This is a genomic window from Caulobacter sp. CCUG 60055, assembly GCF_022750545.1.
In the GTDB taxonomy this organism is placed as follows: Bacteria; Pseudomonadota; Alphaproteobacteria; order Caulobacterales; family Caulobacteraceae; genus PUIC01.
Genome location: NZ_PUIC01000003.1, coordinates 386,085 through 439,045, shown reverse-complemented (window position 1 = coordinate 439,045; position 52,961 = coordinate 386,085). Strand labels below are relative to the sequence as shown.

Here is a 52,961-nt window from a genome sequence, read left to right as displayed (position 1 = left end):
CTGAGCATGGCGAAGGACGGGTCGAGCGAGCCGTCGGCGTAGTTCAGGAACGGCAGGTAGATCATCCCCCGGCCGCCGCGTTCGAGCATGTGGTCGAGGGCGACGACCTCGGGCGCCAGGCCCCGGGCCGCCGCCAGGGCCGCCACGGTGAGGTCGGGCGTCGGCTCGTAGTCGGGCTGCTCGCCCATCAGGTACATCTCGCCCCAGGCGTTGAGCATGGCTCCGGCCAGCGGCGTTCCGGGCTCCGCCGTCTCGCCCAGCAGCCGGGCGCGGACGGCCGGGTCGCCCAGGCGGGCCGCCTTTTCGGCCAGGGACAGGCCCGCCATGTCGCGATAGGTCGGCCGGCCGCTGAACGGGTTGAGGGTCAGCTCCAGCCCGAACAGCACGCCGACGGCGCGGCCGCAGACCTGGGCCTTGATCGGCAGGCCGTCGGCGACGGCGGCCTCGACCCCGGCCAGCAGCGTCTTCCAGCCGTCGGGCGCGCGGCCGCTCTGGGCCAGGGTGAAGGACAGCGGCCGGCCCGAGGCCTCGACGATCCGCCGCAGCATGGCGAACTCGGCGACCGGGTCGGCGAAGTCGGACACCGCCTGCAGCACGCCGCGCCCCGCCGCCTTCAGGCCCAGGGCGACGCCGGTCAGCTCGTCCTCGCCGGCGGTCAGGGTCGGGGTCGGCCGGCCGTCGCTGGCGCGGTGGTTGAGCGTGCGCGAGGTCGAAAAGCCCAGGGCCCCGGCCTCGACCGCCCCGCGGGCGATTGCGGCCATGGCCGCGATGTCGGCTTCGGTCGCCGGCTCCCGGTCGACGCCGCGCTCGCCCATGACGAACACCCGCAGGGCCGCGTGCGGCAGCTGGGTCCCGATGTCGACGTCGAAGGCCCGCGCCTCCAGGGCGCCCAGATAGTCGGGAAAGCTCTCCCACCCCCAGGGCAGGCCCTCGGTCAGCACCGGGAAGGGGATGTCCTCGACCCCCTCCATCAGCCGCACCAGCCGGTCGCGGTCCTTGGGCGCGCAGGGGGCGAAGCCGACCCCGCAATTGCCGGTGACCACGGTGGTGACGCCATGCCAGGACGAAGGCTGCATGCGCGCGTCCCAGGTCGCCTGGCCGTCATAGTGGGTGTGGATGTCGACGAAACCCGGCGTGACGACCAGGCCGCGGGCGTCGATCTCCTCGACGCCGAAGCCGGCGATCCGGCCCACGGCGGCGATGCGCCCGTTCCGGACGGCGACGTCGGCCTCCCGCGCCGGGCCGCCGCTTCCGTCCACCAGCAGGCCGCCCCGGATCACCAGATCATAGGCCCGTTCCACCGGCCGCCTCCCGTCTATCTTATCGTTGATAATCAGCGTGCGCCCGCCGCCCGAAAACGGTCAAGCCCTTTACGTTCGCGGCAACTGGCGCGGTGGAGAAGTCTGGCTTAGGGTGCCGGTCCAATTTCAAACTACCGTTTGAGGAAACAACGCCTATGCGTGAAGCGGTCATCGTCTCCTACGCTCGGACGGGCCTGGCCAAGTCCGGCCGCGGCGGGTTCAACAACACCCACGGGGCGGCCATGGCCGGCCACGCCATCCAGCACGCCGTCGCCCGCGCCAAGATCGACGCGGCCGAGGTCGAGGACGTGGTGCTGGGCTGCGGCGGCCCCGAAGGCGCCACCGGCCACAACGTCGCCCGCAACGCCGCCATCTGGGCCGGCCTGCCGATCACCACCGCCGGGACCACCATCAACCGCTTCTGCTCGTCGGGCCTGCAGGCCATCGCCTCGGCCTCGCACTACGTGAAGAACGAAGGCGCGGCCGTCGCCGTCGGCGGCGGGGTCGAGTCGATCTCGCTGGTGCAGATGGGCGGCCACATGAACACCTTCCGCTTCACCGAAGAGAAGCTGATGAAGATCCGGCCGGACCTGTGGATGCCGATGATCGACACCGCCGACATCGTCGCCGAGCGCTATGGCGTCAGCCGCGAATACCAGGACGAATACGCCCTGCGCAGCCAGCAGCGCATCGCCGCCGCCCAGGCCGCCGGCCTGTTCAAGGACGAGATCGTCCCGATGCAGACCCAGATGAAGAAGGTCGACAAGGCGACCGGCCAGGAATCGATCGTCGACTACGTGGTCGACCGCGACGAGTGCAACCGCCCCGACACCACCCTGGAAGGCCTGGCCGGCCTGCAGCCGGTCAAGGGCCCGGGCAAGTTCGTCACCGCCGGCAACGCCTCGCAGCTGTCGGACGGCGCCGCCGCCGTGGTGGTGATGGAAGGCAAGGAGGCCGAGAAGCGCGGCCTCGAGCCGCTGGGCGTGTTCAAGGGCTTCGCCGTCGCCGGCTGCGCCCCCGACGAGATGGGCATCGGCCCGGTGTTCGCCGTGCCGCGCCTGCTCGAGCGTCATGGCCTCAAGGTCGAGGACATCGACCTTTGGGAGTTGAACGAGGCCTTCGCCTCGCAATGCCTCTACAGCCGCGACCGCCTGGGCATCGACCCGGAGAAGTTCAACGTCAACGGCGGCTCGATCGCCATCGGCCACCCCTACGGCATGACCGGCGCCCGCTGCACGGGCCACGTGCTGCTGGAAGGCAAGCGCCGCAAGGCCAAGCATGTGGTGGTGACCATGTGCATCGGCGGCGGCATGGGCGCGGCGGGCCTGTTCGAGGTCCTCTGAGCCAAATCCTGAGGACCGGCCGCCCGACGGCCGGTTGGCTTAACGACGCCGCCCGGTCCGCCGGGCGGCGTTTTTGTTTCGGTGGTGCTCAACCCTAGCGGCGTTAGGGTTCTACCGGGCAAGGTTAACCGACCGAGAGGAGACGATCGACCTGTGAAGAACTGATCCCCATCAGGTCGGCGATCTCTTCGGTTGTTATGTCCGGTCGTTCTCTTCGCAAATCCTGCGCCGTCCAGACTAAAGACAGTGACAGGGGATCGGTAAACCTAAAGGGCTTGCTCAGCGCCTGACCGACCTTCAGCACGCGCTCGTACGTGATGAAGTCCGAGGGCCAGCTGCATTCAGCTACTATTTTGTCGGCCGTCGACTGTTGCAACCGTCTGAAGAAATAATCGTCGAAAATGCGCTCTTCTTGGGCGACCACCCAGTTCTGCCCGCAGGTCGCGCACCTAAAAAGGTGGAGCCACCATTGCGGGGGGCCGTGATCGCAGACCCTTTCGAGGGTCGCGAAGACTCTGTCGTCAAGCCCGTCGAATCCCATCGGCACCACCGCCAAATCCGGCAACGTGACACATTCACATTTCAGCGAGGGGCGAAGAGCCATCGCGAGCTTCTCGCGGATGACGAACAGTTCACTCTGGTTGCGATAGTCGAACGATATGAGCTCGATGTAGAGTTCCTCTCCCAAATCTTCCTCTAGGTCCTCCTGAGCGTAGAGCCACGCTTCGAAGTCGTCTGAGAACATGTCCTGACGGGCGAAGCGCCAGAGGGTGGCTACGGCTGTACGGCTCATAACAAGCCGATATCACGAATGGGTTGCAGAGATCAGCCATGGGCTGAACAGCGCGCCAATCCGCGTTCGCGTCATTGAAACACACCAAACTGCAACTACATCAGTAGCGGTTGATGGATCTTCGACAATGGCTACGAGATTTCTTATCGGACTGGCGCTGGCGATCGGCCTGCTGGCCGGCGCGCTGGCGCCCGCGCCGCACCTGATCAAGCGCTCCACCTTGATGGACCTGGGCGAGGTCGCTCAGGCCGGCTCGAACACCTGACCTGGCGACGCCGTCACGGGCGGGCGCCTCGTGCGGCTTCGTTCGTCATGGCGGAGGCGTGGGTGGCGCAGCCCGACAGCGTGCGGCCTTCCAGGGTAAGCTCGGCCTTGAACGGATAGCGACGGTCGGACATGCCGTCCGAGCAGTCCGCCAAGCGAAGGGTCAGCGTCGCCGCAGGCTTGTCCAATGTCCACACCGCGCCGCCGTCCTTCAGCGCCGCACCGCCATTGGGCAGGTCGAGGTCGGGCTTGCCCGGCCGGCTGAGCGTCAGGCCGCCGGCCCGCACCTTCACCGCCCAGAACGGTTCGGCCCCCAGGGCGTTGAGATCCCCCGAGAAATCCGCCGCCGTCGGGACGCTGTTTCCGGCCTTGGGCGCGGGCGCGTCGGCCGGCGGGGTCAGCGGCCCTTCCTGGGAATCGGCGGGCCGGCGCCCGCAGCCGGCCAGCACGGCGCCGGCGAGGACCAGGACGACGAGGGCGGCGGCGGGACGCATGCGGGGCTCCGTTACGGCGAAGGCTGCAAGTCTAGCCGCCGCCCGCGCCCGCCTCGACGAAAAAGACGCCCCGCCGCTCTACCGCCCGAGGCGCTTGAGGACGTCGTCGCGATAGGTGCGGCTGGTCACCACCTCGGCGCCGCTCTCCAGGAGCAGCCGCCAGGAGCCGTCCGACAGCGGCCGGGCCTCGCGGACGCGGGCGAGATTGACCAGGGCCGAGCGGTGGACGCGGGCGAAGCGGCGCGGGTCGAGCTCCGCCTCCAGTCCCTGCAAGGTGGCGCGCAGCAAGCCCTCGCGCCCGTCCCAGCGCGCCACGACATAGTTGCCGGCGGCCTCGAAAGCCTCCACCGCCGCGACCTCGACCGGGACGCGGCGCGCGCCGGCCGTCACCATCAGACGCTCGGGCTGGCGCTCCGGCCCGGGCGAGGCCTGGGCGGTCCGCGCCTCGGCCAAGGCCGTCTCCAGGAGGGCGTTGCGGGCCCGCGCCTCGGCCGCCCGGCGATGGTGGACGGCGGCGAGGCCCACGGCCAGGATCGCGGTGTAGAGCAGGGCGCACACCGGCATGCGGGCGAGTATTCGGCCGGCGAGGTCGCCGCCGCCGGCGAAGGCCCGGTCGATCAGGCTGGCGACCACCGCCTCGGCCGGCATGACGACGAGGCCCGCCGCCAACGCCGCCGCCACGCCCCGCGCGCCGGCCCCGAACCGGCGCAGCGCCAGCCAGACGATCCCCGCCGCCGGCAGCCAGGCGGCGTAGATGGCCCCCTGCCAGAGCAGCGAGGCCGCGACGTCGACGGGCGCGCCGCGGCCGGCCGCCGACCGCCGGGCGAACCAGGCGGCGCACAGGGTGGTCGCCAGCCAGCTGTAGCCGGTGAACGCCCACACCCAGGCGGCCGTGGGCGCGGTCTTCAGTACGCCCTTCAGGCCGGCGACGAGGCCCGGCGACGGGCGGCCAGCATCGCCACCCAGATCACGGCCATCGGTTGGATCAACAGGGTCGGCCAGAGCTGGCTCCATGGGGTCGGCAGGACGGTGAGGAAATTGCCGGAGAAGGCGCTGACCACCGCGCCATAGGCGCTCAGCATCTTCACAAGATGCTCGTAGGTCCAGAGGTCCGGCGAGAACGGCCAGGCGGCCGGCCGCCAGAACCGCCAGAGATCCCAACCGCCATAGAGGAACGCGGCGTAGACCAGGGCGATGGTCGTCGCCCTCGGGCCGGCGGCGCGGCCGGTCAGCAGCAGGACCAGCACCCAGGCGCCGACCCCGACGACGGCCAGGGCGGCGGCCCAGTCGATCGCGGCCGCCCGCTGGCGCGGATCGAGGTCCGGCCGCTTGCGCCGCAGGACCCGCACGCCCGAGAACAGCGTGATCGTCGCCGTCGCCGACAGGGCGGCGAAATAGGCGTTGAAACGCAGCGCCGTCATCAGCCAGGCGGCGACCAGCAGCGCCCCCGTCAGCCCGACGAACAGGCGGCCGGCCAGCCGGTGCGGGCGCGAGCCCTTGCGCGTCAGGATCGGCGCGAGCCCGACGGCGACCGCCAGCAGGCCGCAGCCGATGTGCGACATCAGTATGGGATGGAAGAGCGCGGTCATGGCGGCGAGCCTCGCCGCATCGGCGACCGCCGCGCCAGCGGATTGGGTCCGGCGGCGGCGGGCTGGGACCAGGCGCGGCCCCTGGTCGGCGCCGACGCCGTTCGCCCCTCCCCGCTCGGGCGCGAAACGCTCTAGAATCCCGCGCCAAGATGAGTCGCCAGCCGCCCTTCGCCTTCTATGAGTTCTTCGCCGGCGGCGGCATGGCCCGCGCCGGGCTGGGAGCGGACTGGGCCTGCGCGTTCGCCAACGACTTCGACGCCGCCAAGGCGGCCGCCTATCGCCAGAACTGGGGCGGCGACGATCTGGCGGTCGGCGACGTCGGCGCATTGACCGCCGCCGACCTGCCCGGCCGGGCGGACCTGGCCTGGGCCTCCAGCCCCTGCCAGGACTTCAGCCTGGCCGGCGGCCGCGCCGGCCTGGGCGGCGGCAAGTCCTCGGCGTTCTGGGGATTCTGGCGGCTGATGGAGGCGCTGGACGGCCAGGGCCGCGCGCCGCACCTGATCGTCATCGAGAACGTCGTCGGCCTGCTCACCTCGCACGGCGGCGCCGATTTCACCGCCCTGGTCGCCGCCCTGGCCGGGCGGGGCTATCGGGTCGGGGCGCTGGAGATCGACGCCGCCGCCTTCCTGCCGCAGTCGCGGCCGCGGGTGTTCGTCGTCGCCGCGTTGGGCGCGCCGGCGGCGGACCGGGTCGGGGTCTCGCCGTTCCACACCCGCGCCGTGCGCGAGGCGTTCGAGCGGCTGCCCGCCGCCCTGAAGGCCGGCTGGGTCTGGTGGCGCACCGGGACCCCTGCCCGCCCCAACCGCGACCTGGCCGCCGTGCTCGACGACGACGCCGCGGCCGACTGGCATTCCCCGGACCAGACCGAACGGCTGCTGTCGCTGATGAACGAGGCGCACCGGGGCAAGCTGGCCGCCGCCGCCGCGCGCGGCGAACGCGTCGCCGGCGCCCTCTTCCGCCGCACCCGGGGCGGCGTTCAGCGGGCGGAGGTTCGTTTCGACGGCCTGGCCGGCTGCCTGCGCACGCCGCGCGGCGGCTCCTCGCGCCAGACCGTGGTGGTGGTCGAGGGCGACCGGGTGCGCACCCGCCTGCTCAGCGGCCGCGAGGGCGCGCGCATGATGGGCCTGCCGGAGACCTACCGCCTGCCGGCGCGGACGACGGCGGCGCTGCAACTGGTCGGCGACGGCGTCGCCGTTCCCGCCGTCCGCTTCCTGGCCGAACAGGTGCTGGAGCCGCTGCTGCGCGACGCCGTCCCGGCGGCGGCGGCCGAATAGCGCCAATCCCTAGCTTGCGGGCAGACAAAGCCCCGCCGCCTCGCCTAGACTGGGGGCCGAAGGGTCCTCGCTGAAGAGAAGCATCATGGCCGACGCCAAATCCGCAGCCAACTACGACGCCGCCCGCTACCAGCGCCAAGGCCGCGGCAAGATCTTCGATTCGGTGCTCGACCTGATCGGCGACACGCCGCTGGTGCGCCTGCCGCGCCTGTCGGCCGAGCTGAAGCCCAAGGGCGAGGTGGTCGCCAAGCTCGAATTCTTCAACCCGCTGTCCAGCGTCAAGGACCGCATCGGCGTGGCGATGATCGAGGCGCTGGAGGCCAAGGGCCTGCTCACGGAAGGCGCGACCATCGTCGAGCCGACCAGCGGCAACACCGGCATCGCCCTGGCCTTCGTCGCCGCCGCCAAGGGCTACAAGCTGATCCTGGTCATGCCCGAGAGCATGTCGATCGAGCGCCGCAAGATGCTGGTGCTGCTGGGCGCGACGCTGGAGCTGACCCCGGCCGAGAAGGGCATGCGCGGCGCCGTCGCCCGCGCCCAGGAGCTGCTGGAGGAGATTCCCGGCTCGGTGATGCCCCAGCAGTTCGAGAACGGCGCCAACCCGCTGATCCACCGCGTCTCCACCGCCGAGGAGATCTGGAACGACACCGAGGGCCGCGTCGACGCCGTGGTCTCGGGCGTCGGCACCGGCGGCACCATCACCGGCGTCGGCCAGGTGCTGAAGGCGCGCAAGCCGTCGGTGCAGATGGTCGCCGTCGAGCCGACGGACTCGGCCGTGCTGTCCGGCGGCGCGCCCGGCCCGCACAAGATTCAGGGCATCGGCGCCGGCTTCGTGCCGGCCATCCTCGACCGCGGCGTCATTGACGAGGTGATCCAGGTCAGCAACGACGACAGCTTCGCCATGGCCCGCAAGGCGGCCCGCATCGAGGGGCTGCCTGTCGGCATCTCGTCCGGCGCGGCCCTGACCGCCGCCTTCGAGCTGGCCGGGCGCGACTCCTACGCCGGCAAGCTGGTGGTGGCGGTGATCCCCAGCTTCGCCGAACGCTACCTGTCGACGGCGCTGTTCGAAGGGCTCTGAGGTCCGGCCGGCGTGAGCGACGTCTTCACGCCGGAAAAGCGTTCGGCGGTGATGCGCCGGGTCAAGGGACGCGACACCTCGCCCGAGCTGGTGGTGCGGCGGGCCCTGTGGCGGCTCGGCGCGCGCTTTCGCCTGCACCGGCGCGACCTGCCCGGATCGCCGGACGTGGTGTTGCCGGGGCGGCGGCTGGCCATCTTCGTGCACGGCTGTTTCTGGCATGGCCACGATTGCCCGCGCGGCGCCCGTGTCCCTAAGGCCAATCAGGACTACTGGCTGGCCAAGATCGGCCGCAACCGCGCCCGCGACGCGGCGGCCCTGGCCGCCCTGGGCGAGGCCGGCTGGCGGGCGGCGGTGCTGTGGGAATGCGAACTGAAGGACGCCGCGGCGCTGGAGACGCGCCTGCGCGCCCTGCTGGCCCCGCCCCCCTGAGGATCAGGCGGCCGCGGCGCCCTGGCCGTCGGCCGCCGCCGGCGCCAGCACCGCCTCCATGACGGCGTAGAGCTGCTGGGCGTCGATCGGCTTGACCACATGGCCGTTCATGCCGGCCGCCAGGCAATCGCCGAGTTCCCGTTCGGCCGCCGAGGCGGTGACCGCGACCACCGGAACGGACTGGTTCAGGCCGCCCCGCGCGCGCAGCCGCCGCGTGGCCTCGCGTCCGTCCAGGCCGGGCATGTTGAGGTCCATCAGCACCAGATCGAACGGTTGGCCGGCCAGCGCCTCCAGGGCGTCGGCCCCAGTCTCGGCCTCGACCAGCTCGGCCTCCAGCGGCGACAGGATCAGGCCGAGGGCCCGGCGGTTGATGGCGTGGTCGTCGACGACGAGGATGCGCAGCCGGGCCCGGGCGGGCGGCGGCGCGGCGGCAGGCTCCGCCTCGGCCTCGACCGCCGGGGCGGCGGCCGGCCGCAGCGGCAGCGACAGCAGGAAGCTGGCCCCAGAGCCCGGCGTGCTGGAGGCGACCAGATCGCCGCCCATCAGCCGGGCGAGCTGGCGGCTGATGGCCAGACCCAGGCCGGTGCCGCCGTGGGTGCGGGCGATGCTGGCGTCGCTCTGGTCGAACGGCGTGAACAGCCGCGCCATCTGGTCGTCGTCGAGGCCCGGGCCGGTGTCGCGCACCTGGCAGCGGACCTGCCCGTCCTGGGTCGACAGGGTCAGGGTGACCGAACCGGTCTCGGTGAACTTGATGGCGTTGGAGAACAGGTTGTTAAGGATCTGGCGCAGCCGGGTCGGGTCGCCCTCGACCCAGCGCGGCAGGCGGGCCGCGCCCTCCAGCCGCAGCTTGAGGCCTTTCTTGCCGGCCTCGACCGACCAGAATCGCACCGCCTGGCAGACCAGGGCGCGCTGGTCGTAGGCGATGGCCTCGGCCGTCATGCGGCCGGCCTCGAGCTTGGCCAGGTCCAGCAGGTCGTCGAGCAGGGTGCGCATCATCGCGCCTGCTTCGAGGATCAGGGCGGCGTTGGCGCGGCCCTGCGGGTCGGCCGCCTCGCGCTCCAGGGCGGCGGCGCCGGCCAGCATGGCGGTGATCGGCGTGCGCAGCTCGTGGCTGACCATGGCCACGAAGGCCGACTTGGCGGCGGTGGCGGCCTCGGCCTGGGCGGCGGCGGCCTGCTCCTTCTGCAGGGCCCGCGCCGACATCCGCCAGGTGAAGTAGCAGTTGAACACCAGGCCGGCCGCCACCACCAGGGCCAGGGGGCGCAGGGTGTTCGGCAGGCCGGGGTCGGCGAAGATCACCAGCAGCGAGCAAGCCGAATAGGGCGTGGTCGAGACCAGGAAAGCCAGGCGCGAGCCGCCGCTGATGACGATGAGGTTCAGCCCGGCCCCGGCCAGAAGATAGACGGCGATGGCCGGGCCGTAGCGGCTGTCGGCCATCCACAGCGGCAGGGCGACCGCCGCGCCGATGGTGGCCTGGATGAAGAGGATGTAGCAGATGGCCGCCATCCGCCAGCGGGCCGGCGCCCGCCACTTGGCCAGGCCGCTCGGGCGGAACAGCACGCCCTCAGCGCTCTGGGCCAGGGCGTAGACCGCCGCCCAGCCCCAGATCCAGGCGCTGTCGAGCAGCAGCGAGATGACCAGAGAGCCGAAGGCCGTGGTGACCAGACGGATCGGCAGGTGCTTGCGGCGCGCTTCTACGGCGCCGAGCAGTTCGCGATACCGATCGTCAAAGGTGGATTTCATCGCCGGGCCTAGGTCTTCGCCACCGTGCCTTGCTCCGAAAGCCCCTAAGATGACGTGAAAGCGTACGCGATTTCGCGCAGGACAAGAAAAAAGGGCCCGGTGCGCGAACACCGGGCCCCGATGGTTGCAGGCTGCGGGCGGGCCCTAGGCCGCCTTGGCCTTGGCGGCGAAGCGGCCGTAGAAGCTTTCGCCCTTGGCGGCCATGTCGCGCAGGATCTGCGGCGGGCTGAAGCGGGCGCCGTACTTCTGGGCCAGCTGGTCGCAGGTCTCGACGAACCGGGCCGCGCCGACGCCGTCGATCAGGCTGATCGGGCCGCCGGTCCAGGGCGCGAAGCCCCAGCCCAGGATGGCGCCGACATCGGCCTCGCGCGGGTCGGTGACCACGTTCTCCTCGAAACAGCGCGCCGCCTCGACCGCCTGGCGATAGAGCAGGCGGGTGCGGATCTCCTCGATCAGCGCCTGGTCGGCGTCGGCGGTCTTGACCGGGACCAGCTCCGACAGGCCCGGCCACAGGCGCTTGGCGCCCCCGTCGGTCGGGTAGTCGTAGAAGCCCTTGCCGTTCTTGCGGCCCAGGCGGCCGAGCTCGACGACCATCTTCTCGACCACCGGCGAGAACGGCCGCTCCTCGTACTTGTCGCCGAGGTCCTTCTTGGTCTGCTCGGTGATCTTGTAGGAGAGGTCGAGAGCGACGTCGTCGTTCATCTCCAGCGGCCCGCGGGGCATGCCGGTGGCGCGGCCGACATTGTCGATGATGGCGGGGGCGATGCCCTCGGCCAGCATCTCCAGGCCTTCCTGAACGAAGGTGCCGAAGCAGCGGCTGGTGTAGAAGCCGCGGCTGTCGTTGACCACGATCGGCGTCTTCTTGATCTTCAGGACGTAGTCGATCGACTTGGCCAGGGTCTCGGGGCTGGTCTCCTTGCCGAGAATGATCTCGACCAGGCCCATCTTGTCCACTGGCGAGAAGAAGTGGATGCCGATGAAGTTGGCCGGGCGGACGCTGGCCTTGGCCAGGCCGGTGATCGGCAGGGTCGAGGTGTTGGAGCCGAACACGGCGGTCTCGGCCAGCTGCGCCTCGGCCTTCTTGGTCACTTCGGCCTTGATGTCGCGGTTCTCGAACACCGCCTCGATCACCAGGTCCGAACCCTTGACCTGGTCATAGTCCGCAGTCGGATGGATCAGGGCCAGGATGGCGGCGCCCTTTTCGGCGGTCATCTTGCCGCGCTTGACGGCCTTGTCGACCAACCCTTGAGCGTAGCCCTTGCCCTTGTCGGCGGCTTCCTGGGTGGTGTCGATCAGGATGGTCTCGACCCCGGCCATGGCCTGAACATAGGCGATGCCCGCGCCCATCATGCCGGCGCCGATGACGGCGACCTTCTTGACGTCGTAATGCGGCACGCCGGCCGGGCGGCCCGAGCCCTTGCCCAGTTCCTGCATCGACAGGAACAGGGTGCGGATCATGCCCTTGGCCTGGGGCGAGGACATGGTCTTGACGAAGTAGCGGCTCTCGATGCGCAGGGCGGCGTCGATCGGCACCTGCAGGCCCTCGTAGACGGCCTTGAGGATGTTCATCTGGGCCGGATAGTTGCCATAGGTCTGCTTGCGCAGCATGGCGTTGCCCATGATGAACACCTGGGCGCCGCCCGGGGTGTAGGGACCGCCGCCGGGGATCTTGAAGTCCTTCTTGTCCCAGGGCGCGACCGGGTCGCCCTTGGTCTTGACCCAGGTCTTGGCGGCCTCGACCACCTGATCGGGGGCGACGACCTCGTGCACGACCTTGGCGGCCAGGGCCTCGGCCGGCTTCATCGACTTGCCTTCCAGCAGGTACGGCGCGGCGGCCATCACCCCCATCAGGCGCGGCAGGCGCTGGGTGCCGCCGGCGCCCGGCAGCAGGCCGACCTTGGCTTCGGGCAGGCCGAGCTGGACCTTGGGCGCGTCGGCGACGACGCGGTAGTGGCAGGCCAGGGTGATCTCCAGGCCGCCGCCGAGGGCGAGGCCGTTGATCGCCGCGGCGACCGGCTTGCCGCAGGTCTCCAGGGCGCGGAACGCCTTGTTGAGGGCGAAGGCCGCGTCGAAGGTGGCGCGCAGGGCGTCTTCCTTGGAACCGCCCGCCCCGCCGGGAGCCTGGGCGCCCAGCTCGCCGAGGTCGGCGCCGGCGCAGAAGCCGGTGGTCTTGCCCGAGGTGATCACCGCGCCCTTGATGGCGGCGTCGGTCTTGATGCGCTCGACCACCTCGCCGACCTCGCGGATCACCGAGGCGGTCAGGGTGTTCATCGTCCGGCCCGGCACGTCGAAGGTGACGAGGGCGACGCCGTCGGCGTCGACGTCGATCTTGAAGTTTTCCATGGTTCAGTTCCTCAAGTTTTGGCGGCCGTAATCCCTCACCCTCCCGTCCCCGCGGGCCGGGCACCGCCCTCTCCCGGCGGGAGAGGGGATGGAGCCGGCCTTCTCCCTCGAGGGAGAAGAAAGGGCCCGCGCCGCGTCGGCGGCGTGGAAGGATGAGGGGTTACGCCATCGGTCTCAGACGCGTTCGATGATCGTCGCCGTGCCCATGCCGGCGCCGACGCACAGGTTGATCAGGGCGGTCTGCTTGTCGGAGCGCTCCAGCTCGTCGACCATGGTGCCCAGGATCATCGCCCCGGTGGCGCCCAGGGGGTGGCCCATGGCGATGGCCCCGCCGTTGACGTTGACCTTGGCGTGGTCGAGGTCCAGCGCCTGCATGTAGCGCAGCACCACCGCGGCGAAGGCCTCGTTCAGCTCGTAGAGGTCGATGTCGCCGACCGACATGCCGGCCCGCTGCAGCGCCTTGCGGCTGACGAATTCCGGACCGGTCAGCATGATCGACGGCTCCGAGCCGATCGAGGCCATGGCCTTGATCCGCGCCCGGGCCTTGAGGCCGAGGGCCTCGCCCATCGCCTTGGTGCCGATCAGCACGCCGGCGGCGCCGTCGACGATGCCCGAGGAGTTGCCGGCGTGGTGGACGTGGTTGACCTTCTCCACCTGCGGATAGCGCTGGGTGACGACGGCGTCGAAGGCCATCTCGCCCGGCATGGTGAACGACGGCGACAGCGAGGCCAGGGTCTGCATGGTGGTCTGGGCGCGCACGGTCTCGTCATGGTCCAGCAGGGTCAGGCCCAGCTGGTCCTTGACCGGCACCACCGACTTCTTGAAGCGGCCCTCGGCCCAGGAGCGGGCGGCGCGGGTCTGGCTCTCCACCGCATAGGCGTCGACGTCGTCGCGGCTGAAGCCGTAGAGGGTGGCGATCAGGTCGGCGCTGACGCCCTGGGGCGCGAAATAGGTCTTGAAGGCGCTGGTGGGGTCGGTCGGCCAGGCGCCGCCGTCCGAGCCCATCGGCACGCGGCTCATGCTCTCGACGCCGCCGCCGATGGCCAGGTCGGCCTCGCCGGCCATCACCTTGGCGGCGGCCATGTTGCAGGCCTCCAGGCCCGAGGCGCAGAAGCGGTTGATCTGCACGCCGGCGACGCTCTGGGCGTAGTCGGCGGTCAGCACGGCGGTGCGGGCGATGTCCGAGCCCTGCTCGCCCACCGGAGCGACGCAGCCCAGCACGACGTCGTCGACCTTGGAGGTGTCGAGGCCGTTGCGGTCGCGCAGGGCTTCCAGCACCTGGGTGGCCAGGGACAGGGCGGTGATCTCGTGCAGAGAGCCGTCCTTCTTGCCCTTGCCGCGCGGCGTGCGCACGGCGTCGAAGATATAGGCGTCAGCCATGGGATTAGACCTCCTCGGGGGAAAGGATCGGTTCGACCGTGACTTGGGTCTTGACCGAATTGGCGATGAAACAGGCGTCGTGGGCCGCGTGGTGCAGGGCCTCTAGTTCCGACGCGTCGGGCTGTCTTCCGGTGAAACGGGCCGCGGGACGCAGGGTGACGCGGGTTATGGCGACCCGGCCGTCGGCGTCCTTCTCCATCACGCCCTCGGCCTGGTCGCGATAGGCGGCGACCGCCAGCTTGGCGCGGCGGGCGTAGTCGAGGAACCACAGCATGTGGCAGCTCGACAGCGAGGCGACGAACATCTCCTCGGGATCGACGCCGGCCGGGTCGGACCAGGGCGCGGGCACCACCGCGGGCGAGGACGAACCGGCCAGCACCGCGCCGCCGTCGAAGGACAGCTGATGCGCGCGGCTATAGCGGCCGGCGAGGAACTTTCCCTCTCCGAGGCTCCAGTCGACGACCGCGTTGCAGATGGACATGGCTGGGTGCTCGCGGGCTGGGGTCAAAGGGTCCTGGCGATCAGGACCTTCATGATCTCGTTGGCGCCGCCATAGATGCGCTGGACCCGGCTGTCGCGATACATGCGCGAGATCGGATACTCGTTCATGTAGCCGAAGCCGCCGAACAGCTGCAGGCAGCGGTCGATGATCTTGTTCTCGAGGTCGGTCAGCCAGTACTTGGCCATCGAGGCGGTGGCGGCGTCCAGCTTGCCGGCCAGGTGCTGCTCGATGCAGTGGTTGACGAAGACGCGGGCCACGGTCGCCTCGGTCTTGCATTCGGCCAGCACGAACTGGGTGTTCTGGAAGTCGATGATCTTCTTGCCGAACGCCTGGCGCTGCTTGACGTAGTCGATGGTCAAGGCCAGCGCCCGCTCGATCTGGGCGATGGCCTGGACGGCGATGTTCAGGCGCTCCTGCGGCAGCTGGCCCATCAGCTGGAAGAAGCCCTGGCCCTCGTCGCCGCCCAGGAGGTTGGCGGTCGGCACGCGCACGTCGTTGAAGAACAGCTCGGAGGTGTCGGCCGCCTCCTGGCCCAGCTTGTCGAGGTTGCGGCCGCGCTCGAAGCCCTCGGCCCCGTCGGTCTCGACCACCAGCAGCGAGGTGCCGCGCGCGCCCTGGGCCGGGTCGGTCTTGGCGACGACGACGATCAGGTTGGCGGTCTGGCCGTTGGTGATGAAGGTCTTGCTGCCGTTGATGACGTACTGGTTTCCGTCCAGGCGGGCGGTGGTGCGCACGCCCTGCAGGTCCGAGCCGGCCCCCGGCTCGGTCATGGCGATGGCGCTGACCAGCTCGCAGGTGGCCATGCGCGGCAGCCAGCGGCGCTTCTGCTCCTCGGAGCCGTATTGCAGGATGTAGTGGGCGACGATGGCGTTGTGCAAAGACAGGCCGAAGCCGTCGACGCCCTTCTTGCCCAGCTGCTCCATCAGCACGACCTCGTGGCGGTAGTCGCCGCCCATGCCGCCGTATTCCTCGGGGATCGACAGGCACGACAGGCCGGCCTCGGCGGCCTCGGTCCACATGGCCCGCTCGACGACGCCGTCCTCGCGCCACTTGGCGGTGCGCTGCTCCGGGGCGTGCTCGTCGAAAAACCGGCCGACGGCCTCCTCGAAGATGTTGAGGTCCTCCTCGGCCATGAAGGCCGGCTTCTCGACATTCAGCACGCCCATCCGCGCAACGCTCCCGAACTCTTGTCTTTTAAAACTCTGGGACCGCAGGGCGGGGCGGCGGCCCCGCCCTGCGGCCGGAATCAGAAGGCGTCGGCCTCCAGGGCCATCATCGTGGCCGAGCCGGTCTTCAGCTTGGCCAGGTGCGAACCGGCTTCCGGCAGGATGCGCTCGAGGAAATAGCGCCCCACCGTCAGCTTGTTGCGATAGAGCGGGTCGGCGTCGCCGGCCGCGATCTTGGCCTGGGCCGTCTTGGCGATCAGCGCCCACATGTAGGTCAGGCCGGTGATGCCGAAGAGGTGCATGTAGTCGGTCGAGGCCGCGCCGGCGTTGTCAGGATTGGCCAGGCCGTTCTGCATCAGCCACATGGTGGCTTCCTGCAGCTTGGCCTTGGCCTCGGTCAGGCCCTCGACGAACGGCTTCAGTTCGGCGTCGGCCTCGTGCTCGCCGACGAACTGGTCGACCTCGGCGAAGAAGCTCATCACCGCCCGGCCGCCGTTGGCGGCCAGCTTGCGGCCGACCAGGTCCAGGGCCTGGATGCCGTTGGTCCCCTCGTAGATCAGGGCGATGCGCACGTCGCGCAGGTACTGGCTGGCCGGGAAGTGCTCGGTGTAGCCCGAGCCGCCGTGCACCTGCATGGCGTCCGAGGCGATCTTGAAGCCCTTGTCGGTCAGGTAGCCCTTCAGCACCGGCGTCATCAGGCCCATATAGTCCGACGACTTCTGGCGCTGGGCCTCGTCGGGGCTCAGGTGCATCAGGTCGCCGTGCAGGCCGGTCCACAGCAGGAAGGCGCGGCCGCCCTCCAGGATGGCGCGGCTGTCCATCAGCATGCGGCGCACGTCCGGATGGACGATGATCGGGTCGGCCGGGCCGTCGGGGTTCTTGGGGCCGGTCAGCGAACGGCCCTGCAGGCGGTCCTTGGCGAAGGCGGCGGCGGCCTGGTAGGCGGCCTCGCCCTGGGCCAGGCCCTGCAGGCCGACGCCGAGGCGGGCCTCGTTCATCATCACGAACATCAGCTTCAGGCCGGCGTTCTCCTCGCCGATCAGCCAGCCCTGGGCGTCCTCGTACGACATCACGCAGGTGGCGTTGCCGTGGATGCCCATCTTCTCTTCGAGGCCGGCGCACTTCACCCCTTCGTTGCGCGGGCCGAGCGTTCCGTCCGCGTTCGGAATGAACTTCGGCACGATGAACAGGCTGATGCCCTTCACCCCGGCGGGCGCGCCCTCGATGCGGGCCAGCACCAGGTGGACGATGTTCTCGGCCAGGTCGTGCTCGCCGCCCGAGATCCAGATCTTCTGGCCGGTGATGCGATAGCTGCCGTCGGCCTGCGGAACCGCCTTGGTGCGCAGAAGGCCGAGGTCCGTGCCGCAATGCGGCTCGGTCAGGTTCATGGTGCCGCCCCACTCGGCGGTGGCCAGCTTGGGCAGATAGAGCGCCTTCTGCTCGTCCGAGCCGCCGACCAGGATGGCCGAGTAGTTGCCGTGGGTCAGGCCCGGATACATCGAGAAGGCCATGTTGGCCGAGCTGCTCATCTCGCTGTAGGCGATGCTGACCACGCGCGGCAGGCCCTGGCCGCCGTATTCGGGCTCAGAGCCCAGGGCCGGCCAGCCGGCGGCGACCATGGCGTCCCAGGCCGCCTTGAACCCGGTCGGGGTCTTGACGGTGTTGTCGGGGAACCACCGGCAGCCTTCCTTGTCGCCGACGTGGTTGAGCGGGGCCAGGACCTCCTCGCAGAACTTCGCGCCCTCGGTCAGGATCTGTTCGACCACGTCGAGCGAGGCGTCGGCGAAGCCGGGCAGGTTGGCGTACTTGTCGATCTCAAGGACGTCCTTGAGCACGAACATCTGGTCGCGGACGGGGGCTTGGTAGGACATGGAGCTCCTGGTGGGATGGCCCGCTCGGGGGCGGTTCGGTTATTCGGCCGCCCCGTGCACGCCGTCGAGACGGGCGCGGAGCATGGTGTCGTAGGCGTCGGCGCGGGGCAGCAGGTCGGGGCGGACCTCGGCCAGCTGCTTCTCCATCTTGGCCACCGCTTCGCGCAGGGTTTCGATGGCCTCGTCGATGTCCTCGCGCTGCGCCTCCAGGGCCGCCAGCCGCTCCTTGAACTTGCGCAGCGACAGGGCGGTCTGCGAGGCGTTGCTCTCGTCTTCGTTGTAAAGCTCTAGGATATCGCGAATTTCCGCCAGGGACAGCCCGACCCGCTTGCCGCGCAGGATCAGCACCAGCCGGGCGCGGTCGCGGTGGTTGTAGACCCGGTTCAGCCCCTCGCGCGCCGGGCTCAGCAGGCCCTTGTCCTCATAGAAGCGCAGGGCGCGGGGGGTGACTTTGAACTCCGTGCACAGCTGGCGGATCGTGAACGTGCGTTCCGGACGCCTGAAGTCGTTGGGCCTGAAGTCGCTAGGCCTGAATTCGCTGGGCATGACGGCTCTCCCGATGATCTTTCTTGTCCCGGCATCCTGCCCCTTACGTTAACGTCAATGCAAGCCCCCTTGCGTTCCTTTCCGTCAACTTCCCGTGCGCGATTGACATGGTCTCGCCACGATCCAACATTCATCCCTAAGGATGAATATTGGAGATAGCCGTGCCGGCCGCCTTCGAGACCCGCGCCCTCGACGAGGTGATGACCGCCCTGGCCGACCCGACCCGGCGGGCGATCCTGCATCGACTGTCGGCCGGCGAGGCGCGCGTCACCGAACTGGCGCGGCCGTTCGCCATCTCTCTGAATTCGGTGTCAAAGCACATCCGCCTGCTGGAACGCGCCGAACTGGTGCGCCGCCGCCGGGCTGGGCGCGAGCATCTGCTGTCGCTCAATCCCGCGCCGCTCGATGCGGCGGCGGCCTGGATCGAGGGCCAGCGCGCCCTTTGGAGCCGGCGCCTGTCCGCGCTCGACGCCCTGCTTCAGGCCGAGGACGCCGCCCCGGCCCAAGCCCAGACCGTCACGCCGGAGACCGCCCCATGACTGACGCCGCCAAGACCGTCACCGTCCGCGTCGCCCACCGCTTCGCCGCCGCGCCCGAGCGGGTGTTCGACGCCTGGCTCGACCCCGAGCGCGCCAGCCGATGGCTGTTCGCCACCCCGACCGGCCGGATGGCGCGCGCCGAGATCGACCCCCGCGTCGGCGGCAGGTTCGCCTTCGTCGACCGCCGCGACGGCGTCGATGTCGAGCATGTCGGGGAGTATGTGGAGATCGACCGGCCGCGGCGGCTGGTCTTCACCTTCGCCGTGCCGATGTATTCGCCCCTGGTCACCACCGTGACCATCGACATCGCGCCGTCGGGAAGCGGCTGCGAACTGACATTGACCCATGAAGGCGTGCTGGCGGAGTACGCCGAGAACACGCCCAAGGGCTGGCGGATGATCCTGGACGGGCTGGCGTCGGTGGTGAGCTAGAAGCCGGTTGGCGCCGAGTAGGCAAGGCAAGGCAGAGACGCCTGGATGAGGTCGGCGGTCCAGCGCGCCACTGGATTGGCGGCATCGCCCGCTAGTGAAATCGACCCGGAGCGACCATTGATCGGGACGGCGTTCTCGATTTCCACCCGATAGTCACCAGCGTCAGATATGCCTGATCTCGACGACTTGGTTTTCAGCAGCGTTGGAATCTTGTCGAGTTGTCGCTTGAGCGCCGGACAGCTTCGGGTGTCGGCCCACCGGACGGCGTGCCCATGCCGATGGCTGTAAATGTCCAACCGCAACACCAGCCGATCGCTCTGCTCACGGAACTCTCCTTCGATCCGAGGTTCAGCGCTCATGGCGCCCGGGAGGCTCCAAAGTCGTCCCCAAATTTGCGGCGTCGTCTGGGCTTGGGTCGAAAAGGGGGCGGTCAGCAGCGCCATCGCGACGATGACAGACGAGGCGGCATCCCTTACATCTCCAGAGCTGGCGTCAGGTCCGCCGGCAGTCGCCGTATTTGGCCTTCAGCCAGGCGTCGAGCGCATCGCCGCGCGGGCCGTCGCAGGTGACGTCGACGCGATAGGACTGCCAGGTCTCGCAGCAGGACGCCTCGACCCTGGCCGAGGGGAAGTCGTGCGACAGACCGTCGATCAGCTGTTCGTAATCGAGGCGAGCGGAGGGATGGAGGGTGATCGAGACCATGATCGGAACCTGAAACGTCAATTGTGACGCGAGCTTAGACTCCGATATGCTTTCCGACGGTTAACCGCGGCTTCAGTTTCCGTTCAGGATTACGAACACGCCCGCCGGCCTCAGGCCGCCAGCTTCTCCTCGATCAGGGCTATGGTGCGGTCGAGGCCGAAGATCGCCGCGAACGAGCCGAAGCGCGGCCCCTGGCTCTGGCCCAGCAGCACCTCGTACAGGGCCTGGAACCAGGCGCGCAGGGGCTCGAAGCCGGCGTCCTTGCCGGCGGCGTAGACCTCGTTCTGGATCGCCTCGGCGTCCTGGCAGTCGGCCGGCAGGGCCTTCAGTCGCGCCAGCAGGTCCTCCATGGCGGCGCGCTCGCGCTCGTTCGGGGCGCGGAACTGCTTGTTCGGCCGGACGAAGTCTTCGTAATAGTTGATGGCGAAGCCCGCCAGCCGATCGAGCAGCGGCTGGCTTTCCGGGGTCGCGCCGGGGATGTAGCGCGACAGGAACCCCCACAGGATGTCCTTGTCCGAGGCGTTGGCGGCCGAGACCACGTTGAGCAGCAGGCTGAACGACACCGGCGAGCCCCACTGCGGCGGGCGGCCGGTATGGACGTGCCACACCGGATTGCCGAGCTGCTGCTGCGGCTCCTGGCGCGGATAGGCGTCGAGCTGCTGCAGATATTCGTCGGCGGCCTTGGGGATGACGTCGAAATACAGCCGCTTGGCCGACTTCGGCGACTGGAACATGTAGTAGGCCAGGCTTTCCGGCGCGCCGTAGCGCAGCCAGTCCTCCATGGTCAGGCCGTTGCCCTTGGTCTTGGAGATCTTCTGGTTGTTCTCGTCGAGGAACAGTTCGTAGTTGAACCCTTCCGGCGGGGTTCCGCCCAGCACCTTGCAGATCTGGTTGGAGGCCTTGACCGAGTCGATCAGGTCCTTGCCCGACATCTCGTAATCGACGCCCAGCGCCGTCCAGCGCATGCCCCAGTCGGGCTTCCACTGCATCTTCACCTGGCCGCCGGTGACCGGAATTTCGGTCAGGGTCCCGTCCTCGTCCTCGAAGACGATGGTCCCGCGGTCGACGTGGCGCTCCAGGGTCGGGACCTGCAGCACCTTGCCGGTCCTGGGGCTGATCGGCAGGAACGGCGAGTAGGTCGCCCGGCGCTCCTCGCCCAGGGTCGGCAGCATGATCTTCTGGATGGCGTCGAACCGCGCCAGCGCCGTCAGCAGGGCCTCGTCGAACCGGCCCGACTTGTAGCAGGCGGTCGAGGACATGAACTCGTACTCGAAGCCGAAGCCGTCGAGGAAGGCGCGCAGGCGGGCGTTGTTGTGCGCGGCGAAGCTGTCGTACTCGCCGAACGGGTCGCGCACCACGGTCAGGGGCTTGCCGAGGTCCTCGGCCAGCAGCTCGCCGTTGGGCACGTTGGGCGGGACCTTGCGCAGGCCGTCCATGTCGTCCGAGAAGGCGATCAGGCGGGTCGAGAACGCGTCGTCGGTCAGGGCGCGGAACGCCGCGCGGACCATGGTCGTGCGCGCCACCTCGCCGAAGGTGCCGATGTGCGGCAGGCCCGACGGCCCATAGCCGGTCTCGAAGACCACCGGCGCCTGCAACGCCGGCAGGGTTTTCACCGCCTCGTCCGCCTTGCCGCCGTCGATCAGGGCGACGGCGAGGTCGCGCTCCTGGTCGGAAAGACGGATGCGCAGGACACGGGCCAGCAGCGCGCGCGCCTGCTCGAAAGGCCAGGCCTTGGCCTCGCGGGCGAGGGGGGAAAGGGTCTCGAACATGCCGCACGCCGTACATGAGAGCGGCCCGCGCGGCAACGGAAAGGGCCTGGCGGGCGGGCGCGGGCCGGGGCGAGGGCTTGGCGCGGCGTCGGCGGCGGGCCACATCTGACGTCATGCTCTCCGTCGTCCACCACCCGGCCTATCGCCTCGACCTGGCGTCGGGCCGCCGCTTTCCGGTGAACAAGGCCGCGCGCCTGGCCGAGGTGCTGGTCGAGGAGGGGCTGGTCGCCGAGGGCGGCTTTCTCGAACCCGAGCCGGCCGACTTCGCCCAGCTCGCCGCGGCGCACGACCCGGCCTATGTGCGCCAGGTGCTGGACGGCGCCCTGCCCCCGGAGGCCGAGCGGCGCATCGGCTTTGCGGTGACCCCGGCGGTGGGGGAACGCTCGCGGGCGGCCTCCGGCGGCACGCTGCTGGCCGGACGGCTGGCTCTCAGGGAAGGCGCGGCCTGCAACACCGCCGGCGGCGGCCATCACGCCGCCCGCGACCACGGCGCCGGCTATTGCGTGTTTAACGACGTCGCGGTGGCGGCGACCGCCCTGCTGGCCGAAGGCGCCGTCGGACGGGTTCTGGTGGTCGATCTCGACGTGCACCAGGGCGACGGCACGGCGCGCATCTTCGAGGACGACGCGCGGGTGTTCACCTTTTCGATGCACGCGGCCAGGAACTTTCCGGCGCGCAAGGCCAGAAGCGATCTCGACGTGGAGCTGGACGACGGATGCGAGGACGGGCCGTACCTGGCGGCCCTGGCGGATGCGCTGCCCGGCCTGATCGAAAGCGTGCGGCCCGATCTGGTCTTCTACAATGCGGGCGTCGATCCCCATCGCGACGACCGGCTGGGCCGGCTCTCGCTCACCGACGAGGGGCTGTGGGCCCGCGACAACTATGTGCTGGACGCCTGCCTGTCCCGCGGCGCCCCCGTCGCCTGCGTCATCGGCGGCGGGTACGATCCGGACATCGACCGGCTGGCCCGCCGGCATGCCCTGCTGCACCGGGCGGCGCGGGACGCCCGCGCCCGGTCGGATTGAGGGGTCTTAGGCGGCGAACTGGGTCAGGGCGACGATCGGCAGGGCGGCCAGCAGCAGGCTGGCGGCGGCGACGGTGGCGTTGTTGAGGATGGCGGACATGATCGGTCTCCTTGGGCTGGGCGGCTTCAGGCGGCGGCCTGGGTCAGGGCGACGATCGGCAGAGCGGCCAGCAGCAGGCTGGCGGCGGCGACGGTGAAGGTGTTCAACACGGCGTACATATCCAATCTCCCTTTGGATGTCGGGGGCGAACACCGCGTCCGCTTCCGATGGGGATTAGATACGCCCGTGCATTCGGGAAGTCGTCTTAAGCCTCTGTCATGACTTCGATTTAAGAAAATGAAGCTTTGGACAGATGATGACTTGCAGTTCATGAATCGCCCCGCCGCGAACATCGCCGCGGCGGGGCGGTCCAGACAGGATCAGCGGGCCGCGAGCTTGAGGCTGCGGGCGGCCTGGGGATGAGCCTGGTTGTAGGCGATCAGGCCGGCGTCGCCGACCTGGGAGACGGTGCTCTCGACCGTCTCCTGCACGCAGGCCGGCACGAGGTAGGGCGACAGGCTGTCGCCGCGATAAGCGACGCCGCAGACCTTGTGCGCGGCGTGGACGATGGCGGCGTGGGCCGAGGCGGCGTCCTTGCCGGCCAGGTTCAGCTTCAGTTCGGCGGCTTGGGCGGAGGTGGCCAGGGCGACGAGGCCTGCGGCGATGGCGATGGTCCGGATCATGTTCGGAACTCCCCAGAAGGTGGTTTGCAAAACCCTCCTCCTGGGGCGCTTCCCCCAGTTTACGCGTAACGTGCGCCTTGGGCGGCGCCTCTGGCTTCAGTACTCGGCTTCGAAAGTAATCATCATTCAGTTAGGCGCAAGGGGATTCTTGCTGCGCCGCACAAAAACGCCGGCGACGGGCCGCCGGTCAGCCGGCGTCGGCCCTGGGCGTCACCGCGAAATGGCCGCGCAGGAAGGCGATGGGCGCGCCCCGCGCCTCCTGCCAGGCCTCGACATGGACATTGGCGATCCGCCGCCCCACCCGCTTGATCTCGGCGCGGGCGAAGGTGGTCTGCGGCCGGCCCGACCGCAGGTACTCGATCGACACGTCGATGGGGCGCGGCTGGCGGGCCTGGCCCTCGCTGATCGACACCTGGATCAGGGCGGTCATCTCCATGAACGCCCCCAGCACGCCGCCGTGGATGGCCGGCAGCATGGGATTGCCGATCAGGCGTTCGGCGTAGGGCAGGATGGCGGTCATCTCGTCGCCGGCCAGCTCGGCGCGCACGCCCAGGAAACGGGCGTAGGGAATGCGCGCCAGCACGGCCTCGAGCTGGTCCTTGGCCACGTTCTCGCTCACGCCTTGTCCTCCGACGGCCGGGTCGTCCTGGGCTTGAGGTTGGCCCCCGGCTTGCGGCCGGCGTTCGAGTTCAGCATGAACGCCGCCTGGGCCGTGGCCACCGGGTCGGCGGGGTCGGCGTCGTAGGCGCTGGCCCGCACGAAGGCCACCGAGCGGGTGACCTTGTAGCAATGGGCGGTGGCGAACACCGCCTTGCCCGGCTGGGCGGCGCGCATGTAGTCGATGCGCAGGTCCAGCGTCGCCGTCGAGGTGAACTCCTCCATCGAGGCCATCACCGCCAGGCCGCAGACCTGGTCCAAAAGGGCGGTCACCACCCCGCCGGCGAACACGCCGGTGTCCGGGTCGCCGACCAGATCCTCGCGATAGGGCACCTTGAGCGTGCCGGTGTTGGCGTCGACCGACACCAGCTCCATGCCCAGGGCGTGGGCGTGGGGCGTGCCCTGGATGAACTGCGAGCCGACGGCCCGGATGGAATCGAGGGGTCTCATATACGACTGTCTATCTCCGCCGCGCGCCGGCCGGAAGCGGCGCCGTCCTTGCGCCTATCGCGCCGGCCCGTCGGTGCGCCGGATGAAATCGCGCACGCGCGGATAGATCTCCTCGCGGAAGCGACGGCCGTTGAACACGCCGTAGTGGCCGACCTTGGGCTGGATGTAGTCTTCCTTGAGGGCGGCCGGGATGTTGGCGCACAGGCCGTGCGCGGCCTGGGTCTGGCCGATGCCGGAGATGTCGTCGTTCTCGCCCTCGACGGTCATCAGGCCGATGTCGATGATCGCCTCGGGCCGCACCGGCCGGCCGCGATGCTCCAGCTCGCCCTTGGGCAGGGCGTAGCGCTGGAACACCAGGTCGATGGTCTGGAGGTAGAACTCCTCGGTCATGTCGAGGACCGACAGGTATTCGTCGTAGAATTCGAGGTGCTTGTCGGCGCTGTCGCCGTCGCCCTGCACCAGGTCCTGGAAATAGCGCTCGTGCGCTTCCTGGTGGCGCTCTGCGTTCATCGACATGAAGCTGTAGAGCTGGACGAAGCCCGGATAGACCCGGCGCAGCGCCCCCGGATAGGGCGGCGGCACGGTGTAGATCATCTGCTTCTGGAACCAGGTGAACGGCCGCGCCTCGGCCAGCTTGTTGGTCACCGTCGGCGACAGGCGCGCGTCGATCGGCGAGCCCATGAAGGTCATGCTGGCCGGGCGGGCGGGATCGCCGTCCTCGGCCATCAGCGAGGCGGCGGCCAGCACCGGCGGCCCCGGCTGGCAGACGGCGACCACGTGGGCCCGGGCCCCGATCACCCCCAGCATGGTGCGGATGTGGTCGATGTAGTCGTGGAAGTCGAAGCGCCCGTCCAGCATCGGCACGTCGCGGGCGTTCGACCAGTCGGTGACGAACACCGCGTGGTCGGGAATGAACGCCTCCACCGTGCCGCGCAGCAGGGTGGCGTAGTGACCCGACAACGGCGCGACGATCAGCACCGCCGGATCGAGGCTGAACACCCCTGCGTTGCGCATGTCGGCCATGTCGCGGTCGAACTGGACCAGCTTGCACCAGGGCGAGGACCACACCGTCGTCGGCCGCACCCGCACCTCGCGCCCGTTGATCACGGTGCGGTCGATGTTCCACTCGGGCTTGCCGTAGCGGCGGGTGACGTTGGCGAACAGGTCGGCGGCGGCGAACAGCGTGCGGCCGGTCCGCGTCTCGGCGGCCGGGTTGATCGGCGAGCTCCAGAAATCGCGCGCCGCCCGCGCGGCCAGCCGCCACGGGGTCGTCGCATAGTAGGCGGCTTCATGCATGGCGTAGAGCATGGCCCCAGCTTACCCGCATTGTGCGCCGCAGCAAAGACCCGGCGCGCCGGGTCGGAGCCATTCGGCGCGACTTATCGGCCAAGCGGCTCAACGCCAAATCGTCGAACGGCCGGGGCGCTCCGACTGGTTGAATCTAAGGGATCGATTTCAGGTCCGCCGCCTCGCCGAGCCCCGCGCCCATCGTCCGCGTGAACGCGAGCCGAAAATCGACGGCCGGGATGTCGGGGCCGCGATCGGACCAGCGTCCTTGGGGCGTGCCTCGGGGAAGGCGGCCGCGCCGCGCCCGCCGGCGGGGCGGTCCGCGAGAGGAAGGTTCGTCATGGTCAGGCTCCTCGTCGTCGCGCTGGCCGCGGCGGTGGTCGCCGTCGGCGTCCTGGTCGCCTTCGCCGCGACGCGGCCGCCGGTGTTCGAGGTGCGCCGCACCGCGCTGATCAAGGCCCCGCCCGAGAAGATCTTCGCCCTGATCGACGACCTGCGCGGCTGGCGCGCCTGGTCCCCCTACGAAAACCTCGATCCGGGCATGGCGCGCGACTACAGCGGACCGGAAAGCGGGCCGGGAGCGGCCTACGCCTGGCGCAGCGACGGGCGCGCCGGGGTCGGACGCATGGCCATCGTCGAGGCCGAGGCGCCGCGCCGGATCGTCATCGCCCTCGATTTCGTCAAGCCGATGCGGGCCAGCGACATGGCCGAGTTCCGGCTGCAGCCCGAGGGCGAGGGCGCCACCCGGGTGACATGGTCGATGTCCGGGCCCTACCCCCTGCCGGCCAGGATCGTCGGCGCGGCCATCGGCATGGAGCGGCTGGTCGGCCGTGACTTCGAGGCGGGCCTCGCCAACCTCAAGGCCGCCAGCGAGCCGTGAACGCCGCTCAGCCCCGGCGCATCGCGTCCGAGATCTGGCGGGCGATCTCCTCGGGCGTCAGGTTCTGGGCCAGCAGGCGGTCGTAGCGGCCCTTGGGGTTCATCAGATAGGCGTAGGCGCTGTGGTCGACCGAATAGTCGGCCCCGGTCCCGCTCTTCTGGTAGTAGGCCTTGTAGGCCTTGGCGGCGGCCGCCACCTGGTCGGGCGAGCCGGTCAGGCCGACGGCGTTGCGCGGGAAGGCCGGGCTCGACAGATAGGTCTTGAGCTGGGCGGGCGTGTCGCGCTCGGGATCGACCGAGACGAACACCACCTGCACGTCCTTGGCCCTGGGGCCCAGCAGGCCCATGGCCTGGCCGAGGGTGGCCAGCGTCGCCGGGCAGATGTCCGGGCAGAAGGTGAAGCCGAAGAACACCACGCTCCATTTGCCGAGCAGCAGCGTCTGGTCCACCGCCCTGCCGTCCTGGTTGACCAGGCGGAACGGCCCGCCGACGGCGGCCTCGCCGGCCGGCGCGGCGCGCTCGCCGCAGGCGGCCAGCCCGGCCACGGCCAGGCCGCCCAGCGCCAGCAGCAGGGGGCGGCGGGTCGATTGCGGCTCGAACGGCATCGGGCTCTCGCTTCCTGGGACGAACTGGACGATGGTCGCCGGCATGGCGTTCACATCCGCTTCGGATAAGCCCGAGTCCGTCGGGCGGCAAGACGTCGCCGGCCTCGGCCCGGCGTGGGAGCCGGGCGAGCGCGCGGGGGTCAGCCTGCGCACCCTGGTCATGGTCCGCTGGCTGCTGGCGGGGGCCGAGGCGACGGCCGTGGTCGCCGTCGGCATGGGCCTCGGCTTCTCGGTGCCCTACGCCTGGTGCCTGCTGCTGATCGCCATGAGCGGCCTGCTCAACGCCTTCTTCGCCCTCGCCGGCCCCTTGCAGCGGCAGGCGGGCCCGAAGGAGGCCAGCCTGCACATCGGCTTCGACATCCTGCAGATCTCGGCCCTGCTGTTCGTCACCGGCGGCGCGCTGAATCCGTTCGCCGAGGTGATGATCGCGCCGGCCGCCCTGGCGGCGGCCATCCTGCCGCGCCGGCTGGCGGTGATCCTGTGCGGCGTCGCCCTGGCGGCGATCGCGGTGCTGACGGTGTGGTCGATGCCGCTGCCCTGGTGGCCCGAACAGCATCTGGACCAGCCGCTGATCTATCGGGTCGGCTCGGGGATCGGCCTGGCCGCCGGCCTGGTGCTGGCCGCCGGCTACGCCGGCCAGGCCGCCGCGGAATCGGCGCGGATGGAGCTGGCGCTCAACATCACCCGCCAGGTGCTGGCTCGCGAGCAACGGCTGTCGGCCCTGGGCGGGCTGGCGGCGGCGGCGGCGCACGAACTGGGCACGCCCCTGGCCACCATCGCCGTCGTCGCCCGCGAGCTGGCCCGCGAGGCCAAGGACGGCGCCGTGCGCGAGGACGCCGAGCTGCTGGTCTCCCAGACCGAACGCTGCCGCGAGATCCTGCGCCGGCTGACCGAGACCCCCGACACCGACGACATGGTCCATGCCCGCATGGGCCTGCTGCAGCTGGTGCACGAGGTGATCGAGCCGCACCTCGACACGCCGATCCGGGTCGAGGCGGTGGTCACCGGCGCGCCGGGGTCGCACGCCCCGGACATCCGCCGCCTGCCCGAACTGCTGCACGCCATGACCTCGCTGGTCGAGAACGCGGTCGATTTCGCCCGCTCCGAGGTGCTGGTCAGCGCCCGCTTCGACAACGCCTCGGTGGTCATCGAGGTGCGCGACGACGGCAAGGGCTTCTCGCCCGAGATCCTGCTGCGCCTGGGCCAGCCCTACGTCACCAGCCGGCCGGGCGGCGAGGATTCGCGCAGCGGCCACATCGGCATGGGCCTGGGCTTCTTCATCGCCAAGACCCTGCTGGAGCGCACCGGCGCCCATGTCGACTTCCGCAACAGCCCCGCCGGCGGGGCCGTGGTCTCGGCCCGCTGGCCGCGCGCGGCGGTCGAGGCCCCCGATCCCGTCGCCGCGTTGAACAGGCTTGATGATCGGGCCGGCGCAACCTCATGATCCCTTGAGCGTTTGCCGGGAGGGCGGACGATTCGCGTTCCGTAGGCGGGGCCGGACATGACAGATTTATCGGCGGTTGTGGCGGCCTTGCCCGACAAGACCTTGATCGTGCTCGACGACGACGCGCCCCTGCGCACGCGCCTGGGCCGGGCCCTGGAGGCGCGCGGCTTCGAGGTCCGCCTGACCGGCACGGTCGCCGAGGCCATCGAACAGGTGCGGGCGTCCGCGCCCGCCTTCGCCGTGCTCGACCTGCGGCTCGACGACGGCAGCGGCCTGTCGGTGGTCGAGACCATCAAGGCCCAGCGCCCCGACGCGCGGGTGGTGATGCTGACCGGCTACGGCAACATCGCCACGGCGGTGGCGGCGGTGAAGGCCGGGGCGGTGGACTACCTGCCCAAGCCGGCCGACGCCGACGACGTGGTCGGCGCCCTGTTGGCCCAGCGGGGCGCGGCCCCGGCGCCGCCCGAGAATCCGATGTCGGCCGACCGCGTGCGCTGGGAGCATATTCAGCGGGTCTACGAGCTGTGCGGTCACAATGTTTCGGAGACGGCGCGGCGGCTGAACATGCACCGCCGGACCCTTCAACGCATACTGGCCAAGCGCGCGCCGAAATAGGCCGCCCCGGGGAACGAGGCCTCCCAGTCCAGGCCGGGCCTTAGCGGTCAGGTCAGGGCCCTCTGGGCCGCCAGCCGCGCGAAGGCCAGGGTCAGGGCCTTGCGCCGCGCCGGCGCCAGGGGCGCGATGGGAGCCGCCTCCGTCACCGCGCCGCCGAAGGCGTCGGCGACGATCAGCCCCGGCCCCTCCGCCTCGTCCAGCGGCAGGATCTCGCGCGGGAACTCCGGGGCGACGGCGAAATAGAACGCGTCGCAGAACGGCCGGTAGTCGCCCCATTTGTGGTCGGCGCGGAAATCCTCCAGGCCCGACTTGACCTCGGCGATGGCGATCTCGCCGCGCGGGCCCACGGCCATGATGTCGGCCCGGCGGCCGTTGGGCAGCACCACCTCGAGCAGGGGCGCATAGCCCAGGGCGACGAACAGCCGCGCCGCGCCGCGCGTCACCGCGCTGGTGGTCTGCGGGCGCGAGGGCGAGGCGAGGATGACGGCGACGTCCATGTCGCCATAATGTTCAGGTTTCGTTCGCGACGCAACGGGCCCGCGCCGGGCGCCGACCTCAGCCTCGCGCCAGCCTCAGGCCGAGGGCGGGGCCTGGACCGGGAACTCCAGCCGGGCGGTGTTGTAGCCCAGGGCGCGGATGCGGGCGACGGCCGCGGCGCGCTCGGTCGGCTCCATGGTCGGCCGGCGCGACCACAGCCAGACGAAGTTGCCGCCGGGGGTGGCGAAGATCGCCCAGGCGTCGTCGTCGGCATGGTCGAGCACCCAGTATTCCTGGCTGATCAGGCCGAAGAACGTGACCTTCATCTTGGCGTTGTCGCTGCCCGGCACGATGCGCCCCGAGCCCTTGAACACCTTGGCCGGCCCGGTCGGCCCGCCGCGATGGCAGGTCTGGATCAGAGCGTAGCGGCCCTCGCCGCCGGCGGGAGCGATGTCGTTGGTCGGCGCCTGGCAGTCGCGCTGGTTGGTGTTGGGAAAGCGCGCGATCTCGTACCAGCGCCCGGAATAGAACGACAGCGGCGCGGGCCTGGCCGGCTGGGGCGCGCCGGCCAGGGCGGGAGCGGCCAGGCCGAGAACGGCGGCGGCGGCGAGTACGGGGGCGAGCGTCTTGGTCATCGGAATCCAGAAATCAGCGTCCCGGTGACGAACGAAAAACGCCCCGCCGGGTTCCAGCGGGGCGTTATAACCGATTTTGTCCGGCAGCGGATTATTCGGCGGCGATGCTCACCGGAGCGCCGGCGCGATCCTTGAAGTTGATCGCCTGCAGGTAGCGGATGCCGTCCTCGGCGATGTCGTCGCCGACCATGCGCTCGCCCTCGTTCTTCAGCTCGTCCATGTCGACGTACATGCCGTAGAAGGCGCGGGTGCGGTCGGTGATGATGCCGGCGTTGAGCAGGGTCTTGACCAGCACGCGGAAGATGTTGGCCGATTCACGCATGTTCTCGCGGCGCTTGTCGTCGGTCATCACTTCCTGGAAGGCGGCGATGACCTTTTCGGGATCGAGGCCGAAGCTGGCGTAGAGATCGTACTGCTGGGTCGGCGAGACCAGGTTGAACAGCAGGGTCTGGAAGCAGTGCGCCGCCCAGTCCTCGATGATGGCGTGCTCTTCCGGGTCGAGCTTGGGCACCGTGCGGTCGGCCCAGATCTTGCCGAACTTGTGGTGGAAGGCCTCGTCGGTCATCACCAGCTGCAGCAGCTTCTTGCCGAGCGGGTCGCGGATGTTGTTGAAGAAGGTGGCGAAGGCGCCCATGGCCAGGCCTTCGACCAGCATCTGCATGCCGATGATCTTCTTGTAGACCTCGGGCGCGCCGATGATCTCGACCAGCAGGTCCTTGAGCACCGGGCCGCATTCGAGGGGCCGGCCCCAGCGGGTGCGGATGTACTTGGCGAAGGCCGTGACGTGACGGGCTTCCTCGCGGGTCTGGTTGGCGGCGTATTCCTGCGCGCCCTGGTCCTTGAGCACGTGGCATAGCGAGGCCGACAGGTTCAGCGCCCCCTGCTCGCCGTGCAGGATCGACGAGAAGCTGTGCAGCACCATGGTGTTGATGAAGCGCGTGCGCTCCTTGGGGTCCGACAGGTGGTTCGACACGTAGTCGGTCTGCAGGGCGGCGATCAGGTCCTCGGGGACCAGCGGCTCGTTCTCGATGTCGAACGGCTCGTCGAAGTCGATATAGGTCTTGTCGAGGGGATCCCAGAAGTGGTCGTGCGTGGCCGAGATGATCTTGTCGAACGCCGACGAGCGGTTGTTGTAGCGGTCAAGCTCCAGCATCGACTCGAAGTCGTCGGGCGCCACCGCGTCATACATGGCGTCCTTGGTGATGTTCTTGATCGTCACGGCGGCCTCTCCGGACTGGCGTTTCCCAATGTGAACACTGTCAACCTGGCTTTTCACCAGGTCAACCCAAAAATGACGGAGGCGTCACGTTTTAATGTTCGGCCAACCGGGCGTTTTTGACGGCCGCGCAGAAAGCCGGCCCGCCGGTCGGAGCTGGTCCGGCCTGGGCTAGTCCGGCCAGAGGTCGTGCACCGAGCCCTTGCGGTTCAGCATGTGGGTCGCGCGCTTGATCACCGCCAGCAGCCGCTCGCGCCGGGCCTCGGCGTCGTAGGTCAGGCTGGCGTGGTGCAGCCCCTCCAGCAGGAAGCGGGCGAGGTCGCGGCTGGCCTGGAAGCGCGGCCCGGCCCCGGCGTGCAGCATCTTGAGGAAATGGTCGCCGACCTGGGCGCGGTCGAAGGCGGCCTGGGCCTCGCCGAGGCGGGTCCGCACCATGGCGTCGGTGCGGGCGGCGAACTCCAGCTCGGCGAAGGCCGTGAAGGCCGGCTCGCTCAGCAGGGCCCAATAGACGTCGATGGCGTGCTCGGTGACGTCGGCGCCGGGCGGCAGGTCCTCCTGGGCCTTGCCGAACAGCGCGGCGCGGGCGGCCTGGATATGCTCGACGGCGGCCTCGACCAGGGCCTCGCGGGTGGGGAAATGATAGAGCATCGCCCCGCGCGTCAGATCGGCGGCCTCGGCGATCTTGGCGTTGTTGGCGGCGTGGTAGCCGATCTCCGCGAACAGGGCCATGGCGGCGTCGAGGATGCGCGCGCGGGTGCGCAGCGACTTGGGCGTATCCTTGGCGGCGGAAGCCCCCAACGCGGGCGGAAAGGCGGGAACTGCGTTCATCGGATTCCAAAACGGCGTTCATATTGCGCCGCAGCAGAATCTGTTTAGCGGGGAACCGCCGGCTCCGCCAGCCGCGGCGGCCGTCGCGGGCCCAGCTTCACAAAAGGGACATGCAATCAGCCTATGGCCGGGACTGCTCCCCGGTCCGGCGCCTATTGGGGCGGCGCCGCAGCGAGATTTCCTGCATGAGCGCCGATTTTCCGGTCCGCCGCTATCGCAGCGTTTTCGTTTCCGACATCCACCTGGGCACGCGCGGCTGCCAGGCCGAGCTGCTGCTGGATTTCATCCGGCACATGGAGTGCGACCGCCTCTATCTGGTCGGCGACATCATCGACGGCTGGAAGCTGAAGGGCGGCTGGCACTGGCCGCAGGCCCACAACGACGTGGTCCAGAAGATCCTGCGCCTGGCCCGCAAGGGCTGCGAGGTGATCTACATCCCCGGCAACCACGACGAGGTCGCCCGCGACTACTGCGGCGTCCACTTCGGCGGGGTGGTGGTGGCGCGCGACGCCGTGCACGAGGCCGTCGACGGCCGCCGCTTCCTGGTGATGCACGGCGACGAGTTCGACGGGGTGGTGCAGCACGCCAAGTGGCTCGCCTTCCTGGGCGACTGGTCTTATAGAACCATCCTGATGCTGAACACCGTGTTCAACCACGTCCGCCGCCGGATGGGGTTCGGTTACTGGAGCCTGTCGGCCTACCTGAAGGTGAAGGTGAAGAACGCCCTGCAATTCGTCGAGAACTTCGAAGCCGCGGTCGCCGAAGAGGCGCGCCGCCGCGGCGTCGACGGCGTGATCTGCGGCCACATCCACAAGGCCGAGATGCGCGACATCGGCGGAATCGCCTACATCAACGACGGCGACTGGGTTGAAAGCTGCACCGCCCTCGTCGAACATCACGACGGCGCGTTCGAGATCCTCGAATGGGCCAAGCTGCGCTCGTGGTCGGTGATCGACCGCAAGCGGCCGGCTGAGGATGTCGAAGGGGTGCTGGGGGAAGCCGTCGCCTGATGCGGATCTTGTTGGCCACCGACGCCTGGGAGCCCCAGGTCAACGGCGTCGTCCGCACCCTGACGCGCGTGGTCGCCGAGATGCGCGCCATGGGCCACGAGGTCGAGATCGTCTCGCCCGACCAGTTCAAGACCTTCCCGCTGCCCACCTATCCCGAGATCAAGCTGGCGGTGGGCGCCTACGAGCCGGTGCAGGAACGCTTCAAGTCGTTCGAGCCCGAAGCCATCCACATCGCCACCGAGGGGCCGATCGGCCTGGCTGCGCGGCGCATCTGCGTCGAGTGGAAGCTGCCCTTCACCACCAGCTACCACACCCGGTTCCCGGAATACGTCTCGGCGCGCCTGCCGCTGCCGCTGTCGGCGGGCTACGCCTACATGCGCTGGTTCCACAAGCCGTCGGGCCGGCTGATGGTGGCCACGCCGACCATGCGCGACGAGCTGCAGCGCCACGGGTTCCGCAACCTGTCGGCCTGGTCGCGCGGCGTCGACACCCAGGTGTTCAAGCCCCGCGAGCCGCAAGAGCCGGACCTGTTCGCCGGCATGGCCCGGCCGATCTGGCTGAACGTCGGCCGGGTGGCGGTCGAGAAGAACATCGAGGCCTTCGCCGCCCTCGACCTGCCGGGCACCAAGGTCATCGTCGGCGACGGCCCCCAGCGCGAGGAGCTGATCGCCAAGTACCCGGACGTGGTGTTCACAGGGGCCAAGTTCGGCGCCGAGCTGGCGGCCCATTTCAGCTGCGCCGACGTGTTCGTGTTCCCGTCGCTGACCGACACCTTCGGCCTGGTGATCCTGGAGGCCATGGCCGCGGGCGTGCCGGTGGCCGCCTATCCGGCGCCCGGCCCCATCGACATCATCCCTGGCTCCGGCGCGGGGGTGCTGGCCGCCACCGTCGAGGACGGCCTGCGCGAGGCGTGCCTGGCCTGCCTGGACATCGACCGCAAGGCGGTGCGGGCCTTCGCCGAGCGGTTCTCGTGGCGGGCCTGCGCCGAGGAGTTCGTGCGCAACCTCCAGCCCTATCCCGAGCCGGAGAAGACCCGGTTCTGGCGACGCCTGCGCCGGCTGGCCCGCCTGCGCCGCCGCCCCAAGGCGGCCTAGGGCCGCCGGCTCAGACCAGCCGGCTTCGCATGGCCTGAGACAAGAGGTCGATCAGGCTGACCGCCGCGACGATGACGATGACGATCGCCGCAGTCTGGCTGTAGGCGAAGCCGTTCAGCGAATCGAACAGCAGCTGGCCGATGCCGCCGGCGCCGATCAGGCCGAGCACCGTGGCCGAGCGCGAGTTGGATTCGAAGCGGTACAGCGCATAGCTGGTCCACAGCGGCGCCACCTGCGGGATCACCCCCCAGACCACTTCCTGCAACGGCGCCGCGCCGGTGGCGCGCACGCCCTCGACCGGGCGCGGGTCGATGGTCTCGACCGCCTCGGAGAACAGCTTGCCCAGCACCCCGCCGGTGTTGACGGCGATGGCCAGCACCCCGGCGAACGGCCCCAGGCCCACGGCGACGATGAAGATGGTGCCGACCACCAGGTCGGGCACGGCCCGCAGCAGGTCGAGGACCCGGCGCACCGGCTGCTGGATCCACGGCGGGGCGACGTTCCGCGCGGCGGCCAGGCCCAGCGGCACCGCCAGCAGGATGGCCAGCAGCGTGCCCCACAGGGCGATCTGGATCGTCAGCCACATGGCCGAGATGTAGATCTTCCAGTTGGTGAAGTCGGGATGCAGGAACGAGCGTCCGAACTCCTGCATGTTCTGCGAGTTGGAGAACAGCAGCGGCAGCTTCTTGAGCTCGACCGGGCCGAAGCTGACGATCAGCAGGACGGCCAGGCCGCCCCACACCACCAGGTCGATCAGGCGGTCGCCGAGCGGCCGGGACGGCGGCGGCGGGACGGCGCCGGCGGTTTGGGCTGCGGTCATGCGTTCGACCTCAGGCGCCGGGATTGGCGGCGGCGCGGGCGGCGATCTCGGCCTTCACCGCGTCATAAGCCTTCTGGGCCTTGGCGATGCGGCCGGCGTCCCTGGACTTGCGGGCCTCGGCCAGCTCGGTCGAGGCCTCCATCTCGCGGACCGGGTCGAGGTAGGAATTGTCGGCCGGCCTGAAGCCGCCATAGGTCAGCTTCTTCAGCACCTCGCGCTGGCGGTCGCCGTCGGGGCCGGGCTTGGTCCCGTAGGTCAGGAAGAAGCTGCGCAGCTTCTCCTTGACCGCCGGGTCGAGGTCCTTGCGGGCGACGATCGAGGATTCCGGCAGCGGCGGCGAGGTCCAGATCACCTCGACCTTGTCGGCGATGGCCGGGTTGTCGCGCTTGGCGAACACCATGCCGACGGTGTTGCCGGTGGCGACGTCGACGGTGCCGTTGGCCACCGCGAACAGGTTGGCCTGGTGGCTGGCCGAGCGCACCGTCTTGAAGCAGTCGGCCGGCTCGATGCTCTTGGGCGTGAACAGATAGGCCATCGGGGCCAGGGTGCCCGAGGTCGACTTCACGTCGCCCAGGCCGAACGAATATTTCTTGCCGCAGGCCAGCACCTTGTCGAGGGTGACGCCCGAGCCCTTCCGGGCGATCAGCACCGACTGGTAGACGCCCTCGCCGCCCAGGTCGACAACCCGGCCCAACACCTCGGCGTCGGCCCGGCGGGTGGCCTCCAGCGCCGGCAGGGCCGAGAACCAGCCCAGCTGCACCTGGTTGAAGCGCATGGCCTCGATCAGCGAGCTGTAGTTCGAGGCGAAGAAGGGCTTCACCTTCAGCCCCGTCTCCTTCTGCATGTCGTCCAGCATCGGCTGCCACAGGGGCGCCATCGACTGCTGGTTCTCGGCGGACAGGATCGAGAAGGTCAGGACCGGCGGCGTCGCCGACTTGGGCGCGGCCGCCTTCTGGCCGCAGCCGGCCAGCAGCAGGGCGGCCAGGCCGCCGGCGATCAGGGGCGCGATCAGGGCGCGGCGGATCATTTCGGATCTCCTTCCCAGAAGACCTCTTCGATCTCCGGGCCATAGATGTCGATCAACTGGTCGCGGGCCAGGCCGCTGGACGGCCCGTCATAGACGACGCGGCCGGCCTTGAGGGCGACGACGCGGCTGCAATAGCGCATGGCGTAGTCGACCTGGTGCAGGGTGACGACGACGCTGATGCCGTCGTCGCGGTTGAGGTCGCACAGCAGCTCCATCACCCGCCGGGCCGAGACCGGGTCGAGCGAGGCCACCGGCTCGTCGGCCAGGATGATGTCGGCCTTCTGCACCAGGGCGCGGGCGATGGCGCCGCGCTGCTGCTGGCCGCCGGACAGGGTGGCGGCCCGCTGGCCGGCGTAGTCCGACACGCCCACCCGGTGCAGGGCGCCCATCACCGCGTCCTTGTCGGCGCGGGACCAGCGGCCGAACAGACCGCGCCAGAAGCCCATGTGCCCCAGGCCGCCGAGGGCGGCGTTGGTGAACAGGGTCAGGCGGCCGACCAGGTTGAACTGCTGGAACACCACGCAGATGCGCGAGCGCACCTGGCGGATGTCGTCGCTGATCTTGCCCCTGGCCTGGACCTTGCGCCCGAGGGCGTCGATGCGGCCGTCGCCGGCGTCGATGGCGACGAAGCCGGTCATGGCGCGCAGGAGAGTCGACTTGCCGGAGCCGGAAGGGCCGATCAGAGCGACCATCTCGCCCTTGGCGACCGACAAAGACACGCCGTTCAGCGCCTTGCGCTGCCCGTAGGTCTTCGACACGGCGCTGACGGAAAGCACGGCGTCCGACGTCATGGCTGGCGGGATTTCCTCACGCAAATCGCGGCGTTCATGGAGCAGCCACGCTAAGGTTTGATGACAGGGCGGGGGATGAATCGCAAGGCCGGCGCGCATTTCCGCGCAAAACGCCTTTACAGCGGTCGCCACTTTCCCTATGTGCACGCCTTCCGGCGGACCCGAAGTCCAAGACGCGCTGCTAACGCCGGCCTGGGTTAACAATCTGCAGGGGGTTACGTGAGTTGCGCACGTACCATACGCCCCTGGACCTGGTCCGTGAGCGGTCGCCTGAACGTCCTGTCGCACTCGTGCGACCGGGCGCCGTGGCCGTAGCGGCGCGCTGGTTCCAGGAAAACTTCAAAGGCGACGTCTTCTACGCCGTCAAGGCTAACCCGTCCCCGTGGGTCATCAAGACCCTGGCGGAAGCCGGCGTAACGTCGTTCGATGTGGCCTCGGTCCCGGAGATCGAGCTGGTGGCGGAGCACGCGCCGGGTTCCCGCATGGCTTTCATGCACCCGGTCAAGAGCCGCCGCGCCATCTCGGCCGCCTATTTCGACCATGGGGTCCGCACCTTCTCGTTCGACACGCACGAGGAGCTGGCCAAGATCATCGACGCGACGGGACAGGCCAAGGACCTGAACCTGATCGTCCGCTTGGCCGCGCCGGCGCAGAACGGGGCGATGTATTCGCTGTCGGGCAAGTTCGGCGTCGAGCCGGACCAGGCCCCCGGCCTGATGCTCGCCGCGCGCCGCGCCACCCAGGACCTGATGGGCGTCTCGTTCCATGTCGGCAGCCAGTGCATGCGGCCGACCGCCTTCCAGGCGGCCATGGCCTCGGCCTCGCGCAGCCTCGTCCGCGCCGGCGTCTTCGCCGACGTGATCGACGTGGGCGGCGGCTTCCCGTCGGTCTATCCGGGCATGATCCCGCCGGACCTGCGCGACTACGCCGACTCCATCCATCGCGGCTTCGCCGAGATGATGGTTCACGAGACCACCGAGCTGTGGTGCGAGCCCGGCCGCGCGCTGGTCGCCGAGAGCTCCTCGGTGCTGGCCAAGGTCGAGCTGCGCAAGGGCGACGCCCTTTACCTGAACGACGGCTCGTACGGCACGCTGTTCGACGCCACGCACTCGAAATGGCCGTTCCCGGTCAAGCTGGTGCGTGACGCCGAGGCCTCGACCGAGCTGAAGCCGTTCAAGTTCTACGGCCCGACCTGCGACTCCATCGATCAGATGCCGGGGCCGTTCTGGCTGCCGGCGGACATCGACGAGGGCGACTACATCGAGATCGGCATGATGGGCGCCTACGGCGTCGCCATGGCCACCCGCTTCAACGGCTACGGCGACACCGAGACCGCCGTCGTCGACGACGCGCCGATGGCCTCGATGTACGGCCTCGCGCGCCGCTCGATCCCGACGCCCCGCGTCGAGAGCGAGACGGTCGTGAAACTGTCGCGTGCGCGGCGTAGCAAACGTCGCCGTAAATAGTTCAAGCGCCGGCTCGCCGGTTTTCTCATCCGCGCCGGTCCGTCGCTCCGTCCGGGCCGGCGCGTTCTATTTTGGACGGGCGCTCCTCCCGCGGGACCTTGCGAAGGGAAACCTCAAAGATGAACGCCGAATCCAATCGGAAAGCCGAACTGCTGACCAACGTGGTCGAACACGTCGACATCACCGCCTACGACGCCCGGCCGGTGATCGACGCCATGCGCAAGATGAGCTTCTCGTCGCGCGACACGGCCCGCGCCGCCGACATCTTCAACATGGCGCTGGAAGACAAGGCCTGCTCGCCCTGGCTGATCCTGGCCGGCTCGACCAGCGCCGGCGGCTGCATGCACGTCTATCGCGACATGGTGAAGTTCGGGATGGTCGACGCCGTGGTCGCCACCGGCGCCTCGATCGTCGACATGGACTTCTTCGAGGCCCTGGGCTTCCAGCACTATCAGGCCGCCGGCCAGGTCGACGACAACGAGCTGCGCGCCCACTACATCGACCGCATCTACGACACCTATATCGACGAAGAAGAACTGCAGGCCTGCGACCACACCATCCTGGAGATCGCCAACCGCCTGGAGCCGCGCCCCTATTCCTCGCGCGAGTTCATCTGGGAGATGGGCAAGTGGCTGTCGGAAGGCAACGCCAAGAAGCCCGGCAGCCTGATCCAGACCGCCTACGAGGAAGGCGTGCCGATCTTCTGCCCGGCCTTCGTCGACAGCTCGGCCGGCTTCGGCCTGGTCAAGCACCAGAAGGAGCGCGCGGCGGCCAAGCAGCCCTACATGTGCATCGACGCCGTGGCGGACTTCCGTGAACTGACGGACATCAAGATCGCCGCCGGCGTCACCGGCCTGTTCATGGTCGGCGGCGGCGTGCCCAAGAACTTCGCCCAGGACACCGTGGTCTGCGCCGAGATCCTCGGCGTCGAGGCCGAGATGCACAAGTACGCCGTGCAGATCACCGTCGCCGACGTGCGCGACGGCGCCTGCTCGTCCTCGACCCTCAAGGAAGCCGCCTCGTGGGGCAAGGTCCAGACCACCTACGAGCAGATGGTGTTCGCCGAGGCCACCACCGTCGTGCCGCTGATCGGCTCGGACGCCTATCACCGCGGAGCCTGGAAGACCCGCGAGAAGCGCCGCTGGGCCAAGCTGTTCGCCTGAGGCCCCCGCGCCCCGCCGGACCCGCCCTTTAAGGGTTGAAAGCGTCATCATCCGCAAGGCAAGGTCCCCTCGGTTTCGAGGGGACCTTTTCTTATGCGCAAGCCGTTCATCGCCGCCGCCTCGCTGGCCGCCCTGGTCGTCGCCGGGGCCGCCGCCGGCCTGGCCGTCGCCGAGATCGCCCCCAGCCCGCCGATCGCGCCGGTGGTGGCCAGCTTCATCAAGGGCGGCTACCTGCCCGAGGGCGCGCTCGACACCCTGCGGGTGCTGCCGCCGGCGCCGAAGCCGGGCGACTACCGCTACGAGGCCGACCGCACGGCGTTCCGCGACACCCGCGCCCTGAAGGACACGCCGCGCTGGACCCTGGCCGTCGCCGACGCCGAGGATAATGTCGCGGCGATGATGCGCGACTTCAGCTGCGCCGCCGGCGTCGCCCTGACCCGCGAGAACGCGCCGCGCGCCGCCGCCCTGATCGACCGCATGCGCTTCGACGTGCGCAACGCCGTCAACCCGCCCAAGGACTTCTACAAGCGCCAGCGCCCCTATCTGATCGACCAGGGCGACATCTGCGTGGCCAAGGACGAGAGCCTGGCCAAGAGCCCGGACTATCCGTCCGGCCACACCACCTGGGGCTGGACCATCGGCCTGGTCCTCGCCGAGGCCGTTCCCGACCGCAGCCAGGACATCCTGGTCCGCGCCCGCGCGTTCGGCGAGAGCCGCGTGGTCTGCGGCGTGCACAACGCCAGTGCCATCGAGGCGGGCCGCACCAACGCCTCGATCCTGGTCGCCACCCTGCACGGCTCGCCCGAGTTCCGCGACGACCTCGCCGCCGCCCGGGCCGAGATCGCCGCCCTCAGGAAGGCCAAGGCCCCCGCGCCCCAGGCCTGCGACGCCGAGGCGGCCCTGATCGCCAAGACGCCTTACTAATCCGGCGCCCGCTCACCCCCGCCTTCGCGGAGACGAACGGCGGGGCGACCTCAGATCCCCGCGTACCACTCGTAGCCGCGGTCCTCCCAGAAGCCGCCCTTGCCGGCGCCGTGGCCGGCCAGGGTGGCGGCCGCCTCGATACGCATGACGTACTTGGCCTGCTTGTAGCCGAGCTGGCGCTCGACGCGCAGGCGCAGGGGCGCGCCATGGCCGACGCTCAGCGGCGCGCCGTTCATCGCATAGGCCAGGATGGTCTGGGGGTGGCGCGCGTCGACCAGATCGATGCTCTCGTAGTATTTGCGCAGGCCCTCGGGCGCGGTGTCGTCGAGGGTGTCGGCGCAGTGGAGGATCACGAAGCGCGCCTGCGGCTTCAGCCCGGCCCGGTCGAGCAGCGGCCCCAGCCGCGCGCCCGTCCATTCGCCTATGCAGCTCCAGCCCTCGACGCAGTCGTGGCGGGTGATCTGGGTGCGGGCCGGCAGGGCGCGCACCTCGTCCAGCGTCAGGGACAGCGGCCGCTCGACCAGGCCGTCGACGACCAGGCGCCAGTCCGCGAAGCCGCCCGCCGCCAGGGCCTGATAATCCGTATCCGGAGGATTCGCCGTGCCATTGACCTTGAAGGCCGGCGACAGGTCGGCGCGGGTGAACTCGGGCGCGAGGGCCGAGCGGCCGAGCAGGCGCTGGACGGCGCGGTTCAGCGGCTCGGCCGCGCCCAGGGCGCCGAGGGCCCGCTCGCTGCGGGAAAGCCGGTCGCAGCCGGCCAGCCACAGCCCCCCGAGGCCCGCGCCCAGGCCGGCCAGCCAGCCGCGGCGGTGCGGATCGCCGCTCATGCTTCCTCCTTGGCCTCTTTCCCGGGCCGGGCCGCTTCCTTCGGAACGACGACGACGTAACGGCCGGTGATCATGCCGCGCAGCTGGTTGATCGGCCCGCTGAGCAGCACCATGACCAGGTGGACGACGATGAACAGCACGATCAGGCTGGCCGCCGCGAAGTGCAGTGTCCGGGCGGACTGACGGCCGCCGAACAGGTCGAGCAGCCAGGGCATGGCGGCGTCGAGGCCCGGCGACATGGTCATGCCGGTCAGCACCATGGTCGGGCCCAGCACCAGGATCACCCCCAGATAGGCCAGCTTCTGCAGCACGTTGTAGCGCGCCGCGGCCCAGCCCTTGGGAAAGCGCAGGCGCAGGTGGTCCCAGACGTCGGCGCCGATGTGGCGCAGATCGCGCCGGGTGGGGGCGAGGTCCCGGCGCAGATGGCCGCCGAGCAGGGCCGCCGCCAGATAGACCGCGCCGTTGACGGCGAACAGCCAGGCGAAGAAGAAATGCCACCGCCGCCCGGTGGCCAGGTCGCGGTAGCTGGGCAGGGTCGCCCAGGCCGGGAACCCGCGCTCCACCGCCTCGCCCCGCTCGACCGACAGGCCCAGGACGCCGGTGGTGTCGAACCGCCGCCCGGCCAGCGTCGTCGTCCCGCGCAGACGGCCCCCGCCGGCGTCCTCGGCCGCCATGGCCAGGACCGGCCGCTCGAAATCCGACCGCAGACCCCAGTACAGGGCCGGATGGGCGTTGAAGATCTGCAGGCCGCTGAACAGCAACGCGAACAGGGCGACGACATTGACCCAGTGGCCGAGGCGCACGCCCAGACCGTGCCGTTCCGTGACGATGCGGACCGGCGGCGGATCGCCGCCCAGGGGCGTGTCCTGGGCGGTCGGCGGGGTGGCGGGGCTCGACATGGCGGCGGCTCCTCCGGCGCAGCTTCGCACAGGCTCGCGCCAGGCCCAAGCTTGCGCCGGGGCCGCCGCGCCTTTACCTGATAGGGCATGTCATCGACATGCGCTCACAGCCACGGCGACGGCCCCGGCCTGCACGGTCAGGCCCTTCAGGCCGAACTGGCCGCCGCCGAGAGCCGCTGCGTCAAGCTGGACCAGCGCCTGACCGATCCACGCCGCCGGGTGCTGGAGCTGCTGCTGGAGGCCGGCCAGCCGGTGAAGGCCTACGACCTGATCTCGACCTTCGGGACCGACGGCGCCCCGGCCAAGCCGCCAACCGTCTATCGGGCGCTGGACTTCCTGGAGCGGCAGGGCTTCGCCCACCGCATCGAGAGCCTGAACGCCTATGTCGCCTGCCGCCGCAGCCAGGAGAGCCACTCGGCCGCCTTCCTGATCTGCGACTGCTGCGGCGCGACGCGCGAGGTCGAGCCGATGGTGGTCGGCGGCGAGCTCGACGCCCTGGCCGGACAGGCCGGCTATGTCATCCGCGCCGTCACCGTCGAGGCCCACGGCCTGTGCGCGGCCTGCCGCGAGCAGGACTGATCGCGCGCTGCGGCGCAAAACCGGTCGCCTTTCCGCCATCCTCCGCTCTAGACTTGCGCCGCAACAGGGGAGCGGGCGCGTGAGTGCACAGATCGGCGTCGAGGTTTGGCGCGGCGGGGTCAACACCTGGGAATGCGACGAGATGGGGCACATGAACGTGCGCTTCTACGTCGCGCGCGCCATGGAGGGGCTGGTCGGGCTGGCGGCGGCCCTGGGCATGCCCCACGCCTTCGCGGCCCACGCCAACGCCACCCTGCTGCTGCGCGAGCACCACATCCGTTTCCTGCGCGAGGCCCGGGCCGGCGCGCCCCTGCACATGACCGGCGGCGTGATCGCCATGGGCGAGACCGACGCGCGCCTGCTGCAGGTGCTGTGGCATTCCGAGACCGGCGAGCCGGCGGCCACCTTCCAGACCCGCGTCGCCCACGTCACGCCCCGCGACGCGGTCGCCTTCCCCTGGCCGCAGGCGGCGCGCGAGCGGGCCAAGGCCCTGACGGTCGAGGTCCCGGCCTTCGCCGCCGCCCGCAGCCTGGACCTGTCCGAGACGGTCTCGATCGCGGACGGGGCGCGCGCCGACGCGCTCGACCTGACGCGCATCGCCGCCGGCGCCATCGCCCCGGGCGACTGCGACGTGTTCGGTCGGGCCGGGGCCGAGCAGTTCATCGGCCGGGTGTCGGACGGCATCCCCCGCCTGATCCGCAGCTTACGCGAGACGGTGTCCGCCGCCGCGCCGGAGCGCCCCGCCCGCGTCGGCGGCGCGGTGCTGGAGTACCGGCTGATCCACCTGGCCTGGCCCCGGGCCGGCGACCGGGTGGAGATCCGTTCGGGCCTCACCGGCGCCGACGCCCGCGTCAAGCGCATGGTCCACTGGATGCTGGACCCCGAAACCGGCAAGGCCTGGGGCGCCTCCGAGGCGGTGGCGGTGACCTTCGACCTCGACGCCCGCAAGGTGGTGCCGATCACCGAGGCGGCCCGCGCCGAGCTGATGAAGGCGGCCAAGCCGGGACTGGCGCTCTAGACCGCCCGCCTTTTCCGCGCGGCTAGACCGCCGCGTCGAGCAACGCCTCGCGCACGAGGTCCGGCCGCTCCATCGGCAGGAAATGGGTGGCGCCGTCGGTGGTCTCCACCTGGATGTTCGGGCGCCGGCGGAGGAAACCCGCGCCAGGGCGCAGGGCGCAGGTCGAGCCATGCTGGGCCCGCAGGATATGGATCGGCCGGCGCAGGCGCGCGGCGGCCCGCCAGGGGTCGTGGCCCTGGGCGGCGTAGTTCGAGGCCTCCCAGGCCGGGGCGCAGGCCAGCTCGACCTTGCCGTCCGGCCGATCCTTGAAGCCGCCGGCGACGAAGTCGGCCAGGGCGGTCTCCGGCCAGGTCTTGAAAGCCCCCCGGCCCAGATAGGCCGCGAACGCGGCCTGGCGGCTGTCGAACACCGCCCGCCGGCGCAGGGCGGCCTGGACCATGGCGTGGTTGCGGGCGGCGGAGGCGGCCATCGGCAGGCGCGCCATCCACGCCTGGCGGCGCGGCAGGATCACCGGCTCGAACAGCACCAGGCGCGAGAGCCGGCGCGGTCGCTCGGCCGCCGCCAGCAGCGAGGCCGTGGCGCCCATCGAATGGCCGGACAGCACCAGGGGCGCGCCGCCCTCGGCCTCCAGGCTGTCGAGCAGGCCGACGAGGTCGTCGCGCAGGTCGTGCCAGTTGCGGCGGCCCCGCGGGTCGGCGCGCAGCGGGGTGTCGCCGTGGCCGCGCTGGTCCACCGCCAGCACCCGCAGGCCGAGCGCCAGCGGCCCCAGCACGCCGCGATAGGTCATGGCGTTGAAGCCGTTGGCGTGGACGAAGACCAGGTCGACCGGGCGCGCGGCGTCGCCGAAATCGAGGGCCGCCATCTGGCCGTCCCCGGCGCGGCTCTTGATGGCGATCATCCGCCGCCGGGGCTCTCGAAATACGGCGGCGTCCATCCGCGCTTTCCCTTCGGGCATGGTGGACGGGCGCCCCGTCCTCCTTCAATCTGATCGACGATAATAATCCGGGAGGCCGCGATGACCATCCATACCGCCGTCGACTACGTCTGTTTCGACGTCTCGATCGAAGATGGGGTCGCGCACATCAGGCTCAAGCGGCCGGAAGTCATGAACACCATGATCCGGCCGTTCTGGAACGAGCTGCCGGCCATCGTCCGCGACATCGACGACAACGCCCGCGCCCGCTGCATCGTCATTTCGTCGACCGGCAAGCACTTCTCGGCGGGGATGGACCTTTCGGTGTTCACCGACGGCGAGGGCGTCACCGGCGGCGAGCCGAGCGACCGCCACACCGCCATGGAGGCCTTCCGCCGCCACGTCCGCCACCTTCAGGACAGCTTCAGCTGCCTCGACCAGGCGCGCATGCCGGTGCTGGCCGCCATCCAGGGCGGCTGCATCGGCGGGGCGGTCGACATGACCTCGGCCTGCGACATCCGCTACGCCACCGCCGACGCCTTCTTCTGCATCCAGGAGATCAACATCGGCATGACCGCCGACGTCGGCACCTTCCCGCGCCTGTGCCACCTGATCCCCCAGGGCTGGGTGCGCGAGCTGGCCTATACCGGCCGCCGCCTGACGGCGCAGACGGCCAGGGAGATCGGCCTGGTCAACGCGGTGTTCGACACCCACGAGGCGCTGCTCGACCACGTGATGGCTGTCGCCCGCGAGATCGCCGCCAAGGCCCCCCTGGCGGTGGCCGGCTCCAAGGTGATGATCAACTACGCCCGCGACCACAGCATCGCCGACGCCCTCGACTACATCGCCACCTGGCAGACCGGCATGTTCTCCGGCCCGCACATGGCCGAGGCCTTCGCCGCGCGGCAGGCCAAGAGAGACCCGCGTTATCCCGACCTGCTGCCGGTGCGCAAGCACATGTGAGCGCGGCGCTCCGCGACCGGATTTTTACCGCAACCGCGAACAAATCGGCGGCCCGGGCCTTTCCCCCGCGCCGCGTTCGCGCCATAGGTCCCGCCCTGTAACGACCTCCACTCCCCAGGAGCAGACCTATGGACGTGTCCCGCATCTCGACGGGCGTCAATCCGCCGTACGACGTGAACGCCGTCATCGAGATTCCGCAGGGCGGCTCGCCGGTGAAGTACGAACTCGACAAGGACTCGGGCGCCCTGTTCGTCGACCGCTTCCTGCACACGGCGATGTTCTACCCCGGCAACTACGGCTTCATCCCCAACACCCTGTCGGACGATGGCGACCCCTGCGACGTGCTGGTGATCGGCCCGATCCCGGTGGTGGCCGGCTGCGTCATCCGCTGCCGCCCGATCGGCGTGCTGCTGATGGAGGACGAGAAGGGCGGCGACGAGAAGATCCTGGCCGTGCCGGTCGACGCCCTGCACCCCTATCATTCGGGCGTCAGCTCCTACCGCCAGCTGCCGGCGATCATGACCGAGCAGATCGCCCACTTCTTCCAGCACTACAAGGACCTGGAGAAGGGCAAGGAGACCCGCATCGTCCGCTGGGGCGACGCCGACGAAGCCGCCGAGATGATCCGCAAGGGCCTCGACCGGGCCAAGGCCGAAGGCAAGGCCTGACGCGCTAAGGCGAGACCTGACGCCTCGTCCCGGGGCGTTCACGCGACAAGACCCCCGTCCGGCTCCGCCGGGCGGGGTTTTTTGTCGCCGCACGCGAAACCGCGCCGCGCCCGAAGCGGACGCGGCGGGACGCCGAAGCGATGGCCGAGAAGGCTTTTAGTTGGCGGCGCCGCTCTTGGAGTCGCCGGCGGCCATCACCGACTGGATGAGGGCGGCGAGGCGGTCGCCGGTGTCGGCGGCGGCCTGGCCGAGGGCCTGGGCCGGACCGCGCCCGGGCGTCGGGGCGCCCGAGGCCACCTGGTTGACGGTGGCCTGGGCCACGGTCATGGCCGCGTTGCGGGCCACGGCCTGGGCCGGGTTCTGGTTGGGAGCCTGATAGATGAAGCCGTAGGTCGGGTAGGTGCTCGAACCCAGGTCGCGGAGCGGGTCGTACCAGACCTTGACCTGGCTCCAGTCGCCGGCGGGCGACACGTCGACGACGGTGACGTCCTTCTCGACCTGCCCGCGCGTGCCGCCGATGCGCGACCAGTTGGCGTGGGTGATCTGGATGACGCGGTCGGTGAGCACCTGGCTGACCACCGCCACGTGGCCGAGGCGCATGGCGCCCGACGGGCGGAAGACCAGGACGGCGCCGGCCTTGGGGCTGAAGCCCGTGGCGTACTTGCCGGCTGCCTGGCCCCACCAAGTCCAGGCGTCGCCGAAAATCTGAATCCCCGAGATCAGCCGCGCGAACGGCGCGCACTGCCAGTATCCGTCCGCGTGCGCCGCGCCAGCCCCTGCGAAGAAGAGGGCGGTCGCGACGGCCATGGAACCGATGACGGTCCTGGTCCGTTGCAGCATGCTTGGGAACTCCCCCGGTTACGGCCCTTGGGATAACCGCCCTGTCCGCGGATGAAAAGACGGTTTTTTCCGCGAGCGTGGCCTTTTCGCCACTCCCGAGCCTTGGTTCGCGCCCGCCCAACCTGATTTAAACTTAGGAAAAACAGTGTCCTATCAATAAGTTACCAAATGGTAATCAAACGCCGGCGGGGTTTCGCGGGCGCAATGCGATTTGTCAAACGGCGCCCAGAAAAACAGCGCCCCTGTGGATGAACCCGCCCCAGGACCGCCCGCGGCCGGTCAGGGATTCGCGATGCGCAGCACCGCCGAGGCCGCCGCCACCGCCCGGCCGTCCATCCCCCGCGCGGCGGCGGAGACGAAGACCAGGCTGCGCGTGGCGCGATCCAGGCGGCCCTCGACCGCCAGCCGCTCGCCCGGCGCCGCCCGCCCCGCATGGTCGATGGTCAGCGACACCGGCGTCAGGTCCGAAAGCCCGGCGGCGCGCAGCAGCATGGGCTCCAGCAGCGCGGCCATCGCCCCCGGGCCGTCCCCCAGCACGGCGGTCTCACGAACGGTCTCTCCGGCGTCCAGGCTCATAGCGCTCTCCCTCGGACGGGCTGGTCGCAGAGAACCGCGCCGCCGGTCAACGCCCCTTGGCCGGAAATCGACCGGAGGCGGAAAATGGGGACGGAAAAAAGAAGGGCGGCGGATCAGATCCGCCGCCCAGTCATGCTCGAGAAAAAGCCGAACGACTTTCGGCGGGAGAAACTCAGTTGGCGGCGGCCGGGGTCGGCTTGGCCGAGGCGACGGCGGTCTCGCCGTTGCACTTGGCCAAGTCGGCGCCGTCCAGTTGCCGGGCCTCGGCGCCGAAGGCGGCGACCGGGCCGACTTCCTTGACCAGGGCCTTGCAGCCGGCCGCCGAGAAGGCGCGCGACGGGGCCGCGGCGGCGACGCAGGCCGCGCCGTCGCAGGTCCACACCGCGCCGCCGGCGACCACCTTGGTCTTGGCGGCGGGCGCGCGCAGGGCGGCGTTGAGCTGGCCGTCGGCCAGGGCGGCCCCGCCGAGGACGGCGGACAGGCCAAGCGAGAGAGTGGCGGCGAGCGCCAGGGTTTGGAGCTTCATGACAAGCCCTCCAGCGGATCGGGGAGTGTGGGACACGGGGGTACTGAGCGCCCAGCCGCGGACCGGACCGCCTGTCGCTATCCCCAGCGACGACCCGGTTCGAACTAAGCACTGCTAAGATAACAGTGTTTAGATCGGGTGCGCAACTGATTTCTGCATCGGCGAAAAAACCGCCGCCGCCTTCCCCCAGGTCAGCATTGCCGCCGGTCGCCGCCGACGCCCATAGTCGGCGGCGCAAGAAGAAGAAGACCCAGAGGAAACCCGGCCATGGACTTCAACCTTCCGCCGGCGCTGACCGCCTATCTCGCCGAGCTCGACGCCTTCATAGAGGACGAGATCAGGCCGCTGCAGGCCCAGGACGACAACGAGCGGTTCTTCGACCATCGCCGCGAACACGCCCGCACCGACTGGGACAACCAGGGCCTGCCCCGCAAGGAATGGGAGGCGCTGCTGGGCGAGGCCCGCCGCCGGGCCGACGCCGCCGGCCACTACCGCTTCGCCCTGCCGTCCGAGTTCGGCGGCAAGGACGGCTCCAACCTGGCCATGGCGGTGATCCGCGAGCACCTGGCCGCCAAGGGGCTGGGCCTGCACAACGACCTGCAGAACGAGCATTCGATCGTCGGCAACAACCCCTTCGTGCTGATGCTGCGCGACTTCGGGACCGACGCGCAACGGACGACGCTGATCCCGGCGATGTTCGAGGGCAGGTTCCGGCCGACCTTCGGCCTGACCGAGCCGGACCACGGCTCGGACGCCACCCACATGGAGACCCGCGCGGTGCGCGAGACCAGGGACGGCGTCTCCGGCTGGCGGATCGACGGCGAGAAGATGTGGACCACCGGCATGCACGTGGCGACGCACTGCGCCCTGTTCTGCCGCACGTCTGGCGCGGACGGCGACGCGCGGGGGATCACCTGCTTCCTGGTTCCCGCCCATGATCCGGGCGTGAAGGTCGAGGAGTACCTGTGGACCTTCAACATGCCGACCGACCACCCGCGCGTCAGCTTCACCGACGTCTGGGTTCCCGACGAGGCGATGTTCGGGCCCGAGGGCGGCGGCCTGGCCCTGGCCCAGCATTTCGTGCACGAGAACCGCATCCGCCAGGCGGCCTCGTCCCTGGGCGCGGCCGTCTACTGCATCGAGGAAAGCGTCAGGTACGCCCGCCGGCGCAAGCCGTTCGGCGAGGCCCTGGCCCGGAACCAGGCCATCCAGTTCCCGCTGGTCGAACTGGCCACCCAGGCCGAGATGCTGCGCCTCCTGATCCGCAAGACCGCCTGGGAAATGGACCAGATGCCCAAGGTCGAGGTCGAGAAGCGCCTCTCCGACCGGGTCAGCATGTGCAACTACTGGGCTAACCGCCTGTGCTGCGAGGCCGCCGACCGGGCCATGCAGGTGCATGGCGGCATCGGCTATTCCCGCCACAAGCCGTTCGAGCACATCTATCGCCACCACCGCCGCTACCGCATCACCGAGGGCTCGGAGGAGATCCAGATGCGCAAGGTGGCCGCCTATCTTTTCGGCTATATCGGACCTCGCAAGGCGGCCTTCGCCGACCTCTAGAACGGCGGGCCTCCGCAAGGGAGAAAGTGACCATGTCCAGGATCGAAGGCGGCTGCCTTTGCGGCCGCGTGCGCTACACGTCCGAAGCCGAGCCGGTGATGCAGGCGGTCTGCCACTGCCGCAACTGCCAGAAGCAGGGCGGCACGGCGTTCTCGGTGGTGGTCGTGGCCCCGACGCCGACGGTGACGGTCACCGGCGAGTTGAAGACCTACGAGGACCAGGGCGACAGCGGCGCCACCCTGCACCGCAAGTTCTGCCCCGAATGCGGCTCGCCGATCTATTCCAGCTCGACGGCCAGTCCGGCGCTGATGTTCATCAAGGCCGGCACCCTCGACGACACCAGCTGGCTCGACCCCAAGGTCCACATCTGGACCGAGAGCGCCCAGGCCTGGAACGGCGTGCCCGAGGGCGCCCACGCCATTCCGCGCAATCCCGGCTGACCGGCGGAACCTCGGACGGCGACGAGCGCTGAACAGGCATGGGCCGCTCGCCGCCGATCATCCTCGTCTGGCTCCTGGCGACGGCCGCTCTGGCCGAGACGCCGCTCCCTCGTCCCGACCGGCCGCCGACGGTCAGCGTCGCCGCCGAGGACGGCGGCCATGGCGGGGTGGTCCGCGCCAGCTTCGACATCGCCGCGCCGCCGCAGGTGGTCTGGGCGGTGCTGACCGACTGCGACCACGCCCGGGACATGGTGCCGAACCTGGTGTCGTGCCGCGTGCTCGACCGCGACCCGGCCGGGCGGTGGGACGTGCGCGAGCACATCGCCAAGACCTGGTTCACGCCGCGCCTGCGCAACGTCATCCGAACCGAGTTCGATCCGCCGCACGGCCTCAGCTACCGCCGGATCGCCGGCGACTGGACGCGGTCGGAGGGCCGCTGGACCTTGACGGCGACCGACGGCGGCGCGGCCACACATCTCGACTACGAGGGCCACATGGCGCTCGGCGTGGCCGTCCCGTCCTGGGCCGTGCGCGAGGCGGCGCGTCATGAATTGCCGCAGGCCCTGGCCGCGCTCAGGCGCGCCTGCCTGGCCGCCGAGGCCGCCCGCCCGCCGGCCCGTTAGGTCTGCTCACAAGCCCGTGCACATTCCTTGCCTTGCAAGGGGCGCCTTTGAAGCGTAACGGTCGCCGTCCTTCTCGCGGAGAAGGCTCAAGGGAAACAGGAGACTAACGATGGGTTACCGGGTGGCCGTTGTCGGCGCCACGGGCAATGTGGGCCGTGAAATGTTGAACATCCTCGAGGAAGTGAACTTCCCCGTCGAGAAACTGCATGCCATCGCGTCCCGTAAATCCATCGGCGTCGAGGTCGGTTGGAAAGACGGCGTCGTCGCCTGCGAGGATATCGAGCAGTTCGACTTCTCGACCGTCGACCTGGTGCTGATGAGCGCCGGCGGCTCGGTCTCCAAGGCGTGGTCGGAAAAGATCGGCAAGGCCGGTCCGATCGTCATCGACAACTCGTCGGTCTGGCGGATGGACCCCGACGTGCCGCTGATCGTGCCCGAGGTGAACCCGGACGCGGTCAAGGACGCCCGCAAGAAGAACATCATCGCCAACCCCAACTGCTCGACGGCGCAGCTGGTGCTGGCGCTGAAGCCCCTGCACGACGCGGCCAGGATCAAGCGGGTGGTGGTCTCGACCTACCAGTCGGTGTCCGGCGCCGGCAAGGAGGGCATGGACGAGCTGTGGAACCAGACCAAGGGCGTGTTCGTCCTCGGCGCCTCCGAGCCCAAGAAGTTCCCCAAGCAGATCGCGTTCAACGTCATCCCCTTCATCGGCGCCTTCAAGGACGACGGCTACACCGACGAAGAAGCCAAGATGTGGAACGAAACCCACAAGATGATCGATCCGGACATCAAGCTGACCGTGACCTGCGTGCGTGTGCCGGTGTTCGTCGGCCATTCCGAGGCGGTCAACATCGAGTTCCACACCCCGCTCGACGAGGACGACGCCCGCGAGATCCTGCGCGAGGCGCCGGGCCTGGTGGTGCTCGATCGCCGCGACGAGACCGGCTACATCACCCCCAAGGAAGTCCAGGGCGAGTTCCCGGTCTATGTCAGCCGCATCCGCAACGACAATTCGGCGCCCAACGCGCTGAACCTGTGGGTGGTCGGCGACAACCTGCGAAAAGGCGCGGCCCTCAACGCCATCCAGATCGCCGAGCTGCTGCATGAGCGCGGCATGCTGGAAAAGGCTCACGCCTAGGCTCCGGGACAGCAACCTTCGGGTCGCTTTCTGATCGCCGCGGGCTTCTGGTCCGCGGCGATTTTCATTTCACCGCTCAAGTGCGCGGAGCGTTCCATGTCGTCGACCGAAACCGAAGGGCGCCAGGCCCTCACCGCAGGCCTCGTCTGCTATTTCCTCTGGGGCCTGCTGCCGCTGTTCTTCCACCTCCTGGCGCGCCTGGGCGTCGGGGCCTTCGAGATCATGGCCCACCGCACCCTGTGGGCGGTGATCTGGGCCGCCGTCCTGGTGCTGATCGCCGGCCAGCGCCAGGCCGTCGGCGCGGCGCTGCGCAATCCGCGCATGATGGGCGTGCTGGTGCTGTCGACCCTGGCCATCTTCGCCAACTGGACGATCTATGTCTGGGCGGTCAACGACCACCGCGTGCTGGAGGCCAGCCTCGGCTACTACATCAACCCGTTGATGAACATGGCCGTCGGCGCGGCCCTGTTCCGCGAGCGCATCGGCTGGGCCGGGCTGGCGGCCATCGCCCTGGCGGCGGTCGGCGTCGGCGTCCAGACCCTGGCCCTCGGCCACCTGCCGCTCATCTCGCTGGCCCTGGCCGTCAGCTTCTGCACTTACGGGGTCATCCGCAAGCAGGTGAAGGTCGAGGCCCAGACCGGCCTGTTCATCGAATGCCTGTACCTCGCCCCCCTTGGCCTGCTCTACGCCGTCTGGCTG

General features: G+C 69.9%; 58 protein-coding genes (2 of these 58 cut by a window edge). 25 read left to right on the top strand and 33 right to left on the bottom strand.

The genetic code is table 11. The features are described from left to right. Positions 1–1,301 carry the 5' portion of an amidohydrolase family protein gene (locus C5708_RS07265; protein ID WP_242919394.1) on the bottom strand. The gene continues 439 nt to the left of window position 1, outside the view, so the window shows 1,301 of its 1,740 coding nt (coding positions 1–1,301); it begins with the start codon at positions 1,299–1,301; the stop codon falls past the left edge of the window. 155 nt (positions 1,302–1,456) lie between these two features. Here C5708_RS07265 and C5708_RS07260 point away from each other — a divergent pair, with 155 nt between their 5' ends. Next, the gene (locus tag C5708_RS07260; protein ID WP_242919392.1) at positions 1,457–2,644 is read left to right on the top strand and encodes an acetyl-CoA C-acyltransferase; all 1,188 of its coding nucleotides are present in this window, start codon (positions 1,457–1,459) and stop codon (positions 2,642–2,644) included. A gap of 124 nt (positions 2,645–2,768) precedes the next feature. On the opposite strand, the gene C5708_RS07255 is transcribed toward C5708_RS07260, so the two are convergent. Further along, positions 2,769–3,437, bottom strand: a complete 669-nt coding sequence (locus C5708_RS07255) for a hypothetical protein (RefSeq protein ID WP_242919390.1) — start codon at positions 3,435–3,437, stop codon at positions 2,769–2,771. 127 nt (positions 3,438–3,564) lie between these two features. Here C5708_RS07255 and C5708_RS07250 point away from each other — a divergent pair, with 127 nt between their 5' ends. Beyond that, entirely contained in the window at positions 3,565–3,702 is a 138-nt protein-coding gene (locus C5708_RS07250; RefSeq protein WP_242919388.1) for a hypothetical protein, read from the top strand. 13 nt (positions 3,703–3,715) lie between these two features. Here C5708_RS07250 and C5708_RS07245 read toward each other — a convergent pair whose 3' ends face one another. The 3 genes from C5708_RS07245 to C5708_RS07235 all read right to left on the bottom strand — a co-directional run bounded on the left by C5708_RS07245 (position 3,716) and on the right by C5708_RS07235 (position 5,784). Next, positions 3,716–4,195, bottom strand: coding sequence for a hypothetical protein (locus C5708_RS07245; protein ID WP_242919386.1), 480 nt, complete (start codon positions 4,193–4,195; stop codon positions 3,716–3,718). Between the two features lie 78 nt (positions 4,196–4,273). Beyond that, positions 4,274–5,077, bottom strand: coding sequence for a LytTR family DNA-binding domain-containing protein (locus C5708_RS07240; protein WP_242919384.1), 804 nt, complete (start codon positions 5,075–5,077; stop codon positions 4,274–4,276). 35 nt (positions 5,078–5,112) lie between these two features. After that, the gene (locus C5708_RS07235) at positions 5,113–5,784 is read right to left on the bottom strand and encodes a hypothetical protein (RefSeq protein ID WP_242919382.1); all 672 of its coding nucleotides are present in this window, start codon (positions 5,782–5,784) and stop codon (positions 5,113–5,115) included. Positions 5,785–5,933: 149 nt separating this feature from the next. On the opposite strand from C5708_RS07235, the gene C5708_RS07230 reads away from it, so the two are divergent. From C5708_RS07230 to vsr, 3 genes are all read left to right on the top strand, one after another. Further along, on the top strand, positions 5,934–7,058 hold the full coding sequence (locus C5708_RS07230; protein ID WP_242919380.1) for a DNA cytosine methyltransferase: 1,125 nt from the start codon (positions 5,934–5,936) through the stop codon (positions 7,056–7,058). A gap of 85 nt (positions 7,059–7,143) precedes the next feature. Then, positions 7,144–8,136: a cysteine synthase A gene (gene cysK, locus C5708_RS07225; RefSeq protein WP_242919378.1), complete on the top strand. Its 993-nt coding sequence runs from the start codon at positions 7,144–7,146 to the stop codon at positions 8,134–8,136. Positions 8,137–8,148: 12 nt separating this feature from the next. After that, on the top strand, positions 8,149–8,565 hold the full coding sequence (vsr, locus tag C5708_RS07220) for a DNA mismatch endonuclease Vsr (RefSeq protein ID WP_242919376.1): 417 nt from the start codon (positions 8,149–8,151) through the stop codon (positions 8,563–8,565). Positions 8,566–8,568: 3 nt separating this feature from the next. On the opposite strand, the gene C5708_RS07215 is transcribed toward vsr, so the two are convergent. From C5708_RS07215 to C5708_RS07185, 7 genes are all read right to left on the bottom strand, one after another. Beyond that, positions 8,569–10,308, bottom strand: coding sequence for an ATP-binding protein (locus tag C5708_RS07215; protein ID WP_242919374.1), 1,740 nt, complete (start codon positions 10,306–10,308; stop codon positions 8,569–8,571). Positions 10,309–10,452: 144 nt separating this feature from the next. Beyond that, entirely contained in the window at positions 10,453–12,651 is a 2,199-nt protein-coding gene (locus C5708_RS07210) for a 3-hydroxyacyl-CoA dehydrogenase NAD-binding domain-containing protein (RefSeq protein ID WP_242919372.1), read from the bottom strand. 174 nt (positions 12,652–12,825) lie between these two features. Then, complete coding sequence (locus C5708_RS07205) at positions 12,826–14,031, bottom strand: acetyl-CoA C-acetyltransferase (RefSeq protein WP_242919371.1); 1,206 nt, start codon at positions 14,029–14,031, stop codon at positions 12,826–12,828. A 4-nt stretch (positions 14,032–14,035) separates the two neighbouring features. Then, positions 14,036–14,512: an OsmC family protein gene (locus tag C5708_RS07200; RefSeq protein WP_242919369.1), complete on the bottom strand. Its 477-nt coding sequence runs from the start codon at positions 14,510–14,512 to the stop codon at positions 14,036–14,038. Positions 14,513–14,535: 23 nt separating this feature from the next. Continuing rightward, positions 14,536–15,699 (bottom strand): acyl-CoA dehydrogenase family protein, encoded by a 1,164-nt coding sequence (locus C5708_RS07195; protein WP_242919367.1) that lies wholly within the window; start codon positions 15,697–15,699, stop codon positions 14,536–14,538. A gap of 80 nt (positions 15,700–15,779) precedes the next feature. Further along, positions 15,780–17,570 (bottom strand): acyl-CoA dehydrogenase C-terminal domain-containing protein, encoded by a 1,791-nt coding sequence (locus C5708_RS07190; protein ID WP_242919365.1) that lies wholly within the window; start codon positions 17,568–17,570, stop codon positions 15,780–15,782. Between the two features lie 39 nt (positions 17,571–17,609). Continuing rightward, entirely contained in the window at positions 17,610–18,116 is a 507-nt protein-coding gene (locus tag C5708_RS07185; protein WP_242919363.1) for a MerR family DNA-binding transcriptional regulator, read from the bottom strand. Between the two features lie 161 nt (positions 18,117–18,277). On the opposite strand from C5708_RS07185, the gene C5708_RS07180 reads away from it, so the two are divergent. After that, positions 18,278–18,655: a metalloregulator ArsR/SmtB family transcription factor gene (locus C5708_RS07180; RefSeq protein ID WP_242919361.1), complete on the top strand. Its 378-nt coding sequence runs from the start codon at positions 18,278–18,280 to the stop codon at positions 18,653–18,655. Further along, positions 18,652–19,086 (top strand): SRPBCC family protein, encoded by a 435-nt coding sequence (locus C5708_RS07175; protein ID WP_242919359.1) that lies wholly within the window; start codon positions 18,652–18,654, stop codon positions 19,084–19,086. Before C5708_RS07180 ends, C5708_RS07175 begins: the two co-directional genes overlap by 4 nt. On the opposite strand, the gene C5708_RS07170 is transcribed toward C5708_RS07175, so the two are convergent. The 3 genes from C5708_RS07170 to C5708_RS07160 all read right to left on the bottom strand — a co-directional run bounded on the left by C5708_RS07170 (position 19,083) and on the right by C5708_RS07160 (position 21,557). Then, positions 19,083–19,445, bottom strand: a complete 363-nt coding sequence (locus C5708_RS07170; RefSeq protein ID WP_242919357.1) for a hypothetical protein — start codon at positions 19,443–19,445, stop codon at positions 19,083–19,085. The genes C5708_RS07175 and C5708_RS07170 overlap by 4 nt on opposite strands. A gap of 133 nt (positions 19,446–19,578) precedes the next feature. Beyond that, positions 19,579–19,809, bottom strand: coding sequence for a hypothetical protein (locus tag C5708_RS07165; RefSeq protein ID WP_242919355.1), 231 nt, complete (start codon positions 19,807–19,809; stop codon positions 19,579–19,581). An 89-nt stretch (positions 19,810–19,898) separates the two neighbouring features. After that, entirely contained in the window at positions 19,899–21,557 is a 1,659-nt protein-coding gene (locus C5708_RS07160; protein WP_242919353.1) for a lysine--tRNA ligase, read from the bottom strand. A 113-nt stretch (positions 21,558–21,670) separates the two neighbouring features. Here C5708_RS07160 and C5708_RS07155 point away from each other — a divergent pair, with 113 nt between their 5' ends. Next, the gene (locus C5708_RS07155; protein ID WP_242919351.1) at positions 21,671–22,582 is read left to right on the top strand and encodes a histone deacetylase; all 912 of its coding nucleotides are present in this window, start codon (positions 21,671–21,673) and stop codon (positions 22,580–22,582) included. A 419-nt stretch (positions 22,583–23,001) separates the two neighbouring features. Here C5708_RS07155 and C5708_RS07150 read toward each other — a convergent pair whose 3' ends face one another. The 4 genes from C5708_RS07150 to phaZ all read right to left on the bottom strand — a co-directional run bounded on the left by C5708_RS07150 (position 23,002) and on the right by phaZ (position 25,719). Further along, positions 23,002–23,304: a hypothetical protein gene (locus C5708_RS07150; RefSeq protein ID WP_242919349.1), complete on the bottom strand. Its 303-nt coding sequence runs from the start codon at positions 23,302–23,304 to the stop codon at positions 23,002–23,004. Between the two features lie 187 nt (positions 23,305–23,491). After that, positions 23,492–23,911, bottom strand: coding sequence for a PaaI family thioesterase (locus C5708_RS07145; protein ID WP_242919663.1), 420 nt, complete (start codon positions 23,909–23,911; stop codon positions 23,492–23,494). 8 nt (positions 23,912–23,919) lie between these two features. Then, positions 23,920–24,411: a PaaI family thioesterase gene (locus C5708_RS07140; RefSeq protein WP_242919347.1), complete on the bottom strand. Its 492-nt coding sequence runs from the start codon at positions 24,409–24,411 to the stop codon at positions 23,920–23,922. Positions 24,412–24,465: 54 nt separating this feature from the next. Further along, the gene (gene phaZ / locus C5708_RS07135; RefSeq protein WP_242919346.1) at positions 24,466–25,719 is read right to left on the bottom strand and encodes a polyhydroxyalkanoate depolymerase; all 1,254 of its coding nucleotides are present in this window, start codon (positions 25,717–25,719) and stop codon (positions 24,466–24,468) included. Between the two features lie 319 nt (positions 25,720–26,038). On the opposite strand from phaZ, the gene C5708_RS07130 reads away from it, so the two are divergent. After that, positions 26,039–26,578: an SRPBCC family protein gene (locus C5708_RS07130; RefSeq protein ID WP_242919344.1), complete on the top strand. Its 540-nt coding sequence runs from the start codon at positions 26,039–26,041 to the stop codon at positions 26,576–26,578. Between the two features lie 7 nt (positions 26,579–26,585). Here C5708_RS07130 and C5708_RS07125 read toward each other — a convergent pair whose 3' ends face one another. Continuing rightward, positions 26,586–27,227, bottom strand: a complete 642-nt coding sequence (locus tag C5708_RS07125; RefSeq protein ID WP_242919342.1) for an SCO family protein — start codon at positions 27,225–27,227, stop codon at positions 26,586–26,588. On the opposite strand from C5708_RS07125, the gene C5708_RS07120 reads away from it, so the two are divergent. Beyond that, positions 27,226–28,626 carry an ActS/PrrB/RegB family redox-sensitive histidine kinase gene (locus C5708_RS07120; protein WP_242919340.1) on the top strand — a complete coding sequence of 467 codons (1,401 nt, stop codon included), beginning with the start codon at positions 27,226–27,228 and terminating at the stop codon, positions 28,624–28,626. The two genes, C5708_RS07125 and C5708_RS07120, sit on opposite strands and share 2 nt — an antisense overlap. A gap of 57 nt (positions 28,627–28,683) precedes the next feature. Continuing rightward, positions 28,684–29,241, top strand: a complete 558-nt coding sequence (locus C5708_RS07115) for an ActR/PrrA/RegA family redox response regulator transcription factor (RefSeq protein ID WP_242919338.1) — start codon at positions 28,684–28,686, stop codon at positions 29,239–29,241. Between the two features lie 47 nt (positions 29,242–29,288). Here the strand turns inward: C5708_RS07115 and mmcB are convergent, their stop codons facing one another. From mmcB to C5708_RS07095, 4 genes are all read right to left on the bottom strand, one after another. Then, positions 29,289–29,738: a DNA repair putative endonuclease MmcB gene (gene mmcB, locus C5708_RS07110; RefSeq protein ID WP_242919336.1), complete on the bottom strand. Its 450-nt coding sequence runs from the start codon at positions 29,736–29,738 to the stop codon at positions 29,289–29,291. Positions 29,739–29,813: 75 nt separating this feature from the next. Further along, positions 29,814–30,353: a lipocalin family protein gene (locus tag C5708_RS07105; RefSeq protein WP_242919334.1), complete on the bottom strand. Its 540-nt coding sequence runs from the start codon at positions 30,351–30,353 to the stop codon at positions 29,814–29,816. 91 nt (positions 30,354–30,444) lie between these two features. After that, positions 30,445–31,572 (bottom strand): ferritin-like domain-containing protein, encoded by a 1,128-nt coding sequence (locus C5708_RS07100; protein WP_242919332.1) that lies wholly within the window; start codon positions 31,570–31,572, stop codon positions 30,445–30,447. A gap of 168 nt (positions 31,573–31,740) precedes the next feature. Further along, positions 31,741–32,397 (bottom strand): TetR/AcrR family transcriptional regulator, encoded by a 657-nt coding sequence (locus C5708_RS07095; RefSeq protein WP_242919330.1) that lies wholly within the window; start codon positions 32,395–32,397, stop codon positions 31,741–31,743. A 185-nt stretch (positions 32,398–32,582) separates the two neighbouring features. Here C5708_RS07095 and C5708_RS07090 point away from each other — a divergent pair, with 185 nt between their 5' ends. Both C5708_RS07090 and C5708_RS07085 read left to right on the top strand, forming a co-directional pair. Next, on the top strand, positions 32,583–33,407 hold the full coding sequence (locus C5708_RS07090; protein WP_242919328.1) for a UDP-2,3-diacylglucosamine diphosphatase: 825 nt from the start codon (positions 32,583–32,585) through the stop codon (positions 33,405–33,407). Continuing rightward, complete coding sequence (locus tag C5708_RS07085) at positions 33,407–34,501, top strand: glycosyltransferase family 1 protein (RefSeq protein WP_242919327.1); 1,095 nt, start codon at positions 33,407–33,409, stop codon at positions 34,499–34,501. Before C5708_RS07090 ends, C5708_RS07085 begins: the two co-directional genes overlap by 1 nt. Before the next feature lie 10 nt (positions 34,502–34,511). Here the strand turns inward: C5708_RS07085 and phnE are convergent, their stop codons facing one another. The 3 genes from phnE to phnC are packed head-to-tail and all read right to left on the bottom strand — an operon-like array spanning position 34,512 to position 37,139. After that, entirely contained in the window at positions 34,512–35,321 is an 810-nt protein-coding gene (gene phnE / locus C5708_RS07080; protein ID WP_242919325.1) for a phosphonate ABC transporter, permease protein PhnE, read from the bottom strand. 10 nt (positions 35,322–35,331) lie between these two features. After that, positions 35,332–36,348 carry a phosphate/phosphite/phosphonate ABC transporter substrate-binding protein gene (gene phnD, locus C5708_RS07075; protein ID WP_242919323.1) on the bottom strand — a complete coding sequence of 339 codons (1,017 nt, stop codon included), beginning with the start codon at positions 36,346–36,348 and terminating at the stop codon, positions 35,332–35,334. Beyond that, entirely contained in the window at positions 36,345–37,139 is a 795-nt protein-coding gene (gene phnC, locus C5708_RS07070; protein WP_242919315.1) for a phosphonate ABC transporter ATP-binding protein, read from the bottom strand. Before phnC ends, phnD begins: the two co-directional genes overlap by 4 nt. Positions 37,140–37,363: 224 nt before the next feature. Here phnC and C5708_RS07065 point away from each other — a divergent pair, with 224 nt between their 5' ends. From C5708_RS07065 to C5708_RS07055, 3 genes are all read left to right on the top strand, one after another. Next, complete coding sequence (locus C5708_RS07065; protein WP_242919313.1) at positions 37,364–38,605, top strand: type III PLP-dependent enzyme; 1,242 nt, start codon at positions 37,364–37,366, stop codon at positions 38,603–38,605. A 68-nt stretch (positions 38,606–38,673) separates the two neighbouring features. Beyond that, positions 38,674–39,768, top strand: a complete 1,095-nt coding sequence (locus C5708_RS07060; protein ID WP_242919661.1) for a deoxyhypusine synthase — start codon at positions 38,674–38,676, stop codon at positions 39,766–39,768. 93 nt (positions 39,769–39,861) lie between these two features. After that, positions 39,862–40,692 carry a phosphatase PAP2 family protein gene (locus C5708_RS07055; protein WP_242919312.1) on the top strand — a complete coding sequence of 277 codons (831 nt, stop codon included), beginning with the start codon at positions 39,862–39,864 and terminating at the stop codon, positions 40,690–40,692. A gap of 50 nt (positions 40,693–40,742) precedes the next feature. Here C5708_RS07055 and C5708_RS07050 read toward each other — a convergent pair whose 3' ends face one another. Both C5708_RS07050 and C5708_RS07045 read right to left on the bottom strand, forming a co-directional pair. After that, positions 40,743–41,519 (bottom strand): molybdopterin-binding protein, encoded by a 777-nt coding sequence (locus C5708_RS07050; protein ID WP_242919310.1) that lies wholly within the window; start codon positions 41,517–41,519, stop codon positions 40,743–40,745. Further along, positions 41,516–42,418, bottom strand: coding sequence for a cytochrome b/b6 domain-containing protein (locus tag C5708_RS07045; protein WP_242919308.1), 903 nt, complete (start codon positions 42,416–42,418; stop codon positions 41,516–41,518). The genes C5708_RS07050 and C5708_RS07045 overlap by 4 nt, the downstream gene beginning before the upstream one ends. A gap of 87 nt (positions 42,419–42,505) precedes the next feature. Between C5708_RS07045 and C5708_RS07040 the strand changes: the two genes are divergently transcribed. Then, the gene (locus C5708_RS07040; protein WP_242919306.1) at positions 42,506–42,997 is read left to right on the top strand and encodes a Fur family transcriptional regulator; all 492 of its coding nucleotides are present in this window, start codon (positions 42,506–42,508) and stop codon (positions 42,995–42,997) included. 79 nt (positions 42,998–43,076) lie between these two features. Next, positions 43,077–44,015, top strand: coding sequence for a thioesterase family protein (locus C5708_RS07035; protein ID WP_242919304.1), 939 nt, complete (start codon positions 43,077–43,079; stop codon positions 44,013–44,015). A gap of 22 nt (positions 44,016–44,037) precedes the next feature. Here C5708_RS07035 and C5708_RS07030 read toward each other — a convergent pair whose 3' ends face one another. After that, a complete protein-coding gene (locus C5708_RS07030; protein WP_242919302.1) occupies positions 44,038–44,949 on the bottom strand; it encodes an alpha/beta hydrolase in 912 nt (303 codons plus the stop codon). Positions 44,950–45,030: 81 nt separating this feature from the next. Here C5708_RS07030 and C5708_RS07025 point away from each other — a divergent pair, with 81 nt between their 5' ends. Together C5708_RS07025 and ppa are read left to right on the top strand one after the other, a co-directional pair. Further along, positions 45,031–45,891, top strand: a complete 861-nt coding sequence (locus tag C5708_RS07025; RefSeq protein WP_242919300.1) for a crotonase/enoyl-CoA hydratase family protein — start codon at positions 45,031–45,033, stop codon at positions 45,889–45,891. Between the two features lie 128 nt (positions 45,892–46,019). After that, the gene (gene ppa / locus C5708_RS07020) at positions 46,020–46,559 is read left to right on the top strand and encodes an inorganic diphosphatase (protein ID WP_242919298.1); all 540 of its coding nucleotides are present in this window, start codon (positions 46,020–46,022) and stop codon (positions 46,557–46,559) included. A 156-nt stretch (positions 46,560–46,715) separates the two neighbouring features. Here ppa and C5708_RS07015 read toward each other — a convergent pair whose 3' ends face one another. From C5708_RS07015 to C5708_RS07005, 3 genes are all read right to left on the bottom strand, one after another. Beyond that, entirely contained in the window at positions 46,716–47,399 is a 684-nt protein-coding gene (locus tag C5708_RS07015; protein WP_242919296.1) for a CHAP domain-containing protein, read from the bottom strand. Between the two features lie 279 nt (positions 47,400–47,678). Beyond that, positions 47,679–47,975 (bottom strand): hypothetical protein, encoded by a 297-nt coding sequence (locus C5708_RS07010; protein ID WP_242919294.1) that lies wholly within the window; start codon positions 47,973–47,975, stop codon positions 47,679–47,681. A gap of 172 nt (positions 47,976–48,147) precedes the next feature. Then, positions 48,148–48,501, bottom strand: coding sequence for a hypothetical protein (locus C5708_RS07005; protein ID WP_242919292.1), 354 nt, complete (start codon positions 48,499–48,501; stop codon positions 48,148–48,150). Between the two features lie 267 nt (positions 48,502–48,768). Between C5708_RS07005 and C5708_RS07000 the strand changes: the two genes are divergently transcribed. The 5 genes from C5708_RS07000 to rarD form a co-directional block, all read left to right on the top strand. Continuing rightward, positions 48,769–50,061 carry an acyl-CoA dehydrogenase family protein gene (locus C5708_RS07000; protein WP_242919290.1) on the top strand — a complete coding sequence of 431 codons (1,293 nt, stop codon included), beginning with the start codon at positions 48,769–48,771 and terminating at the stop codon, positions 50,059–50,061. 32 nt (positions 50,062–50,093) lie between these two features. Further along, positions 50,094–50,501, top strand: coding sequence for a GFA family protein (locus C5708_RS06995; protein WP_242919289.1), 408 nt, complete (start codon positions 50,094–50,096; stop codon positions 50,499–50,501). Between the two features lie 38 nt (positions 50,502–50,539). Next, positions 50,540–51,124 (top strand): SRPBCC family protein, encoded by a 585-nt coding sequence (locus tag C5708_RS06990; protein ID WP_242919287.1) that lies wholly within the window; start codon positions 50,540–50,542, stop codon positions 51,122–51,124. A 109-nt stretch (positions 51,125–51,233) separates the two neighbouring features. After that, positions 51,234–52,262, top strand: a complete 1,029-nt coding sequence (locus C5708_RS06985; RefSeq protein WP_242919285.1) for an aspartate-semialdehyde dehydrogenase — start codon at positions 51,234–51,236, stop codon at positions 52,260–52,262. A gap of 96 nt (positions 52,263–52,358) precedes the next feature. Beyond that, positions 52,359–52,961, top strand: the 5' portion of a protein-coding gene (gene rarD, locus C5708_RS06980; RefSeq protein ID WP_242919283.1) for an EamA family transporter RarD. It continues 306 nt past the right edge of the window; 603 of the gene's 909 nt are visible here — the first part of the coding sequence; its start codon is at positions 52,359–52,361; its stop codon lies off the right edge, out of view.

Excerpts from the sequence above, each read along its gene's own strand:
- C5708_RS07260 (WP_242919392.1), top strand. The coding sequence starts at position 1,457 with ATGCGTGAAGCGGTCATCGTCTCCTACGCTCGGACGGGCCTGGCCAAG.
- C5708_RS07255 (WP_242919390.1), bottom strand. The coding sequence starts at position 3,437 with ATGAGCCGTACAGCCGTAGCCACCCTCTGGCGCTTCGCCCGTCAGGAC.
- C5708_RS07250 (WP_242919388.1), top strand. The coding sequence starts at position 3,565 with ATGGCTACGAGATTTCTTATCGGACTGGCGCTGGCGATCGGCCTGCTG.
- C5708_RS07245 (WP_242919386.1), bottom strand. The coding sequence starts at position 4,195 with ATGCGTCCCGCCGCCGCCCTCGTCGTCCTGGTCCTCGCCGGCGCCGTG.
- C5708_RS07235 (WP_242919382.1), bottom strand. The coding sequence starts at position 5,784 with ATGACCGCGCTCTTCCATCCCATACTGATGTCGCACATCGGCTGCGGC.
- C5708_RS07230 (WP_242919380.1), top strand. The coding sequence starts at position 5,934 with ATGAGTCGCCAGCCGCCCTTCGCCTTCTATGAGTTCTTCGCCGGCGGC.
- cysK (WP_242919378.1), top strand. The coding sequence starts at position 7,144 with ATGGCCGACGCCAAATCCGCAGCCAACTACGACGCCGCCCGCTACCAG.
- C5708_RS07215 (WP_242919374.1), bottom strand. The coding sequence starts at position 10,308 with ATGAAATCCACCTTTGACGATCGGTATCGCGAACTGCTCGGCGCCGTA.
- C5708_RS07210 (WP_242919372.1), bottom strand. The coding sequence starts at position 12,651 with ATGGAAAACTTCAAGATCGACGTCGACGCCGACGGCGTCGCCCTCGTC.
- C5708_RS07205 (WP_242919371.1), bottom strand. The coding sequence starts at position 14,031 with ATGGCTGACGCCTATATCTTCGACGCCGTGCGCACGCCGCGCGGCAAG.
- C5708_RS07200 (WP_242919369.1), bottom strand. The coding sequence starts at position 14,512 with ATGTCCATCTGCAACGCGGTCGTCGACTGGAGCCTCGGAGAGGGAAAG.
- C5708_RS07195 (WP_242919367.1), bottom strand. The coding sequence starts at position 15,699 with ATGGGCGTGCTGAATGTCGAGAAGCCGGCCTTCATGGCCGAGGAGGAC.
- C5708_RS07190 (WP_242919365.1), bottom strand. The coding sequence starts at position 17,570 with ATGTCCTACCAAGCCCCCGTCCGCGACCAGATGTTCGTGCTCAAGGAC.
- C5708_RS07185 (WP_242919363.1), bottom strand. The coding sequence starts at position 18,116 with ATGCCCAGCGAATTCAGGCCTAGCGACTTCAGGCCCAACGACTTCAGG.
- C5708_RS07175 (WP_242919359.1), top strand. The coding sequence starts at position 18,652 with ATGACTGACGCCGCCAAGACCGTCACCGTCCGCGTCGCCCACCGCTTC.
- C5708_RS07170 (WP_242919357.1), bottom strand. The coding sequence starts at position 19,445 with ATGAGCGCTGAACCTCGGATCGAAGGAGAGTTCCGTGAGCAGAGCGAT.
- C5708_RS07160 (WP_242919353.1), bottom strand. The coding sequence starts at position 21,557 with ATGTTCGAGACCCTTTCCCCCCTCGCCCGCGAGGCCAAGGCCTGGCCT.
- C5708_RS07155 (WP_242919351.1), top strand. The coding sequence starts at position 21,671 with ATGCTCTCCGTCGTCCACCACCCGGCCTATCGCCTCGACCTGGCGTCG.
- C5708_RS07150 (WP_242919349.1), bottom strand. The coding sequence starts at position 23,304 with ATGATCCGGACCATCGCCATCGCCGCAGGCCTCGTCGCCCTGGCCACC.
- C5708_RS07140 (WP_242919347.1), bottom strand. The coding sequence starts at position 24,411 with ATGAGACCCCTCGATTCCATCCGGGCCGTCGGCTCGCAGTTCATCCAG.
- phaZ (WP_242919346.1), bottom strand. The coding sequence starts at position 25,719 with ATGCTCTACGCCATGCATGAAGCCGCCTACTATGCGACGACCCCGTGG.
- C5708_RS07130 (WP_242919344.1), top strand. The coding sequence starts at position 26,039 with ATGGTCAGGCTCCTCGTCGTCGCGCTGGCCGCGGCGGTGGTCGCCGTC.
- C5708_RS07120 (WP_242919340.1), top strand. The coding sequence starts at position 27,226 with ATGGCGTTCACATCCGCTTCGGATAAGCCCGAGTCCGTCGGGCGGCAA.
- C5708_RS07125 (WP_242919342.1), bottom strand. The coding sequence starts at position 27,227 with ATGCCGGCGACCATCGTCCAGTTCGTCCCAGGAAGCGAGAGCCCGATG.
- C5708_RS07115 (WP_242919338.1), top strand. The coding sequence starts at position 28,684 with ATGACAGATTTATCGGCGGTTGTGGCGGCCTTGCCCGACAAGACCTTG.
- mmcB (WP_242919336.1), bottom strand. The coding sequence starts at position 29,738 with ATGGACGTCGCCGTCATCCTCGCCTCGCCCTCGCGCCCGCAGACCACC.
- C5708_RS07105 (WP_242919334.1), bottom strand. The coding sequence starts at position 30,353 with ATGACCAAGACGCTCGCCCCCGTACTCGCCGCCGCCGCCGTTCTCGGC.
- C5708_RS07095 (WP_242919330.1), bottom strand. The coding sequence starts at position 32,397 with ATGAACGCAGTTCCCGCCTTTCCGCCCGCGTTGGGGGCTTCCGCCGCC.
- C5708_RS07090 (WP_242919328.1), top strand. The coding sequence starts at position 32,583 with ATGAGCGCCGATTTTCCGGTCCGCCGCTATCGCAGCGTTTTCGTTTCC.
- C5708_RS07085 (WP_242919327.1), top strand. The coding sequence starts at position 33,407 with ATGCGGATCTTGTTGGCCACCGACGCCTGGGAGCCCCAGGTCAACGGC.
- phnE (WP_242919325.1), bottom strand. The coding sequence starts at position 35,321 with ATGACCGCAGCCCAAACCGCCGGCGCCGTCCCGCCGCCGCCGTCCCGG.
- phnD (WP_242919323.1), bottom strand. The coding sequence starts at position 36,348 with ATGATCCGCCGCGCCCTGATCGCGCCCCTGATCGCCGGCGGCCTGGCC.
- phnC (WP_242919315.1), bottom strand. The coding sequence starts at position 37,139 with ATGACGTCGGACGCCGTGCTTTCCGTCAGCGCCGTGTCGAAGACCTAC.
- C5708_RS07055 (WP_242919312.1), top strand. The coding sequence starts at position 39,862 with ATGCGCAAGCCGTTCATCGCCGCCGCCTCGCTGGCCGCCCTGGTCGTC.
- C5708_RS07050 (WP_242919310.1), bottom strand. The coding sequence starts at position 41,519 with ATGAGCGGCGATCCGCACCGCCGCGGCTGGCTGGCCGGCCTGGGCGCG.
- C5708_RS07045 (WP_242919308.1), bottom strand. The coding sequence starts at position 42,418 with ATGTCGAGCCCCGCCACCCCGCCGACCGCCCAGGACACGCCCCTGGGC.
- C5708_RS07040 (WP_242919306.1), top strand. The coding sequence starts at position 42,506 with ATGTCATCGACATGCGCTCACAGCCACGGCGACGGCCCCGGCCTGCAC.
- C5708_RS07030 (WP_242919302.1), bottom strand. The coding sequence starts at position 44,949 with ATGGACGCCGCCGTATTTCGAGAGCCCCGGCGGCGGATGATCGCCATC.
- C5708_RS07025 (WP_242919300.1), top strand. The coding sequence starts at position 45,031 with ATGACCATCCATACCGCCGTCGACTACGTCTGTTTCGACGTCTCGATC.
- ppa (WP_242919298.1), top strand. The coding sequence starts at position 46,020 with ATGGACGTGTCCCGCATCTCGACGGGCGTCAATCCGCCGTACGACGTG.
- C5708_RS07015 (WP_242919296.1), bottom strand. The coding sequence starts at position 47,399 with ATGCTGCAACGGACCAGGACCGTCATCGGTTCCATGGCCGTCGCGACC.
- C5708_RS07010 (WP_242919294.1), bottom strand. The coding sequence starts at position 47,975 with ATGAGCCTGGACGCCGGAGAGACCGTTCGTGAGACCGCCGTGCTGGGG.
- C5708_RS07005 (WP_242919292.1), bottom strand. The coding sequence starts at position 48,501 with ATGAAGCTCCAAACCCTGGCGCTCGCCGCCACTCTCTCGCTTGGCCTG.
- C5708_RS07000 (WP_242919290.1), top strand. The coding sequence starts at position 48,769 with ATGGACTTCAACCTTCCGCCGGCGCTGACCGCCTATCTCGCCGAGCTC.
- C5708_RS06995 (WP_242919289.1), top strand. The coding sequence starts at position 50,094 with ATGTCCAGGATCGAAGGCGGCTGCCTTTGCGGCCGCGTGCGCTACACG.
- C5708_RS06990 (WP_242919287.1), top strand. The coding sequence starts at position 50,540 with ATGGGCCGCTCGCCGCCGATCATCCTCGTCTGGCTCCTGGCGACGGCC.
- C5708_RS06985 (WP_242919285.1), top strand. The coding sequence starts at position 51,234 with ATGGGTTACCGGGTGGCCGTTGTCGGCGCCACGGGCAATGTGGGCCGT.